Annotated in this window: 58 protein-coding genes and 4 tRNA genes (2 of these 62 cut by a window edge); 16 read left to right on the forward strand and 46 right to left on the reverse strand. The window is 57.1% G+C overall.

Features of this window, described 5'->3' with window-relative positions; all coding sequences use genetic code 11:
* The 18 genes from rplE to rpsL all read right to left on the reverse strand — a co-directional run.
* Window positions 1-513, reverse strand: the 5' portion of a protein-coding gene (gene rplE / locus IEI95_RS19275) for a 50S ribosomal protein L5 (RefSeq protein ID WP_015915750.1). It extends 45 nt beyond the left edge of the window; the window shows 513 of its 558 coding nt (coding positions 1-513); its start codon is at window positions 511-513; the stop codon falls past the left edge of the window.
* Complete coding sequence (gene rplX / locus IEI95_RS19280) at window positions 506-814, reverse strand: 50S ribosomal protein L24 (RefSeq protein ID WP_156533250.1); 309 nt, start codon at window positions 812-814, stop codon at window positions 506-508. The genes rplE and rplX overlap by 8 nt, the downstream gene beginning before the upstream one ends.
* Window positions 815-829: 15 nt before the next feature.
* Window positions 830-1,198: a 50S ribosomal protein L14 gene (gene rplN, locus IEI95_RS19285; protein WP_015915748.1), complete on the reverse strand. Its 369-nt coding sequence runs from the start codon at window positions 1,196-1,198 to the stop codon at window positions 830-832.
* A gap of 233 nt (window positions 1,199-1,431) precedes the next feature.
* Window positions 1,432-1,668, reverse strand: a complete 237-nt coding sequence (rpsQ, locus tag IEI95_RS19290; protein ID WP_015915747.1) for a 30S ribosomal protein S17 — start codon at window positions 1,666-1,668, stop codon at window positions 1,432-1,434.
* A 15-nt stretch (window positions 1,669-1,683) separates the two neighbouring features.
* Window positions 1,684-1,884, reverse strand: a complete 201-nt coding sequence (rpmC, locus tag IEI95_RS19295; RefSeq protein ID WP_015915746.1) for a 50S ribosomal protein L29 — start codon at window positions 1,882-1,884, stop codon at window positions 1,684-1,686.
* A gap of 10 nt (window positions 1,885-1,894) precedes the next feature.
* On the reverse strand, window positions 1,895-2,308 hold the full coding sequence (gene rplP, locus IEI95_RS19300; RefSeq protein ID WP_015915745.1) for a 50S ribosomal protein L16: 414 nt from the start codon (window positions 2,306-2,308) through the stop codon (window positions 1,895-1,897).
* 37 nt (window positions 2,309-2,345) lie between these two features.
* Window positions 2,346-3,059: a 30S ribosomal protein S3 gene (rpsC, locus tag IEI95_RS19305; protein WP_041696471.1), complete on the reverse strand. Its 714-nt coding sequence runs from the start codon at window positions 3,057-3,059 to the stop codon at window positions 2,346-2,348.
* Window positions 3,059-3,448 carry a 50S ribosomal protein L22 gene (rplV, locus tag IEI95_RS19310; RefSeq protein ID WP_015915743.1) on the reverse strand — a complete coding sequence of 130 codons (390 nt, stop codon included), beginning with the start codon at window positions 3,446-3,448 and terminating at the stop codon, window positions 3,059-3,061. Before rplV ends, rpsC begins: the two co-directional genes overlap by 1 nt.
* Before the next feature lie 2 nt (window positions 3,449-3,450).
* Complete coding sequence (gene rpsS, locus IEI95_RS19315) at window positions 3,451-3,729, reverse strand: 30S ribosomal protein S19 (protein ID WP_015915742.1); 279 nt, start codon at window positions 3,727-3,729, stop codon at window positions 3,451-3,453.
* A gap of 15 nt (window positions 3,730-3,744) precedes the next feature.
* Window positions 3,745-4,581 (reverse strand): 50S ribosomal protein L2, encoded by an 837-nt coding sequence (rplB, locus tag IEI95_RS19320; RefSeq protein WP_015915741.1) that lies wholly within the window; start codon window positions 4,579-4,581, stop codon window positions 3,745-3,747.
* 11 nt (window positions 4,582-4,592) lie between these two features.
* Window positions 4,593-4,886 carry a 50S ribosomal protein L23 gene (locus IEI95_RS19325; protein ID WP_015915740.1) on the reverse strand — a complete coding sequence of 98 codons (294 nt, stop codon included), beginning with the start codon at window positions 4,884-4,886 and terminating at the stop codon, window positions 4,593-4,595.
* Window positions 4,883-5,503 carry a 50S ribosomal protein L4 gene (rplD, locus tag IEI95_RS19330; protein WP_015915739.1) on the reverse strand — a complete coding sequence of 207 codons (621 nt, stop codon included), beginning with the start codon at window positions 5,501-5,503 and terminating at the stop codon, window positions 4,883-4,885. The genes IEI95_RS19325 and rplD overlap by 4 nt, the downstream gene beginning before the upstream one ends.
* 12 nt (window positions 5,504-5,515) lie before the next feature.
* Entirely contained in the window at window positions 5,516-6,157 is a 642-nt protein-coding gene (gene rplC, locus IEI95_RS19335; RefSeq protein ID WP_015915738.1) for a 50S ribosomal protein L3, read from the reverse strand.
* 171 nt (window positions 6,158-6,328) lie between these two features.
* A complete protein-coding gene (gene rpsJ / locus IEI95_RS19340; protein ID WP_006728688.1) occupies window positions 6,329-6,637 on the reverse strand; it encodes a 30S ribosomal protein S10 in 309 nt (102 codons plus the stop codon).
* 321 nt (window positions 6,638-6,958) lie between these two features.
* Complete coding sequence (tuf, locus tag IEI95_RS19345; RefSeq protein WP_015915721.1) at window positions 6,959-8,134, reverse strand: elongation factor Tu; 1,176 nt, start codon at window positions 8,132-8,134, stop codon at window positions 6,959-6,961.
* Window positions 8,135-8,205: 71 nt separating this feature from the next.
* Window positions 8,206-10,305, reverse strand: a complete 2,100-nt coding sequence (gene fusA, locus IEI95_RS19350) for an elongation factor G (RefSeq protein ID WP_015915737.1) — start codon at window positions 10,303-10,305, stop codon at window positions 8,206-8,208.
* Window positions 10,306-10,339: 34 nt separating this feature from the next.
* Window positions 10,340-10,810, reverse strand: coding sequence for a 30S ribosomal protein S7 (rpsG, locus tag IEI95_RS19355; RefSeq protein WP_015915736.1), 471 nt, complete (start codon window positions 10,808-10,810; stop codon window positions 10,340-10,342).
* 82 nt (window positions 10,811-10,892) lie between these two features.
* Window positions 10,893-11,264 carry a 30S ribosomal protein S12 gene (rpsL, locus tag IEI95_RS19360; protein ID WP_003507760.1) on the reverse strand — a complete coding sequence of 124 codons (372 nt, stop codon included), beginning with the start codon at window positions 11,262-11,264 and terminating at the stop codon, window positions 10,893-10,895.
* 679 nt (window positions 11,265-11,943) lie between these two features.
* Between rpsL and IEI95_RS19365 the strand changes: the two genes are divergently transcribed.
* Entirely contained in the window at window positions 11,944-12,237 is a 294-nt protein-coding gene (locus tag IEI95_RS19365) for a transcriptional regulator (protein WP_156533252.1), read from the forward strand.
* An 11-nt stretch (window positions 12,238-12,248) separates the two neighbouring features.
* Window positions 12,249-12,683, forward strand: a complete 435-nt coding sequence (locus IEI95_RS19370) for an NUDIX hydrolase (protein ID WP_156533253.1) — start codon at window positions 12,249-12,251, stop codon at window positions 12,681-12,683.
* 149 nt (window positions 12,684-12,832) lie between these two features.
* On the opposite strand, the gene rpoC is transcribed toward IEI95_RS19370, so the two are convergent.
* The 15 genes from rpoC to IEI95_RS19445 all read right to left on the reverse strand — a co-directional run bounded on the left by rpoC (window position 12,833) and on the right by IEI95_RS19445 (window position 29,519).
* Window positions 12,833-17,044: a DNA-directed RNA polymerase subunit beta' gene (gene rpoC / locus IEI95_RS19375; RefSeq protein WP_060715708.1), complete on the reverse strand. Its 4,212-nt coding sequence runs from the start codon at window positions 17,042-17,044 to the stop codon at window positions 12,833-12,835.
* A gap of 184 nt (window positions 17,045-17,228) precedes the next feature.
* Window positions 17,229-21,368 carry a DNA-directed RNA polymerase subunit beta gene (gene rpoB, locus IEI95_RS19380; protein ID WP_156533254.1) on the reverse strand — a complete coding sequence of 1,380 codons (4,140 nt, stop codon included), beginning with the start codon at window positions 21,366-21,368 and terminating at the stop codon, window positions 17,229-17,231.
* 252 nt (window positions 21,369-21,620) lie between these two features.
* On the reverse strand, window positions 21,621-21,995 hold the full coding sequence (gene rplL / locus IEI95_RS19385) for a 50S ribosomal protein L7/L12 (protein ID WP_156533255.1): 375 nt from the start codon (window positions 21,993-21,995) through the stop codon (window positions 21,621-21,623).
* 68 nt (window positions 21,996-22,063) lie between these two features.
* Window positions 22,064-22,582, reverse strand: coding sequence for a 50S ribosomal protein L10 (gene rplJ / locus IEI95_RS19390; RefSeq protein WP_194416919.1), 519 nt, complete (start codon window positions 22,580-22,582; stop codon window positions 22,064-22,066).
* A 343-nt stretch (window positions 22,583-22,925) separates the two neighbouring features.
* Window positions 22,926-23,621, reverse strand: coding sequence for a 50S ribosomal protein L1 (gene rplA, locus IEI95_RS19395; RefSeq protein WP_015915728.1), 696 nt, complete (start codon window positions 23,619-23,621; stop codon window positions 22,926-22,928).
* 2 nt (window positions 23,622-23,623) lie between these two features.
* Window positions 23,624-24,055, reverse strand: a complete 432-nt coding sequence (gene rplK / locus IEI95_RS19400; protein ID WP_015915727.1) for a 50S ribosomal protein L11 — start codon at window positions 24,053-24,055, stop codon at window positions 23,624-23,626.
* Between the two features lie 146 nt (window positions 24,056-24,201).
* On the reverse strand, window positions 24,202-24,732 hold the full coding sequence (gene nusG / locus IEI95_RS19405) for a transcription termination/antitermination protein NusG (RefSeq protein WP_015915726.1): 531 nt from the start codon (window positions 24,730-24,732) through the stop codon (window positions 24,202-24,204).
* A gap of 16 nt (window positions 24,733-24,748) precedes the next feature.
* Window positions 24,749-24,949 carry a preprotein translocase subunit SecE gene (gene secE, locus IEI95_RS19410; protein WP_015915725.1) on the reverse strand — a complete coding sequence of 67 codons (201 nt, stop codon included), beginning with the start codon at window positions 24,947-24,949 and terminating at the stop codon, window positions 24,749-24,751.
* Window positions 24,950-25,131: 182 nt separating this feature from the next.
* A tRNA-Trp gene (locus IEI95_RS19415) sits at window positions 25,132-25,207 on the reverse strand.
* 121 nt (window positions 25,208-25,328) lie between these two features.
* Complete coding sequence (locus tag IEI95_RS19420) at window positions 25,329-25,982, reverse strand: hypothetical protein (RefSeq protein ID WP_015915724.1); 654 nt, start codon at window positions 25,980-25,982, stop codon at window positions 25,329-25,331.
* 137 nt (window positions 25,983-26,119) lie between these two features.
* Window positions 26,120-26,977, reverse strand: coding sequence for a 3-deoxy-manno-octulosonate cytidylyltransferase (locus tag IEI95_RS19425; protein WP_234891011.1), 858 nt, complete (start codon window positions 26,975-26,977; stop codon window positions 26,120-26,122).
* A gap of 2 nt (window positions 26,978-26,979) precedes the next feature.
* Window positions 26,980-27,669 (reverse strand): glycosyltransferase family protein, encoded by a 690-nt coding sequence (locus IEI95_RS19430; protein ID WP_194416920.1) that lies wholly within the window; start codon window positions 27,667-27,669, stop codon window positions 26,980-26,982.
* A 267-nt stretch (window positions 27,670-27,936) separates the two neighbouring features.
* Window positions 27,937-29,112, reverse strand: coding sequence for an elongation factor Tu (gene tuf, locus IEI95_RS19435; protein WP_015915721.1), 1,176 nt, complete (start codon window positions 29,110-29,112; stop codon window positions 27,937-27,939).
* A gap of 222 nt (window positions 29,113-29,334) precedes the next feature.
* A tRNA-Gly gene (locus IEI95_RS19440) sits at window positions 29,335-29,408 on the reverse strand.
* Between the two features lie 26 nt (window positions 29,409-29,434).
* Window positions 29,435-29,519 (reverse strand) — tRNA-Tyr (locus tag IEI95_RS19445).
* A gap of 218 nt (window positions 29,520-29,737) precedes the next feature.
* Here IEI95_RS19445 and IEI95_RS19450 point away from each other — a divergent pair.
* The 3 genes from IEI95_RS19450 (at window position 29,738) to IEI95_RS19460 (ending at window position 31,428) form a co-directional block, all read left to right on the forward strand.
* Window positions 29,738-30,619 carry a TrmH family RNA methyltransferase gene (locus tag IEI95_RS19450; RefSeq protein WP_156533257.1) on the forward strand — a complete coding sequence of 294 codons (882 nt, stop codon included), beginning with the start codon at window positions 29,738-29,740 and terminating at the stop codon, window positions 30,617-30,619.
* A gap of 240 nt (window positions 30,620-30,859) precedes the next feature.
* Entirely contained in the window at window positions 30,860-31,051 is a 192-nt protein-coding gene (locus IEI95_RS19455; protein WP_041696466.1) for a hypothetical protein, read from the forward strand.
* A gap of 227 nt (window positions 31,052-31,278) precedes the next feature.
* Window positions 31,279-31,428 (forward strand): hypothetical protein, encoded by a 150-nt coding sequence (locus IEI95_RS19460; protein WP_015915719.1) that lies wholly within the window; start codon window positions 31,279-31,281, stop codon window positions 31,426-31,428.
* 64 nt (window positions 31,429-31,492) lie between these two features.
* Here the strand turns inward: IEI95_RS19460 and IEI95_RS19465 are convergent.
* Window positions 31,493-31,568: transfer RNA gene (locus IEI95_RS19465), tRNA-Thr, on the reverse strand.
* Window positions 31,569-31,809: 241 nt separating this feature from the next.
* On the opposite strand from IEI95_RS19465, the gene IEI95_RS19470 reads away from it, so the two are divergent.
* Together IEI95_RS19470 and IEI95_RS19475 are read left to right on the forward strand one after the other, a co-directional pair.
* Entirely contained in the window at window positions 31,810-32,583 is a 774-nt protein-coding gene (locus tag IEI95_RS19470) for an NAD kinase (protein WP_156533258.1), read from the forward strand.
* 42 nt (window positions 32,584-32,625) lie between these two features.
* Window positions 32,626-33,171, forward strand: coding sequence for a hypothetical protein (locus IEI95_RS19475; protein WP_234934240.1), 546 nt, complete (start codon window positions 32,626-32,628; stop codon window positions 33,169-33,171).
* Between the two features lie 6 nt (window positions 33,172-33,177).
* Here the strand turns inward: IEI95_RS19475 and pyrF are convergent, their stop codons facing one another.
* From pyrF to IEI95_RS19495, 4 genes are all read right to left on the reverse strand, one after another.
* Window positions 33,178-34,077, reverse strand: coding sequence for an orotidine-5'-phosphate decarboxylase (gene pyrF, locus IEI95_RS19480; RefSeq protein WP_156533259.1), 900 nt, complete (start codon window positions 34,075-34,077; stop codon window positions 33,178-33,180).
* 130 nt (window positions 34,078-34,207) lie between these two features.
* Window positions 34,208-35,336, reverse strand: a protein-coding gene (gene prfB, locus IEI95_RS19485; RefSeq protein WP_139191396.1) for a peptide chain release factor 2 whose coding sequence is annotated in 2 segments (ribosomal slippage) — window positions 34,208-35,266 and window positions 35,268-35,336 — 1,128 coding nt in all. Because the reading frame shifts where the segments join, the coding sequence is not laid out codon by codon here.
* 104 nt (window positions 35,337-35,440) lie between these two features.
* On the reverse strand, window positions 35,441-37,897 hold the full coding sequence (locus tag IEI95_RS19490) for a penicillin-binding protein 1A (RefSeq protein ID WP_194416921.1): 2,457 nt from the start codon (window positions 37,895-37,897) through the stop codon (window positions 35,441-35,443).
* 325 nt (window positions 37,898-38,222) lie between these two features.
* Window positions 38,223-39,443 (reverse strand): N-acetylmuramoyl-L-alanine amidase, encoded by a 1,221-nt coding sequence (locus IEI95_RS19495; RefSeq protein WP_234891013.1) that lies wholly within the window; start codon window positions 39,441-39,443, stop codon window positions 38,223-38,225.
* 740 nt (window positions 39,444-40,183) lie between these two features.
* Here IEI95_RS19495 and IEI95_RS19500 point away from each other — a divergent pair.
* A complete protein-coding gene (locus IEI95_RS19500) occupies window positions 40,184-43,276 on the forward strand; it encodes an Rne/Rng family ribonuclease (protein ID WP_156533262.1) in 3,093 nt (1,030 codons plus the stop codon).
* 104 nt (window positions 43,277-43,380) lie between these two features.
* On the opposite strand, the gene IEI95_RS19505 is transcribed toward IEI95_RS19500, so the two are convergent.
* Together IEI95_RS19505 and IEI95_RS19510 are read right to left on the reverse strand one after the other, a co-directional pair.
* A complete protein-coding gene (locus IEI95_RS19505) occupies window positions 43,381-43,953 on the reverse strand; it encodes a GNAT family N-acetyltransferase (protein WP_194416922.1) in 573 nt (190 codons plus the stop codon).
* Window positions 43,954-44,076: 123 nt separating this feature from the next.
* The gene (locus IEI95_RS19510) at window positions 44,077-45,234 is read right to left on the reverse strand and encodes a pyridoxal phosphate-dependent aminotransferase (protein ID WP_156533264.1); all 1,158 of its coding nucleotides are present in this window, start codon (window positions 45,232-45,234) and stop codon (window positions 44,077-44,079) included.
* 312 nt (window positions 45,235-45,546) lie between these two features.
* Between IEI95_RS19510 and IEI95_RS19515 the strand changes: the two genes are divergently transcribed.
* From IEI95_RS19515 to aat, 5 genes are all read left to right on the forward strand, one after another.
* On the forward strand, window positions 45,547-46,302 hold the full coding sequence (locus IEI95_RS19515; protein WP_420481803.1) for a DsbA family protein: 756 nt from the start codon (window positions 45,547-45,549) through the stop codon (window positions 46,300-46,302).
* A 125-nt stretch (window positions 46,303-46,427) separates the two neighbouring features.
* The gene (gene aroQ, locus IEI95_RS19520) at window positions 46,428-46,865 is read left to right on the forward strand and encodes a type II 3-dehydroquinate dehydratase (RefSeq protein ID WP_156533266.1); all 438 of its coding nucleotides are present in this window, start codon (window positions 46,428-46,430) and stop codon (window positions 46,863-46,865) included.
* 25 nt (window positions 46,866-46,890) lie between these two features.
* Entirely contained in the window at window positions 46,891-47,379 is a 489-nt protein-coding gene (accB, locus tag IEI95_RS19525) for an acetyl-CoA carboxylase biotin carboxyl carrier protein (protein ID WP_015915707.1), read from the forward strand.
* A 4-nt stretch (window positions 47,380-47,383) separates the two neighbouring features.
* Entirely contained in the window at window positions 47,384-48,736 is a 1,353-nt protein-coding gene (gene accC, locus IEI95_RS19530) for an acetyl-CoA carboxylase biotin carboxylase subunit (protein ID WP_060715725.1), read from the forward strand.
* Between the two features lie 9 nt (window positions 48,737-48,745).
* Window positions 48,746-49,384 (forward strand): leucyl/phenylalanyl-tRNA--protein transferase, encoded by a 639-nt coding sequence (gene aat / locus IEI95_RS19535; protein WP_156533267.1) that lies wholly within the window; start codon window positions 48,746-48,748, stop codon window positions 49,382-49,384.
* A gap of 15 nt (window positions 49,385-49,399) precedes the next feature.
* On the opposite strand, the gene IEI95_RS19540 is transcribed toward aat, so the two are convergent.
* From IEI95_RS19540 to gatB, 5 genes are all read right to left on the reverse strand, one after another.
* On the reverse strand, window positions 49,400-49,792 hold the full coding sequence (locus IEI95_RS19540; RefSeq protein WP_234891017.1) for a DUF2155 domain-containing protein: 393 nt from the start codon (window positions 49,790-49,792) through the stop codon (window positions 49,400-49,402).
* 254 nt (window positions 49,793-50,046) lie between these two features.
* Window positions 50,047-50,445 (reverse strand): NADH:ubiquinone oxidoreductase subunit NDUFA12, encoded by a 399-nt coding sequence (locus IEI95_RS19545; RefSeq protein ID WP_156533268.1) that lies wholly within the window; start codon window positions 50,443-50,445, stop codon window positions 50,047-50,049.
* A gap of 100 nt (window positions 50,446-50,545) precedes the next feature.
* A complete protein-coding gene (locus tag IEI95_RS19550; protein ID WP_156533269.1) occupies window positions 50,546-51,007 on the reverse strand; it encodes a GNAT family N-acetyltransferase in 462 nt (153 codons plus the stop codon).
* Between the two features lie 39 nt (window positions 51,008-51,046).
* Entirely contained in the window at window positions 51,047-51,565 is a 519-nt protein-coding gene (locus IEI95_RS19555) for a GNAT family N-acetyltransferase (RefSeq protein ID WP_194416925.1), read from the reverse strand.
* Window positions 51,566-51,571: 6 nt separating this feature from the next.
* Window positions 51,572-53,074 carry an Asp-tRNA(Asn)/Glu-tRNA(Gln) amidotransferase subunit GatB gene (gene gatB / locus IEI95_RS19560; protein WP_194416926.1) on the reverse strand — a complete coding sequence of 501 codons (1,503 nt, stop codon included), beginning with the start codon at window positions 53,072-53,074 and terminating at the stop codon, window positions 51,572-51,574.
* 346 nt (window positions 53,075-53,420) lie between these two features.
* On the opposite strand from gatB, the gene IEI95_RS19565 reads away from it, so the two are divergent.
* Genes IEI95_RS19565 through IEI95_RS19575 form a run of 3 tightly spaced genes read left to right on the forward strand, consistent with a single transcriptional unit; the run spans window position 53,421 to window position 55,962 of the window.
* A complete protein-coding gene (locus IEI95_RS19565) occupies window positions 53,421-54,188 on the forward strand; it encodes a glycosyltransferase family 2 protein (protein ID WP_156533271.1) in 768 nt (255 codons plus the stop codon).
* On the forward strand, window positions 54,181-54,504 hold the full coding sequence (locus IEI95_RS19570) for a lipid-A-disaccharide synthase N-terminal domain-containing protein (RefSeq protein WP_015915698.1): 324 nt from the start codon (window positions 54,181-54,183) through the stop codon (window positions 54,502-54,504). The genes IEI95_RS19565 and IEI95_RS19570 overlap by 8 nt, the downstream gene beginning before the upstream one ends.
* Before the next feature lie 15 nt (window positions 54,505-54,519).
* Entirely contained in the window at window positions 54,520-55,962 is a 1,443-nt protein-coding gene (locus tag IEI95_RS19575; RefSeq protein ID WP_156533272.1) for an ArnT family glycosyltransferase, read from the forward strand.
* 12 nt (window positions 55,963-55,974) lie between these two features.
* Here the strand turns inward: IEI95_RS19575 and IEI95_RS19580 are convergent, their stop codons facing one another.
* Window positions 55,975-56,305, reverse strand: partial view of a GNAT family N-acetyltransferase gene (locus IEI95_RS19580; RefSeq protein ID WP_156533273.1) — the 3' portion only. Its footprint extends 188 nt past the window's final position; the window shows 331 of its 519 coding nt (coding positions 189-519); its start codon lies beyond the right edge, outside the window; its stop codon occupies window positions 55,975-55,977.

The raw sequence follows: 56,305 nt of genomic DNA on the forward strand, positions 1-56,305 counted from the left end.
TTCGTCATCCGTGGGAGCCGTCGTGCAAACGATGATGTCCATGCCCCACATCTGATCAACCTTATCGTAGTTGATCTCTGGGAACACAATGTGTTCCTTGATGCCCATGGCGAAGTTGCCACGGCCGTCAAAGCTCTTCGGGTTCAAGCCCCGGAAGTCGCGAACGCGCGGAAGCGCGATGTTGATCAGACGGTCCATGAACTCATACATACGAGCGCCGCGCAGGGTAACCTTTGCGCCAATCGGCATGTCTTCGCGGACCTTGAAACCAGCGATAGAGTTACGAGCCCGGGTAATGACCGGCTTCTGACCAGCAATCGCGGCCAGATCCGCAGCAGCAACCGTAGGCTTCTTGGAATCGGCAGTTGCCTCGCCCACGCCCATGTTGATGACGATCTTGTCAAGCTTCGGGATCTGCATTTCGTTGGCGTAGGAAAACTGTTCCCGAAGCGCCTGACGAATGCGGCTTACATATTCTGCCTTGAGCCGTGGCTCATACTTGGTCTCAGCCATCGATCACTTCCCCCGAACGCTTGGCAACGCGAACCTTCCTGCCATCGACAACGGAGAAACCAACGCGAGTCGGCTTGCCGTCCTTGTCTGCAATAGCAAGGTTGGAAAGGTGCACAGAGGCTTCCTTGTTGATGATACCGGCTTCCTGGGTCTGCGTCTGGCGCTGGTGGCGCTTTACGACGTTGATCCCCTGAACGACCGCACGGTCTTCCTTCGGCATCACTTGAATGACTTCACCAGAACGACCCTTGTCCTTGCCGGTGAGTACGACGACCTTGTCGCCCTTACGAATCTTTTGCATCGTCAATCGCTCCCCTTAAAGAACTTCAGGAGCCAGCGAGATGATCTTCATGTGGTTCTTAGCGCGAAGTTCGCGCGGAACCGGTCCGAAGATACGGCTGCCGATTGGCTCTTTCTTGTTGTCGATAAGAACGGCTGCGTTGTTATCGAAGCGGATGACGCTGCCGTCGGCGCGACGGATGTCCTTGGCGGTGCGAACCACCACGGCCTTCATCACATCACCCTTTTTCACGCGGCCGCGCGGAATAGCTTCCTTGATCGAAACGACGATAATGTCGCCGACCGAAGCGTATTTGCGCTTAGAACCGCCCAGCACTTTGATGCACATGACACGACGCGCGCCGGAATTATCGGCAACGTCGAGGTTAGTCTGCATCTGAATCATGTCAGGTCGCCTTCTCGTTATACCGGAACGGTTGGGCGATGCCCCCTATTCCGGCTTATGGATCTTTATGTCTTTTCGAGCGGAGGAGGATCTTGCCAAGGTGGTTTCCTTAAAAAGGACCTTCCCTGCGCTCAAAGCAAAAGAACGCTCTCGATGGAGCGTTCTTGCGCCGTTGCGGTGCTTCTACAGATTTTTGGGAAAGGCGCAAGTGGCCTCCCCCATTTCTCTGCAAATTAAGCCTGGGCGGAAACGACCGTCCAGCACTTATCCTTGGAAATCGGTGCGCATTCCTCAATGGAAACCACGTCACCAATCTTATACTGATTGCTCTCGTCGTGAGCCTTGTATTTCTTCGAGCGACGAACGGTCTTCTGAAGCAGTGGGTGAGCGAATCGACGCTCAACCCGAACTACAACTGTCTTCTCGTTCTTGTCGCTGACCACGACGCCCTGCAGAATGCGTTTCGGCATTGTTCTTCTGGTCCTTTAGGCCTTGGCTTCTGCCGCCTTCTGGCGGGCAATGGTTTTCACGCGGGCGATGTCCTTGCGGACCTCGTTGATGCGCGAGGACTTTTCAAGCTGGCCAGTTGCCTTCTGGAAGCGCAGGTTAAACTGCTCTTTCTTCAGGTTGCCCAACTCATCCTTCAACTGATCAGCGCTCATGGCGCGTGCATCTGCGGCTTTCATGGCTTGATCCTTACTCTGCAATGCGCTGTACGAAGCGCGTTTTCACCGAGAGCTTGGCCGAGCCGAGACGCAGCGCCTCGCGGGCGATTTCCTCGGACACACCGTCGATCTCGAACATCATACGGCCGGGCTTGACCTTGCATGCCCAGTATTCAACAGAGCCCTTACCCTTACCCATACGGACTTCGGTAGGCTTTGCCGTTACCGGCACATCGGGGAATACCCGGATCCATACACGACCTGCGCGCTTCATGTAGCGCGTGATCGCGCGGCGAGCCGCTTCGATCTCGCGTGCATTGACGCGGTTGGGCTCAAGAGCCTTCAGGCCGAATTCACCGAACGCCAGGTCGAAACCGCCCTTGGCAACGCCCTTGATGCGTCCCTTGAACTGCTTGCGGTACTTGGTACGCTTTGGCTGCAACATTTATCTATTCTCCGAACTTTTCTCCGGGCGCGCCTAATCAGGCGTTCTCGCGACGACGGTTGTTGTTGTTGCCGCCTTGGGCGTCGCTTTCCAGCGCCCGGCGCTCGGAGGCCATTGGATCATGCTCAAGGATTTCACCCTTGAAGATCCAGACCTTGATGCCGCAAATACCATAAGCGGTTGTAGCTTCCGCTACACCGTAATCGATATCGGCACGCAGCGTATGAAGCGGCACGCGACCTTCGCGGTACCATTCCGTACGAGCGATTTCGGCACCACCGAGACGGCCAGCGCAGGTGATCTTGATGCCTTCGGCACCCAGACGCATGGCGGACTGTACGGCGCGCTTCATCGCACGACGGAACGCGATACGGCGCTCGAGCTGCTGGGCGATCGACTGAGCGACCAGCGTTGCATCGACTTCCGGTTTGCGCACTTCAACAATGTTGAGGTGCGTTTCGGAATTGGTCATTTCGGAAAGCTTCTTGCGAAGCTTTTCGATGTCTGCACCCTTCTTGCCGATGATCAAGCCCGGACGCGCCGAGTGGATCGTGACGCGGCACTTCTTGTGCGGACGCTCGATAACCACCTTGGCGATACCGGCCTGCTTCAGCTCATCCATCAAATAGGCGCGGATCTTCAGGTCTTCATGAAGAAGCTTGCCGTATTCAGCGTTGTCGGCGAACCAACGGCTATCCCAGGTCCTGTTAATGCCCAGGCGGAAACCGATTGGATTGATTTTCTGACCCATTATGCGGCCTCCCCTTTGGCTTCGACTTCGCGCACGACAATCGTCAGATGCGAGAATGGCTTTTCAATGCGCGATGCGCGGCCACGGCCACGAGCGTGGAACCGCTTCATGGTGATCGATTTACCAACATAGGCTTCGGCGACGATCAACTGATCGACGTCGAGGTCGTGATTGTTCTCAGCGTTCGCAATAGCCGATTCCAGTGTCTTCTTCACTGTATCTGCAATGCGCTTGCGCGAGAATGTCAGGTCGGCCAGAGCGCGGTCGACCTTCTTGCCACGGATCAAAGCTGCAACCAGGTTGAGCTTCTGAGGGCTGACGCGGAGCGTGCGCGCAACGGCCTGCGCCTCGTTATCCTTCAGCCGGCGTTCGGCTTTTGCCTTGCCCATCGTTACTTCCTCTTCGCTTTCTTGTCCGCACCGTGACCGTAATAGGTCCGGGTCGGAGCGAATTCACCGAATTTATGGCCAACCATGTCTTCGTTGACGCTGACCGGGATATGCTTGCTGCCGTTATAGACGCCGAACGTCAAACCGACAAACTGGGGCAAGATCGTGGACCGACGGGTCCACATCTTGATCACTTCGCTACGACCGCTCTCACGAACTTTTTCAGCCTTCTTAAGAAGGTAGCCGTCAACGAAGGGGCCTTTCCATACTGAACGAGCCATCTCTGACTACCTCTCTTACTTCTTCTTCTGGTGGCGGGAACGCATGATGAACTTGTCCGTGGACTTGTTCGACCGCGTACGCTTGCCCTTGGTCGGCTTACCCCAAGGGGAAACCGGATGACGGCCACCGGAGGTGCGGCCTTCACCACCGCCGTGCGGGTGGTCGACTGGGTTCATGACGACGCCGCGAACGTGCGGGCGCTTACCGCGCCAACGCGAACGACCAGCCTTGCCGTCATTGATGTTGCCGTGGTCAGAGTTCGACACGGCGCCGACCGTTGCAAGGCAAGTGCCATGCACCAGGCGCTGTTCGCCCGAGCTGAGGCGCAGGATAGCCATGCCGGCATCGCGGCCGACCAGCTGAACGTAAGCACCAGCGGAACGGGCAACCTGACCACCCTTGCCGGGCTTCAGCTCGACATTGTGAACGATAGAGCCGACCGGGACGTATTGCAGCGGCATAGCGTTGCCGGGCTTGACGTCGACAGCCTTGTCCGATGCGATAACCTTGTCACCGGCTGCCAAACGCTGCGGAGCAAGGATATAGGCCTGCTCACCATCGGCATAGGTGATCAGCGCAATAAACGCTGTACGGTTGGGGTCGTATTCCAGACGCTCGACAGTGCCTTCTACGTCAAACTTGCGACGCTTGAAGTCCACCAGACGATAGGTGCGCTTGTGACCACCGCCCTGAAAGCGAACGGTGATGCGACCGAGATTGTTGCGACCGCCCTTCGAAGACAGACCCTCGGTCAGCGACTTGACAGGCTTGCCCTTGTAAAGGCCCGACCGGTCAACGATGACCAGCTGACGCTGGCTCGGGGTTGTCGGATTGAAATTTTTCAATGCCATTTTTCTGTTCCTCAGAGACCGGTGGAGACGTCGATGGACTGACCCTCGGCGAGCGTAACGATCGCCTTCTTCACATCCTTCTGCTTACCGGCGAAGCCGCGGAAACGCTTAGTCTTGCCCTTGCGGAGCAGCGTATTCACAGCTGTGACCTTGACACCGAACAGTGCTTCGACGGCAGCCTTGATTTCAGGCTTGGAAGCAGTCCGGGCGACGTTGAAGACCACCTGGTTAAAATCGGAAACCAGAGTGGACTTTTCAGTGATCGATGGAGATACGATCACGTCGTAGTGGCGAAGATCAGTCATTTGAACCGCTCCTCCAGAGCTTCAACCGCAGCCTTGGAAAGCACGAGCTTACCGCGACGCAGAATGTCATAAACGTTGATGCCCTGAACCGGCAGAACATCGATATTCGGGATGTTCGCGGCAGCGAGCTTGAAATTGACGTCGAGTTCGACGCCACCGATCACCAGCGCATTCTTCAGCCCAAGAGCTTCGAACACGCCAACGGCGGCCTTGGTCTTGGCATCGGCAGCAACAAGCTGATCGACGATGATCAGTTCGTCAGCCTTGAACTTTGCCGAGAGAGCGTGACGCAGAGCGAGCGCGCGAACCTTCTTGGGAAGATCATGCTCGTGGCTGCGAACGACTGGGCCGTGGGCCTTGCCGCCGCCGCGGAACTGCGGAGCGCGAGCCGAATGGTGACGAGCGCGGCCCGTACCCTTCTGCTTGTACATCTTGGCACCGGTGCGCGATACTTCGGCACGGGTCTTGGTCTTGTGTGTGCCCTGCTGCTTCTTGGCAAGCTGCCAACGAACCATGCGAGCAATGATATCTTGACGAGGTTCGAGGCCGAAAATGGCGTCGGACAGGGAAACCGTACCGGCATCCGTCCCCTCGAGGGTTTTGACGTTGAGTTCCATGGTTTGGCTCCCTTACTTCGCTGCCGACTTGACGGCGTCGCGCACGATGATCCAGGAACCCTTGGAACCGGGCACAGCGCCCTTCACCAGGATAAGGCCACGATCTTCATCGGTCGAAACGACTTCCAGATTCTGGGTGGTGACGCGGGTCTGACCCATGTGACCGGCCATACGCTTGCCCTTCCAGACCTTACCCGGATCCTGGTTGGAACCAGTCGAACCGTGCGAGCGGTGCGAGACGGACACGCCGTGGGTTGCACGAAGACCACCGAAATTGTGGCGCTTCATGGCACCGGCAAAACCCTTACCGATCGTGGTACCGGTCACGTCAACCAACTGACCGGCTTCAAAATGACCAGCCTTCAGCTCGGAGCCGACATCCATGAGGTTGTCTTCGGAAACGCGAAATTCGACGAGCTTAGCCTTGGGCTCGACGTTTGCAGCGGCAAAATTGCCGCGCATTGCCTTGGATGTATTCTTGACCTTGGCCTGACCGGCGCCGAGCTGAACGGCAGTGTAGCCGTGCTTATCGACAGTCCGCTGAGCCAGGACCTGGCAATTATCCAAGCGTAGTACTGTTACCGGGACATGCTCGCCGGCGTCATTATAGACCCGGGTCATTCCCACTTTCTGTGCAATCACACCTGAACGCATCGGTTCATTCCTCTTGAGAGTAAAACAAGGGCCCTACGGCCCTTGCCCGCCTCTTTGTTTAAGGATTCCATTCCAGTCCTTCCAGACTTTCAGGTTTCCCGTTTCGAGAAGTCGTTGGCAGGTCTTGCCACGTACCTTCCTTGTTATTTCGGCTCTCGCCGGAATTGGTTTTTAAAGCTTGATTTCGACGTCTACGCCAGCAGCCAGGTCGAGCTTCATCAAAGCATCGACGGTCTGCGGAGTCGGATCAACGATGTCCAGCAGACGCTTATGCGTGCGCATTTCAAACTGTTCGCGGCTCTTCTTGTCGACGTGAGGCGAACGGTTAACGGTGAATTTTTCAATACGGGTCGGAAGCGGAACCGGGCCGCGGACGCTTGCACCGGTGCGCTTGGCGGTAGAAACGATCTCCCGCGTAGAGGCATCGAGAACCCGGTGATCAAACGCCTTCAGGCGGATACGGATATTCTGGCCGTTCATTCGACGTGTCCTTATTCGTTTTTCTTAAACGTCCCCGCTCACGCAAAGACAGTGAATTACCAATTTCTGGCCGGCCCCGTATTGTCAAAAATCACAAGGACGGTTCGACGTCCATGTCACCTTACTGCATCAGGGGCCCTACCAGTGCAACCCAAGACCGGGCCGCGAAACTTAGCAGAGCCAGAGGAAAGAGGGGCGATACGCCGCTCTTCCTTGTTCGTGGCGGGGGCATACAACGTCCCCGTCAATTCGTCAACTGATTCCCGGAAATAAAGAAGCGCGGCATTGAATGCCGCGCTTCTTCGTCTGTATGAAGACGTCTTATTCGATGATCGAAGCGACGATGCCGGCGCCGACGGTACGGCCACCTTCGCGGATCGCGAAGCGCAGCTTTTCTTCCATGGCGATCGGAACGATCAGTTCAACCTGAACCGTGACGTTGTCACCAGGCATAACCATTTCCGTGCCTTCCGGCAGAGAAACAATACCGGTAACGTCCGTCGTGCGGAAGTAGAACTGCGGACGGTAGTTGGTGAAGAACGGTGTATGACGGCCGCCTTCTTCCTTCGTCAGGATGTAGGCTTCTGCCATGAACTTCTTGTGTGGCTTGACAGAGCCGGGCTTGCACAGGATCTGGCCGCGCTCAACGCCATCGCGCTGTACGCCACGAACCAGGGCACCAATGTTGTCGCCAGCCTGACCCTGATCGAGCAGCTTGCGGAACATTTCAACGCCGGTAACGGTCGTCTTCGAGGTGGCGCGGATGCCGACGATTTCGACTTCTTCACCAACCTTGACGATACCACGCTCAACGCGACCCGTCACAACCGTACCACGGCCAGAGATCGAGAACACGTCTTCGATTGGCATCAGGAACGGCTGGTCGATCGGGCGCTCAGGCGTCGGAATGTAGGAGTCAACTGCCGCCATCAGTTCGCGGATCGCGTCTTCGCCAATCTTCTTGTTGCTGTCTTCCAGAGCAGCCAGAGCCGAACCCTTGACAATCGGAATATCGTCGCCTGGGAAGTCGTAGGACGACAGAAGTTCGCGCACTTCCAGTTCGACCAGCTCCAGAAGCTCTTCGTCGTCAACCTGGTCAACCTTGTTCAGGAACACGACGATGGCGGGAACGCCAACCTGGCGCGCCAGAAGAATGTGTTCGCGGGTCTGCGGCATCGGGCCGTCAGCTGCCGAGCAAACCAGGATCGCGCCGTCCATCTGCGCTGCACCGGTGATCATGTTCTTGACGTAGTCGGCGTGGCCGGGGCAGTCAACGTGAGCGTAGTGACGGGCAGGCGTTTCATATTCGACGTGCGCCGTCGAAATGGTGATGCCGCGTGCCTTTTCTTCCGGAGCAGCGTCGATCTGGTCATACGCCTTGTATTCACCGAAATACTTCGTAATTGCTGCCGTCAGCGACGTCTTGCCGTGGTCAACGTGGCCGATCGTGCCAATGTTAACGTGCGGCTTGTTGCGCTCAAACTTACTCTTTGCCATTTTCGGCTCTCCATTATCTCATCCCCATGAAGGGGGAAATTCCTGTTATCAGTTCCGGCGGGTTACCCCGATCATTTCTGACCGGAGTACTTTGCCTGAATTTCGGCAGCGACATTGCTCGGAACGGGCGAATAGTGATCGAACACCATCGAGTACTGAGCGCGACCCTGGCTCATGGAGCGCAGGTTGTCGACATATTTGAACATGTTGGCCAGCGGCACATGCGCGTTGATGACAACGGCGATACCACGGCTTTCCTGGCCCTGGATCTGACCACGGCGGGAGTTCAGGTCGCCGATCACGTCACCGACGTAATCTTCAGGGGTCACAACTTCAACCTTCATCATCGGCTCAAGCAGCTGTGCACCAGCCTTCTTTGCTGCTTCACGGAAGCAAGCGCGAGACGCGATTTCGAACGCCAGAACCGACGAGTCAACATCGTGGTAAGCACCGTCGATGAGCGTCGCCTTGACGCCGAGCATCGGGAAGCCAGCCAGCGGACCAGAAGACAGAACGCTTTCGATACCCTTCTGAACGCCAGGGATGTATTCCTTGGGAACAGAGCCACCGACGATCTTCGAATCGAACTTGAACTCATCACCTTCAGGATTGGGTTCGAAGATGATCTTGACGCGGGCGAACTGACCCGTACCACCAGACTGCTTCTTGTGAGTGTAGTCTTCTTCGTGCTGACGCGTAATGGTTTCGCGATAGGCAACCTGCGGCGCGCCGACAGTTGCTTCTACCTTGAACTCACGACGCATACGGTCGACGATGATGTCGAGGTGAAGTTCACCCATGCCGGCGATGATCGTCTGGCCAGATTCCTGGTCGGTCTTGACGCGGAAGGACGGATCCTCAGCAGCAAGACGGTTGAGCGCGAGACCCATCTTTTCCTGGTCGCCCTTGGTCTTCGGCTCGATGGCGATCTGAATGACCGGCTCGGGGAATTCCATGCGCTCGAGGATAACCTGGTTCAGGGGATCGCAGAGCGTATCGCCCGTGGTGCTTTCCTTCAGGCCTGCCAGGGCAACGATGTCGCCTGCAAAGGCTTCTTCGATGTCTTCACGGCTGTTGGAATGCATCTGGAGCATACGGCCAACGCGTTCGCGCTTTTCCTTGACCGTGTTCATGACCGATGCGCCCTTTTCGAGCTTGCCGGAGTAGATACGGCAGAATGTCAGCGAACCGACGAAGGGGTCGTTCATGATCTTGAACGCCAGCATCGACAAAGGCTCGGCATCATCAGGATGACGTTCGATTTCACCGTCGGTCTTAACATCGATACCCTTGATAGCAGGGATATCGAGCGGAGAAGGAAGATACTCACAAACAGCGTCGAGCAAAGGCTGAACGCCCTTGTTCTTGAAGGCAGTACCGCAGAACATCGGATGGAACTTGACTTCAATCGTGCCCTGACGAACGAGAGCGCGGATCTTGTCATTATCAGGCATGATGCCGTTCAGGTAGTCTTCCATCGCCTGTTCGTCGATCTCGACAACGGTCTCGATCAGCTTTTCGCGATATTCAACGGCCTTTTCCTTCAGGTCATCAGGGATTTCCGTAACGTCCCAAGCCGCGCCCAGAGATTCATCGCGCCAAACGAGAGCGTTCATCTCGATCAGGTCAACAACGCCCTTGAACTCTGTCTCAGCGCCGATTGGCAGCTGCATAACAACAGCGGTGGCACCGAGACGGGTCTTGATCATTTCTACCGAACGGTAAAAGTCAGCGCCGGTCTTGTCCATCTTGTTGCAGAAGATCATCCGCGGAACGTTGTACTTTTCAGCCTGACGCCAAACAGTTTCCGTCTGCGGCTCAACGCCTGCGTTGGCATCGAGGAGCGCGATAGCGCCGTCGAGAACCCGAAGCGAACGTTCTACTTCAATCGTGAAGTCAACGTGGCCGGGGGTGTCGATGATGTTGAAGCGGCGCATCTTGCCATCGCGACCCTTCCAATAGGTCGTGGTCGCAGCAGAGGTGATGGTGATACCACGCTCCTGCTCCTGCTCCATCCAGTCCATCGTGGCTGCGCCATCATGAACTTCGCCGATCTTGTGCGACTTGCCGGTGTAGTAGAGAATCCGCTCAGTCGTCGTGGTCTTGCCGGCGTCGATATGCGCCATGATCCCGAAATTGCGGTAGTCTTCGATTTTATATTCGCGAGCCATAGTGGACTGCCTTTCGATATTCGATCGTCTAAGATTACCAGCGGTAATGCGAGAAGGCGCGGTTGGCGTCGGCCATCTTGTGCGTGTCTTCACGCTTCTTGACAGCGCTGCCGCGATTGTTGGACGCATCAAGCAATTCGCCTGACAAACGATCGACCATGGTGGTCTCGTTGCGCTTGCGGGCGGCGATGATCAGCCAGCGAATGGCGAGCGCCTGACGGCGCTCCGGACGGACGTCGACGGGGACCTGGTATGTTGCACCACCAACGCGGCGCGATCGAACTTCAACATGCGGGGCGACATTTTCAAGCGCCTGATGGAAGATTGCGATCGGCTCTGCCTTGGACTTGGCTTCAACGACATCGAAGGCACCGTAGACGATGCTTTCAGCAACGGACTTCTTGCCGTGCAACATGATGGCGTTCATGAACTTGGTGACGACCAGATCACCGAACTTTGGGTCCGGGTTGATCTCACGCTTTTCTGCTTTATGGCGACGGGACATTTTACTTCGTCTCTCAACGGTTAGAACGCTTTATCACGCGGAGAACCTCGCGCAGCGCTGAATTTCAAAGAAGGCTTCCGACTTACTTCGGACGCTTTGCACCATACTTGGAACGGCGCTGCTTACGGTTCTTGACACCCTGGGTATCGAGAACACCACGGATGATGTGGTAACGAACGCCAGGCAAGTCCTTGACGCGGCCGCCACGGATCATGACGACAGAGTGTTCCTGCAGGTTGTGGCCTTCACCCGGAATGTAGCCGATGACTTCGAAGCCATTGGTCAAACGGATCTTGGCAACCTTACGCAGAGCCGAGTTCGGCTTCTTCGGGGTCGTGGTATAAACGCGGGTGCAAACACCGCGCTTCTGTGGATTTTCCTGCAAGGCAGGAACCTTGTTGCGCTTTACCTGCGCCTGACGCGGCTTGCGGATCAGCTGATTTACGGTAGGCATAGAACCATCCCTTATAATTCTTGTCACTTGAGCCTTTTCAGGCCCGTTTGTGCCGTTTCCGGCGGCGCTCGCACAATTTTCGCCATGCGCGAATGTGGCCCGATCCGGACTTCCGGATGGACCACAAAAAGCAGAGGACGCATGCGAATGCGTCATGCGTGCAGCATTCATGTCTTCAAAGTGCGTTTGGATCCTAAGCCTGGGGCAAACTTCAGAACAATATGTCCTGAAAGTTATAACCGTGCATTGGCTCCGATGCGGGGCGTACTACTGTTTTCACCCCGTTCCGTCAAGCCATGGCGCAAAATTAATAGCTCTCCAAAGCCCTGTGGCCGCTTTGGTCCCGGCCTATTTGCGGTTATGACGGGTTTCGGTCGATTATGCAATTGTCATCGGCCAATTCCGGGCTTGAGGATGCCGATTTTCAGCCTGCGATAGAAGAATCGTTTTCATGCCTGCCAAACGGCGGGTTTTGCACATGAAGCTGGGTGTTTTGGGATTTGCATCCAGCCTTCAGCTTGACGACGGCGGATGGCTCTATAACGATGAAATTATCGATTAGGTTATTGTGCCGAAACGATTCCCGGCTACAAGACTTTCTAACCGTTGCTATCGCGGTCACCTGGCGGCTCGCTTGTCTCGAGCCAGAAGAAAGGCGACCCGTCATAAGGACCGACTGATGATTTCGACCCCTGACAATGACAATAATTCGGACGGACCGATGGTCTTCATCATCATTGCCAAGGCCTATGAAGAAACGGGCACCGAAGGCATTGACCTGCATATTCTGCTGAGAGCGCCCGATGACGATTCCGCCGTGCGCGAGGCTTTGAATGCACTGGCCGAGGAAGGCTTTCTGGAAGCCGACCTGGACCAGATCGGCATGGTGACCGAGCCTCCGTCAGACGAGCCGCATGCCTCGGCCTATCAGGGCGCACTCGAAGGTGAAGTGGCGATCATCCGCTTCAACTGAGTGAGCCATGAATGACAGGACATGTCATTGAAAGGGTCCTTGTCTATGCAGCCGACCGCGACCGGCTCTTGGTCTTCGATGAGCCGGATTTTCCACATATTCTACCGCAGGTGCCAGGTGGCACCGTTGAACACGGTGAAAGCCCCAGCGCTGCGGCTTGTCGTGAATTCGAAGAGGAGACGGGCTTTGCCTGTCCCTCGCCTCCCCGCTTTCTGACTTCTGTCTGTTATCGGGATGTTCGAGATGGCGTTTCCATCCACCACAAGCGCCATTTTTTCCACCTGCCTTTGCTTCGCTCTCTCTATCCGCAGAGCTGGTTTCACAGCGAAACAACACCTCACGGCGGTGGTGCTCCGGTGCTGTTTTCCTTCTTCTGGTTAAACCTGGATGAGGCAAGCCAGCGGCTAGGCTATGAGCATGGCGCCGCCCTGCCCCTGCTTCTTTAGATCTGTATGGTTCTCATTGAGCCAAGCACCGGATTACATTTCCCACTGATAAGCCCGAACAAACTCCGACCTTCGCTAAGCAACATCATAAAACGGAAAAGCCGCCCGGATCGCTCCGGACGGCTTTTTTATTTCGACTGCTGCACCGATTACTCGGCGGCAGGAGCACCCTCGCCTGCCATATCGCGCAGCATCGGGGTTGCGAGATCCGCACCGGTTCCCTTGCGACGTTCCTCGAGAATGAGGTCATCACGCGAGGTGGCGATACGACGGATCTGGGTCATGGTACCACCGGTACCGGCCGGGATCAGACGACCGACGATGACGTTTTCCTTCAGGCCTTGCAACGTATCGGTCTTGCCGGCAATTGCCGCTTCCGTGAGAACCTTGGTGGTTTCCTGGAAGGACGCAGCCGAGATGAAGGACGGCGTCTGCAGCGAGGCCTTGGTGATACCGAGCAATACCGGATCGCCAAAGGCTGGCTTCTTGCCTTCTTCAACCAGACGTTCGTTGGCTTCGTCCAGCTCGATACGGTCGACATTGTCGCCAACGATATACTGGCTGTCGCCGCTGTCGGTGATTTCGACCTTCTGCAGCATCTGGCGAACAATCACCTCGATGTGCTTGTCGTTGATCACAACGCCCTGCAAGCGATAGACTTCCTGGATTTCGTTGACCAGGTAGCTTGCCAGCGCCTCGACACCCTTGATCGCCAGAATATCGTGCGGAGCCGGATTACCGTCGAGGATATAGTCACCCTTTTCGATATAGTCGCCTTCCTGAAGATGGAAGGGCTTGCCCTTCGGGATCAGGTATTCGACAGGCTCGACACCGTCTTCCGCCGGCTCGATGATAACGCGACGCTTGTTCTTGTAGTCGCGGCCCAACCGGATCGTACCATCGATTTCAGCGATGATGGCGTGATCCTTCGGACGACGGGCTTCGAACAATTCGGCAACACGCGGCAGACCACCGGTGATGTCCTTGGTCTTGGCGCTTTCCATTGGCGAACGAGCAAGAACGTCACCCTGGGAGACGCGCTGGCCGGGTTCAACCGACAGGATTGCATCGACCGACAGCTGGAACCGAGCTTCACCACCACGCGGAACCTTGAGCACATTGCCCTGAGTGTCCTTGATGACAATTGCCGGCTTCAGATCGGCGCCACGCGGCGTCGAACGCCAGTCGATAACCTGACGCTTGGTGATACCAGTGGATTCGTCGGTAGCTTCCAGAACGGAGATACCGTCGACCAGATCCTCAAAATGAACGACACCTTCCACTTCGGTCATCATCGGGCGTGTGTATGGGTCCCACTCAGCCAGACGCTGACCGCGCTTGACCTTGTCGCCATCGTCGACAAACAACTTGGAACCATAGGCAACACGCTGCGAGGAGCGCTCAACACCGCGTTCGTCCAGGATCGTCACCGCGATGCTACGGCCCATGGCGACATAAATGCCGTCAGAGTTGCGCAGCATGTTGCGGTTCTTGATCTGGATAGTCCCCTCATAGGAGGCCTCCAGGAACGATTGGTCAACCACGTTGGCCGTACCGCCCAAGTGGAACGTACGCATGGTCAGCTGGGTACCTGGCTCACCGATGGACTGCGCGGCGATAACACCCACAGCTTCACCCATGTTCACAGGTGTACCACGGGCAAGGTCGCGACCGTAGCAGATCGAGCATACGCCGGTCTGAACTTCGCAGGTCAGAGCCGAACGAATACGGATCGACTGAATACCAGCCTTCTCGATTTCGATGACATCGGCTTCAAGGATCATGCGACCAGCGTCAACGATCCGCTCACCCGTGACCGGATGATCGATATCGTCCAGCGCCGTACGACCAAGAACACGCACACCAATCGAAGCCACAACCTGACCGGCGTCAACAATCGCCGTCATGGTCAGGCCCTTGTCGGTACCGCAATCGACCAGATTAACGATGCAATCTTGGGCTACGTCAACCAGACGACGGGTCAGGTAACCCGAGTTCGCGGTCTTCAAGGCCGTGTCTGCAAGACCCTTACGGGCACCGTGGGTCGAGTTGAAGTACTCGTTAACGGTCAGACCTTCCTTAAAGTTCGAAATGATCGGAGTTTCAATGATTTCGCCCGATGGCTTGGCCATAAGACCACGCATACCACCCAGCTGACGCATCTGGTTCGGAGAACCACGCGCACCGGAGTGAGACATCATGTAAATCGCGTTCATCGGCTTTTGGCGGCCAGTTTCCGGATCGAACTCAACAGCCTTAATGCGGGCCATCATGTCTTCCGCAACCTTTTCAGTCGCCTTACCCCAAGCGTCAACGACCTTATTGTACTTCTCACCCTGGGTGATCAGACCGTCGTTATACTGCTGTTCGTATTCCTTCACCAAGGATTCGGTGTCGCCAACGATCTTCACCTTGGAGTCCGGAATGACCATGTCATCCTTACCAAAGGAAATGCCAGCCTTACATGCATGGCGGAAGCCAAGCTGCATGATCCGGTCGCAGAAAATCACCGTGTCCTTCTGGCCGCAATGACGGTAGACCGTGTCGATCATCTTGGAGATGTTCTTCTTGGTCATTTCCTGATTGCAGGTGTCAAACGGCACATTGACGTTCTTCGGCAGAAGTTCGCCAATCAGCATACGGCCCGGTGTGGTTTCGAAAATCTTCGAAACAGGCTTGCCTTCCGCATCCACGGTCTTGAAACGACCACGGATCTTGGAGTGCAGCGTCACCACCTTGTTTTCAAGGGCGTGATGCAGTTCGCCGATGTCGGAGAAGACCATGCCTTCGCCCGGCTCATTCTGGTTCATGATCGACAAATAGTAGAGACCGAGAACCATATCCTGAGAAGGAACGATAATCGGCGCACCGTTTGCCGGATGCAGAATGTTGTTGGTGGACATCATCAACACGCGGGCTTCCAGCTGGGCTTCCAGCGAAAGCGGCACGTGAACAGCCATCTGGTCGCCGTCGAAGTCGGCGTTGAAGGCCGTGCAGACCAGCGGATGCAGCTGAATGGCCTTGCCTTCAACCAGAATTGGTTCGAAGGCCTGGATACCCAGACGGTGCAGCGTCGGTGCGCGGTTCAGCAGCACGGGATGTTCGCGGATAACCTCGTCCAGGATATCCCAGACTTCCGGCTTTTCCTTTTCAACCAGCTTCTTGGCCTGCTTGACGGTCGAGGAATACCCCTTGGCGTCCAGACGGGCGTAGATGAAGGGTTTGAAAAGTTCGAGCGCCATTTTCTTTGGCAGGCCGCACTGGTGCAGCTTCAGTTCCGGACCGGTCACGATAACCGAACGGCCAGAATAGTCGACGCGCTTACCGAGAAGGTTCTGACGGAAGCGGCCCTGCTTGCCCTTGAGCATATCGGACAGCGACTTGAGCGGACGCTTGTTGGCGCCGGTGATGACGCGGCCACGGCGGCCGTTGTCGAACAGCGCGTCAACAGATTCCTGCAACATGCGCTTTTCGTTACGGATGATGATGCCCGGCGCGCGCAGCTCGATCAACCGCTTCAGACGGTTGTTACGGTTGATGACGCGGCGATAGAGATCGTTCAGGTCGGAGGTCGCAAAACGGCCACCATCCAGCGGAACCAACGGACGCAGGTCCGGCGGAATCACGGGAACAACCTTCATGATCATCCATTCAGGACGATTGCCAGATTCCATGAAGTTCTCAACGATCTTCAGGCGCTTCATCAGCTTCTTCTGCTTCAGGTCCGACGTGGTGTCGGCAAGATCCTGACGCAATTCGCCGGCGATGCGCTCGAGATTCATTGAGGCCAGCATTTCAAAGATGGCTTCAGCACCGATCATGGCGGTGAACTGGTCTTCACCATATTCATCGACCGCCATCATGTATTCTTCTTCGGACAGAAGCTGGTTCTGCTTCAGGGCCGTCAGGCCCGGCTCCGTGACAATGTAGTTTTCGAAGTAGAGAACGCGCTCCACATCCTTCAACGTCATGTCGAGCAGGGTCGAAATGCGCGACGGCAGCGACTTCAAGAACCAGATATGGGCAACGGGAGCGGCCAGCTCAATATGGCCCATGCGCTCACGGCGAACACGCGACAGAGTGACTTCCACGCCGCACTTTTCGCAGATGATGCCCTTGTACTTCATGCGCTTGTACTTGCCGCACAAGCACTCGTAATCCTTGATCGGACCAAAGATACGGGCGCAGAACAGACCGTCGCGCTCCGGCTTGAAAGTGCGGTAGTTGATGGTCTCAGGCTTTTTGATTTCGCCATACGACCATGACAGGATCTTCTCCGGCGAGGCAATCGAAATCCGGATGGAATCGAAATGCTGCGCAGGGACCTGCGGGTTGAAAAGGTTCATGACCTCTTGGTTCATGCCTATCTCCTTGTGGGGCCTGGGGCCCTCAGCTTGGCAACGATTGCGGCCCTTCCCGGGAAGCCGCACCGCGCCTTAAAACGACAATAACCGCTGAATGCGGCAAAAGTCCCCGCGCCGGTTGAACTTTACAACTGGCGGAGGACGGCGCGCGCATCGAAACGCGCGCGCCCCACTGTCACTGTTATTCCGCAGCGTCCGGCAACGGGTTGACGGCATCAACCGTTTCGAGCTTGGAATTCTCCAGCTCGACCGACAGACCAAGCGACCGCATTTCCTTGACCAGAACGTTGAAGCTTTCCGGAATACCGGCTTCGAACGTATCGTCGCCCCGGACAATCGCCTCGTAGACCTTGGTACGACCGGCCACGTCATCCGACTTCACCGTCAGCATTTCCTGCAGGGTGTAGGCGGCGCCGTAAGCTTCCAGAGCCCAGACTTCCATTTCCCCGAAGCGCTGACCGCCGAACTGTGCCTTGCCGCCCAAAGGCTGCTGGGTGACGAGCGAGTAAGGGCCGATGGAACGCGCATGGATCTTGTCGTCAACCAAGTGGTTGAGCTTGATCATGTACATATAACCAACAGTGACCTTACGGTCGAAGGTTTCACCCGTACGTCCATCATAGAGCACCGACTGGCCAGACGTGTGCAGACCGGCGCGGGTCAGCATTTCCGAAACGTCGCTTTCATGCGCACCGTCGAAAACCGGCGTTGCGATAGAAAGGCCGCTCTTGGCCTGATCAGCCAGCCGCAGAAGCGATTCGTCATCGAATTTGGCCACTTCGTCATGCGACTCGCTGGCGTAGAGATCGACCAGTTCCGTCCTGAGCTCGGTGATGTCCAGATGCTTGTGGTAGTCTTCAAGCATCTGCCCGATCTTGCGACCCATGCCGGCGCAAGCCCAGGCAAGGTGGGTTTCAAGAATCTGGCCGACATTCATACGCGACGGCACGCCGAGCGGGTTCAAAACGATATCGACATGCGTACCGTCTTCGAGGAACGGCATGTCCTCAACCGGAACGATGCGCGATACCACGCCCTTGTTACCGTGACGGCCAGCCATCTTGTCGCCCGGCTGGATCTTGCGCTTCACAGCAACAAAGACCTTGACCATCTTCATGACGCCCGGAGGCATTTCATCGCCGCGCTGAACCTTCTCGACCTTATCCATGAAGCGCTGTTCAAGGCGCGACTTGGATTCGTCGTACTGGCCGCGAAGCGCTTCCAGCTCACTTTGAACCTTCTCGTCTTCAACGGCGAACATCCACCATTGCGAACGCGGATATTCAGAAATGACGGCGTTGTTGAGTTCGACGCCCTTCTTGAAACCCTTCGGACCGGCAATCGAAACCTGACCACGCAGCGTGTCAAGCAAACGACCATAGACATTGCGGTCCAGGATTGCCTGTTCGTCGTCACGGTCCTTGGCGAGACGTTCGATTTCCTCGCGCTCGATGGCCATGGCGCGCTCGTCTTTTTCAACGCCGTGGCGGTTGAAAACCCGAACTTCGACAATGGTCCCGAACGTGCCCGGAGGCATGCGCATCGAGGTATCACGAACGTCGGAAGCCTTTTCACCGAAGATGGCGCGCAGAAGCTTTTCTTCCGGCGTCATCGGGCTTTCGCCCTTCGGAGTGATCTTGCCGACCAGGATATCGCCCGGCTGCACTTCCGCACCAATGTAGACGATACCGGCTTCATCGAGGTTGCGAAGCGCTTCTTCCGAGACGTTCGGAATATCGCGGGTGATTTCTTCAGGCCCAAGCTTGGTATCGCGGGCCATGACTTCGAACTCCTCGATATGGATCGAGGTGAACACGTCTTCGCTAACGATACGCTCCGACATGAGGATCGAGTCCTCATAGTTGTAGCCGTTCCAGGGCATGAACGCGACGAGCGCGTTGCGGCCAAGCGCCAGGTCGCCGAGGTCGGTCGATGGACCGTCCGCGATGATATCGCCCTTGTTCAGAATATCGCCGACAGCAACCAGCGGACGCTGGTTAACGCAGGTATTCTGGTTGGACCGCTGGAACTTCTGCAAACGATAGATATCAACACCGGACTTGCCGGCATCGAGATCTTCCGTGGCGCGGATAACGATACGCGTCGCATCCACCTGGTCGACCACGCCACCACGACGGGCACCGATAGCTGCACCGGAATCGCGTGCCACGATCGGCTCCATGCCGGTGCCGACGAACGGTGCTTCAGCCCGCAGCAGCGGCACAGCCTGACGCTGCATGTTGGAGCCCATCAGCGCGCGGTTGGCGTCGTCGTTTTCCAGGAACGGAATAAGAGCGGCGGCAACGGACACGAGCTGCTTTGGCGAAACGTCCATCAGGTTGATGGTGTCGCGCGGCGACAGCATCACTTCTCCCGCATGACGGCAGACGACGAACTCTTCGACGAAATGGCCTTCAGCGTTCAGTTCAGCATTGGCCTGGGCGACGTAATACTTGGCCTCTTCCATAGCGGAAAGGTAGATCACGTCCTTGGTCACCACGCCGTCGATGATCTTACGATACGGGCTTTCGATGAAGCCGTATTTGTTGACCCGTGCGAAGGTGGCAAGCGAGTTGATCAGACCGATATTCGGGCCTTCAGGCGTCTCAATCGGGCAGATACGGCCGTAATGGGTCGGATGCACGTCGCGCACTTCAAAGCCAGCGCGCTCGCGGGTCAGACCACCCGGTCCAAGAGCCGAAAGACGGCGCTTGTGGGTGATTTCCGACAGCGGGTTGACCTGGTCCATGAACTGGCTGAGCTGGGACGAACCGAAGAACTCGCGCACAGCGGCAGCGGCAGGCTTGGCGTTGATCAGATCCTGCGGCATGACCGTGTCGATTTCGATCGACGACATGCGTTCCTTGATGGCGCGTTCCATGCGCAGCAGACCCAGGCGATACTGGTTCTCCATCAATTCACCGACGGAACGAACACGACGGTTTCCGAGGTTGTCGATATCGTCGATTTCACCCTTGCCGTCACGCAATTCGACCAACATCTTGACCACGGCCAGGATGTCTTCCTTGCGCAGAACGCGCACGGTGTCGGCCACTTCGAGGTCGAGGCGCATGTTCATCTTGACGCGGCCAACAGCCGACAGGTCATAGCGCTCGCTGTCGAAGAACAACGAGTTGAACATGGCTTCAGCCGAATCCATGGTCGGCGGCTCACCCGGACGCATGACGCGGTAGATATCGAACAGAGCGTCCTGGCGGTTTTCGTTCTTATCGGCAGCCAGTGTGTTGCGGATATAGGCGCCAACATTGATATGGTCGATGCCCAGAACCGGAATCTCTTCGAAGCCCGCATCCAGAATGATCGGCAGGGTCTTCTCGTCGATTTCGTCGCCGGCTTCGAGATAGATCTCACCGGTAGCAAAATTGACGATATCCTCGGCCAGATAATTGCCGTAGAGGTCCTCGTCGGTCGCCTTCAGCGCTTTCAGACCCTTGTCCTGCAACTGACGCAGAAGACGCGGCGTAAGCTTCTTACCGGCTTCGACAACGACTTCGCCGCTATCGGCATCAACCATGTCGACGAGCGTCTTGGAACCCTTCAGCGTTTCCGCCTGGAAAGGTACGCGCCAGCCCTTGCCATCGCGCTTGTAGTCGGACTTGGAGTAGAAGGTCGAAAGGATCTCTTCGCCATCCATGCCCAGCGCCATCAGCAGCGAGGTCACGGGGATCTTGCGGCGGCGGTCGATACGGGCGTGGACAATGTCCTTGGCGTCAAACTCGATATCGAGCCAGGAACCGCGATAAGGAATGACGCGGGCGGCAAACAGCAGCTTGCCGGAGGAATGGCTCTTGCCCTTGTCGTGGTCGAAGAACACGCCCGGCGAACGGTGCATCTGCGACACGATAACGCGCTCGGTGCCGTTGACGATAAACGTGCCGTTATTGGTCATCAAAGGCATGTCGCCCATATAGACCGACTGTTCCTTGATGTCCTTGATCGAGCGGGCGCCCGTATCTTCATCAATATCGAACACGATCAGGCGCAAAGTGACCTTGAGAGGAGCTGCATAGGTCAGGTCGCGCTGGCGGCATTCATCGACGTCGAACTTCGGCGGCTCGAATTCGTAGGATACGAATTCCAGCATCGACGCACCGGAAAAATCGGTGATCGGGAAGACGGACTTGAAAACGGTTTGAAGTCCCTCGTCGGGACGACCACCTTCGGGCTCGTCAACCATGAGGAACTGATCATAAGATGCCTTTTGAACCTCGATGAGGTTCGGCATTTCTGCGACTTCTGGAATTTTTCCGAAAAACTTGCGTACGCGCCTGCGACCGTTAAAGGAAAGGGTCTGAGCCATCGTCGCTCCTTGTCAGTTTGCACCCGGGCCTGCAACAGACGGCAACCGCTGGCCAGGCGGCACCATCAATCATGGATCATCAATCTCGTTCCAGTTCAGGCGGGAAGGCCGGTTTGCCTTGAGCGCCAGATCGGAACCATCCTCTTGAGAACCCATTACCCAAAAGCCGTTTTACCGGCTTTTGGGTAATAATTTCCGCCAGGAAAACGGCTCCGGAGAGAGTTTACACCCTCGCCGGAGCCGAAGTCTGAATTACTTGACGTCAACCTTGGCGCCAGCGTCTTCAAGCTTCTTCTTCAGGTCAGCAGCTTCAGCCTTGGAAACGGCTTCCTTGACAGCCTTCGGAGCGCCTTCAACGAGGTCCTTGGCTTCCTTCAGGCCGAGGCCTGTGATCGCGCGAACTTCCTTGATGACGTTGATCTTGTTTGCACCGGCTTCGGTCAGGATAACGTCGAACTCGGTCTTTTCTTCTTCAACAACGGCAGCAGCAGCGCCACCGGCAGCAGCAGCAGCTACAGGAGCAGCTGCAGATACGCCCCACTTTTCTTCGAGCAGCTTGGAAAGCTCAGCAGCTTCCAGAACGGTCAAAGAGGAGAGGTCTTCTACGATCTTAGCGAGATCAGCCATTTTACTAGTCCTTTATCAGTGTTCGGTTCGAAACGAACTGGTTTGGGTATGAACAGCGAAAAACCGCCTTACGCGGCTTCGTCCTTCTTGGCATAAGCCGCAAACACGCGAGCAAGCTGAGCTGCCGGTGCCTGAACAACGCCTGCGATGCGAGTAGCCGGGGTCTGAATCATGCCGACCAGCTTTGCACGCAGCTCGTCCAGCGAAGGCAGGGTCGCAAGCGACTTGACTGCATCCACGGAGAGCGTGGTTGTTCCCATGGAACCACCGAGAACAACGAGCTTGTCGTTAATCTTGGCGAAATCCATGACGACTTTCGGAGCCGTGATTGGGTCAACGCTGTATGCAATCAGCGTCTGGCCCTTGAAGAGATCTGTCATCCCTTCCGACTCCGTGCCCTGAAGAGCGATCTTGGCCAGACGGTTCTTCGCGACTTTGACGGTGCCGCCAGCAGCGCGCATTTTTGAACGGAAGTCGTTCATCTGCGCAACCGTGACACCAGCATAGTGGGCCACAACAACCGAACCAGAAGCCTTGAAGACTTCGTTCAGTTCTGTGACGAATTCGCGTTTTTCCGCTCTTTCCACTGTCTGTCTCCAGTAGACGGGACCGCAATCCTGCAGGCCCCATCGGGTTTGCCTTTGCCTCAAGGGATCTAAACTCGTCAGATCCCAAGCGACGCTTGAGGATCCTGTCCCCCCGCACTGTCACCCGAAGGCGTCAGGCACAAGGCACACAAGGCTCGAACCGACACTTCCGTAACGCCTTGGCGTTCGTGAAGAATTTCGGGTCTTACCCGTCTCATGCAGGCAAATATTAAGGCCTTGCGGCCGCCCACAATCTCGGACAGGAAATCCGGCTATAAAACCGGACATTCCCGGTCCCGAAGGACCGGGAATTCTTGAATACGGGGTGGAACACCCCGAAAAATTAAGCTGTGACCGACGATGGGTCGATCTTGACGCCAGGACCCATGGTCGAGGAGATCGCTACGCGCTTGACGTAGTTACCCTTGGCGCCAGCCGGCTTTGCCTTGATGACAGCATCAGCAAAGGCCTTGATGTTTTCTTCAAGAGCCTTGGCTTCGAACGAGGCCTTGCCGATACCGGCGTGGATGATACCAGCCTTCTCAACGCGGAACTCAACGGCGCCGCCCTTGGAAGCCTTAACGGCACCAGCAACGTCCATGGTCACAGTGCCGACCTTCGGGTTCGGCATCATGCCACGCGGGCCGAGAACCTTACCGAGACGGCCGACCAGCGGCATCATGTCAGGCGTTGCGATGCAACGGTCGAAGTCGATCTTGCCACCCTGGACGATTTCGACCAGGTCTTCGGCGCCAACAACTTCAGCGCCAGCTGCACGGGCTTCATCAGCCTTTGCGCCACGAGCGAAGACGGCAACGCGAACGTCGCGGCCAGTGCCGTTCGGCAGATTGACAACGCCACGAACCATCTGGTCGGCGTGACGTGGGTCAACGCCCAGGTTCATGGCGATTTCGATGGTTTCATCGAACTTGGCAACGGCACGTTCCTTGACCATCGAAATGGCGTCGGACAGAGCAACCAGCTTGGTGGGATCAACGCCTTCGCGGATCTTCTGAATACGCTTTGCAAGCTTTGCCATGATCAACCTACCACTTCCAGGCCCATGGAGCGGGCAGAGCCCTCAACCATTGCCATAGCGCCGTCAACGTCGGCAGCATTCAGGTCCTTCATCTTGGCTTCAGCGATCGTGCGAACCTGAGCCTTAGTGATAGTACCAGCTTTTCCACCCTTGCCCGGAGTCTTAGAACCGGACTGGATCTTAGCTTCCTTCTTCAACCAGTAAGTCACCGGCGGCTGCTTCATGATGAAGGTGAAGGACTTGTCCTGGTAATAGGTAATGACGACCGGGATCGGCATGCCCTTTTCCATTTCCTGCGTAGCGGCATTGAACGCCTTGCAGAATTCCATGATGTTTACGCCACGCTGACCAAGCGCAGGACCGATTGGCGGGGACGGGTTAGCCGATCCTGCCTTGACCTGAAGCTTGAGCTGGCCTGCAACTTTCTTAGCCATTTCTCTCTGCCTTTCTATCAGACCGGTTGCCCGGCCCACTCATGCCGGACATGCCGGCGGCTGCGGTTGCGTGGTGCGTATGAACGATCCGGCTTAAGAGACCGCCGCACTCCCACGCGAAACGGGAGGTTACCCTCCCGCAGCAATCAGACCTTTTCGACCTGACTGTATTCAAGCTCGACCGGTGTAGCGCGGCCAAAGATCGACACCTCGACCTTAAGGCGCGACCGCTCTTCATCGACATCCTGAACAACACCGTTGAAGGATGCAAAAGGACCGTCGGAAACGCGAACCTGCTCGCCGATCTCGAAGGACAGCGAGGACTTGGGACGCTCGACACCCTCCTGAACCTGACCGAGAATCCGATCAGCCTCATAGTCAGGAATCGGAACCGGCTTATTGTCGGAACCCAGGAAGCCCGTGACCTTCGGGGTATTCTTGATCAGGTGGTAGACCTCATCGGTCAAATTCGCCCGCACCAGCACATAGCCGGGGAAGAATTTGCGCTCACTGTCCACCTTGCGGCCCCGACGAACCTCGACGACCTTCTCGGTCGGAACGAGAATCTTTTCAAAGAGATGTCCAAGACCCTTCTGACGAGCCTTCTCTTCGATCGATTCCGCAACCTTCTTTTCAAAATTCGAATATGCGTGGACGATATACCAACGTGCAGCCATGTTCGTTCCCGTCCTGTTAATTGCCGAGATTCAGGACAAGGCTCAAAACCCAGCCGATAACCTGATCCGCCGCAAAGAAAAACAGCGAGGCAAAAATCACCATGGCCAACACCATCAGCGTCGAGATCACAGTCTCGCGGCGCGACGGCCAGGTGACTTTGGACGTTTCGGAGCGAACCTGCTGCAAAAACGCAAATGGATTAGTCTTCGATGCCATCTAATGCCCACGCATTTACGGCACGTAAAGCTGAAAAGATCAGCCCCACGCACCGCGTGTCTGTTTGAGTGTTACATAAACGCCGATTCTCACTTTAACAAGGGCAAAACCGACATTTAAACAAATTCTACAACGCCAAAACCCACCAGCCGAAAAAATCAATTCCAACACTGTGTGAAAAATGGCAGGGGCAGTAAGGCTCGAACTTACGACCTGCGGTTTTGGAGACCGCCGCTCTACCAACTGAGCTATACCCCTATCTGCACGTCCGAGTGATGCGCCGATGGCGATCCCGTCCGTTGCTTGGCGCTCCGTTTAAGACGGTCGGTGACGATTGGCAAGAGGGTTTTTTGCACATTCAGGACAAAATACCATTTTCCTACCAGTGACGACTATAGCTCGCCCGAAAGGTCGTCGAAGGTGCATCGAGCAGATTGGTCATCGCGGCGGAAAGACCAACATCGCCGAAAACCTTTTTCTCAATACCGACAGATCCCGTCGTCGTCGCATCAAGCTGATCGATACCCGCTTCGCTGTAAAGCGACGCCGACCAATCCGGCATGGACAAATCCAGCCGCTGGCTCGCCGATAGCCCCGCCCCGTCACCACTGACCCGGCGCACCTCGATAATGCGCGTCGAGCCAAGCGTGAAATCAGGCGTCAGTGTCCAGTTCCAGGCGCGTTCCATCGACAGGCTGGAAGCACCCGTTGCGGGCGTGAAACTGGTATTGAGGTAGGTCGCAGGCCCATTCGTTTTGTCGTTCCCTTCCAGCCGCACCCGCCCCCAAAGCCGTAACGGCAGTGTGGATTGATCCACCTGCCCGCTCTTGGTGGCGATAACAGAGGTATCGACACCTATTTTCGGTTCAAAGGCATTACGCAACTGAACGCCGGTTTGAATAGCAACGCCGCTCGTGCCGTTGCGTGAGACGTTCCAGATCAGCGGTCGGCCAAAGTCGGCAGCCTGGCCAACCCAGGCAAATGGTAGAATCAAAAAAGGCGCAATCGCAACCGCGCACATCAGACGAATCATAGACGCATCTTTATGTGTTCAGGGTGGGCTCGGCCCCAAGCAAAGCGGGACGGTGTAGATAGTTATATCACTATGTTACAGGGCAGCTCTCGCAGCCGCAAGTCACGTTTTTGCGTTGCAGCATGACAAGGCTTTGATCAACTCTTCGCCTTTTTGGCGTTCAATCGCTGTTTTCTGGTTTTCGGCTTCAGCTTTTTGGAGAGCTGATAAAACCATCGCAGGATCTTGGTGACGGAAATCAGCTTATCGATTTCCTTGTTTGACCCTTCAAGGCGGCTGGCCAGCACGTCAGCAGCAGACAGCGCAACCGCCCCCTCGCTCAAGTCCGGAAATCGTTGCAGTAGCGCAGCATAAGCATTTTTTTCGGCTGCCCCTGGCGCGACCAGTTTGCCGGAATGGATGAACAATCGCAGCACGACTTGTTCGAATGTCCAATCATGCAGATGAAAGACTTTCCACTTCTCACTGCGCCGCGCTGAAAATCCATCCAACAGGATGGTCTTTTCGGGCAGGTGCTCGCTCAGCCACAAGGCCAAGGCAAAACCGCTGGTCGGAATATGATCTTCAGGGTAAAAACTGGAAAAATGGTTGGAGAGATCCAGATGACCGACCGCAGCCCCCTCGAATTTTGTCGCATCACTGAACAATTCGCCAGGATGGGCCCTGACATTCATCACGCCCAGAAATTCATCGCCCGGAAAATAGCCAAGCACATTCTTGACTTCCTTGCGGTAAACGATGTTGGCGCCGACCGAACCACTGCGCGCCACCAGCAGAGACGGGCGATCGAACGGCTTGTCGAGAATCTTGTAGACCTTATTGAAAAAAACGAACAAGGCAGTTTGTGGCAGTTCGCGCCGCAGCCTGTCCACATTGGCCTCCTCGCTGTTGGCGACGAGGACAATGTGAGTGAAACGGCCGAGCAACGCCTGCCAGTCCGTGAAGGCCTGGATGCTGGCGGTCGTGGGGCGCGCGCTGCCGTTCTGGACTGTCATGGTCACAGGCTCTGTGTGACGTGCAGCATGCGTTCGCGGGCAGCAAACCACTCTTCTGCATAATCGTCATTCTTGTATTGTTCGAAATAAGGGCCGCCATCGGTGAAATGGACAATCTTGGCGGCCGGGTCATGGTCATATTCGTTGACCAGATAATTCCAATGCAGCGGCAGCCCACCGATCAGGTCATCACTTTCAAGCCATTTGAACTGATGCAGTTGCAGACCGGTTGCGGTGTTGACGTAATCCTTGGTCAGCGCCGTGCATTTGGCGTTGTTGAACAGCATGACGCTCGACCAGTTCTTCTTTTCGTATTTGGTCTGAGTCTGACCGAGAAACTTGGTTTCCACCTTTGGCTGGTAGTCATGCTTGACGCACATCACGGCGTAGCGGTCGTCGCGCAGCGCCCAGAGTTCGGCCAGATCGGCGCGCGCCAGCATGTCGCAATCCATGAACATGCTCCAGCCCTGGTAATCGCTGAGAAAAGGCACGAGAAACCGGGAGAAGGAAAACTCCGTCGATTGCAGTGGATTGCGTTCGCGCGTGAAAATACCGGCCAGATTGTCGAGGACGATGGGTGTGAAGGCGACGGGAATGGACGAATGTTCAAGAATGCTCTGCGCGAGCACATGATAGGCCACGACTTCCTTTGTATCGAAGCCAATGAAAATCTGAAGCTTGTTGTCCAACACCGCAACTCCTGAAATTGTACGTCTGTTTCTTTTAAAGGATAGGGACCGCTGCGGACAAGAGAACCAAGCGCTTAACTGCATTAGCCACCAAGAATTTGCAGTACGGCTTGCCGTTTTGCAGATTTTCTCATGGTCTCCATCGCAATAGCGTCCAATTTGAGGAAGGCGGCTCCTTAGAAACGTAATCAGTTCAACCGTAACGTCCTAAACGCAAAAACCCCGCTGTTGCCAGCGGGGTTCCATTTCATCCCCTAAGGGAAGAAATCATTATTCGATGATCGAAGCGACGATGCCGGCGCCGACGGTACGGCCACCTTCGCGGATCGCGAAGCGCAGCTTTTCTTCCATGGCGATCGGAACGATCAGTTCAACCTGAACCGTGACGTTGTCACCAGGCATAACCATTTCCGTGCCTTCCGGCAGAGAAACAATACCGGTAACGTCCGTCGTGCGGAAGTAGAACTGCGGACGGTAGTTGGTGAAGAACGGTGTATGACGGCCGCCTTCTTCCTTCGTCAGGATGTAGGCTTCTGCCATGAACTTCTTGTGTGGCTTGACAGAGCCGGGCTTGCACAGGATCTGACCGCGCTCAACGCCATCGCGCTGTACGCCACGAACCAGGGCACCAATGTTGTCGCCAGCCTGACCCTGATCGAGCAGCTTGCGGAACATTTCAACGCCGGTAACGGTCGTCTTCGAGGTGGCGCGGATGCCGACGATTTCGACTTCTTCACCAACCTTGACGATACCACGCTCAACGCGACCCGTCACAACCGTACCACGGCCAGAGATCGAGAACACGTCTTCGATTGGCATCAGGAACGGCTGGTCGATCGGGCGCTCAGGCGTCGGAATGTAGGAGTCAACTGCCGCCATCAGTTCGCGGATCGCGTCTTCGCCAATCTTCTTGTTGCTGTCTTCCAGAGCAGCCAGAGCCGAACCCTTGACAATCGGAATATCGTCGCCCGGGAAGTCGTAGGACGACAGAAGTTCGCGCACTTCCAGTTCGACCAGCTCCAGAAGCTCTTCGTCGTCAACCTGGTCAACCTTGTTCAGGAACACGACGATGGCGGGAACGCCAACCTGGCGCGCCAGAAGAATGTGTTCGCGGGTCTGCGGCATCGGGCCGTCAGCTGCCGAGCAAACCAGGATCGCGCCGTCCATCTGCGCTGCACCGGTGATCATGTTCTTGACGTAGTCGGCGTGGCCGGGGCAGTCAACGTGAGCGTAGTGACGGGCAGGCGTTTCATATTCGACGTGCGCCGTCGAAATGGTGATCCCGCGGGCCTTTTCTTCCGGAGCGGCGTCGATCTGGTCATACGCCTTGTATTCACCGAAATACTTCGTAATTGCTGCCGTCAGCGACGTCTTGCCGTGGTCAACGTGGCCGATCGTGCCAATGTTAACGTGCGGCTTGTTGCGCTCAAACTTACTCTTTGCCATTTGAATGCTTCCTGTGAACGTAAAAGGTTGACGCGGCGAACCGGTTTAGTGCCGCCGTTTAAGGCTTTCGGTCCGATTGCGCAAGCCATAAATGCGCATGGCCCAAAGCAGGTGCTTTGCGGGGGTGTCCAGCAGCGCAATTCCTGCAAATGCGCGTGATAACGGCACAGATCGCATATAGGGAAACAGCTGAAAGATAAACTAAAAGAGAGTATGGAAAGCTGGAGCGGGTAGCGGGAATCGAACCCGCGTATTCAGCTTGGAAGGCTGCTGCTCTACCATTGAGCTATACCCGCGGCGGTTTTAGATCCAGGTGTCGAAATGGTGGAGGGAGTTGGATTTGAACCAACGTAGGCTGAGCCAACGGATTTACAGTCCGTCCCCTTTAACCACTCGGGCATCCCTCCAGTATTTCGACCGGATCAAGCAACCAAGCTTACTATCCCGGAGCGTCGAACTTCGCTTTCGAGCTTGGCTCACCGCGTTCCGTGGCGGCTATATGACGGCCCGAAACGGAGATGTCAACACGCCTTAGACGGAAAATTTTCATGTTTTTTCCTCGTTCAGGCATCCCGGCAAACCCGGGGTCTCTATCCCCTGGCACGCAAGCCCGCTATAAGGCGCCATGAGCAAAGATAACCCAAACGACACGTCCGACCGCGACAGCCACTATGCAACTTTGCGCCGTCAGGTGCGGGATGCAAAGCGTGAGCGCGGCGAGATTCCCACCCCGCAACCGCAAAAACGGCGCAAGTCCAACGCCGATTGGACACCGCCGCCGATCGCCCCCGACCAGGTATTTTTATATGGCCTGCACACGGTGCGCGCCGCCCTCAACAATCCCGAACGCAAGCCGATCAAGCTGTCGCTGACCCAGAATGCGCTGGTACGGCTGGAAATCGGCCCGGTCGACGCCCTGCCCTTTCCTGTGGAAATCGTCACGCCGCAGGATCTCGACAAGCATCTGGGGCCGGAAGCCATTCATCAGGGCGTCATGCTGGAGACCCGGCCACTGCCGCCTCGCCGTCTTGAAGCGCTGAAGGAAAGCCCGCTGTTGCTGGTGCTCGACCAGGTGACCGATCCGCATAATGTCGGGGCAATCATGCGCACCGCCGTCGCCTTCGGTGCTGGCGCGGTGATCACCACTATGCGCCACAGCCCGACCGAATCGGGTGTACTCGCGAAATCAGCCTCCGGTGCGCTGGAATTGATCCCTTATATCCAGATCACCAATCTCGCCGAGGCACTGGGCGAATTGCATAAGCTCGATTTCGTGTCCATCGGGCTCGATTCGGAAGGGCCGCGCCCGCTGGAAGAGACATTCAGTGGTGACAAGCTGGCGTTGGTGCTTGGTTCCGAAGGCAAGGGCCTGCGCCAAAAGACCCGTGACACGGTCAACGCACTGGCGCGGCTCGATATGCCCGGTGAGATCAAATCGCTGAACGTGTCAAATGCGGCGGCTATCGCCCTCTATGCTTCACGCCAATTCCTGCTGCGCCAAAACTGACATCAGAGCGTCGGTTCCCCTGTCCTCGACCTCGGAACCGACCATCTCCCAAGTCTTTCCAGGAATGCAACGCAGGCAATAGTGCCTCTGAGGCAGAGCCTATCATTCCCGCCCGGTCATACGCCAATACTGCTTGCTGATAGCATCGTGGTACGTTTGACATTTGGCGAAACGTCAAAATCTTCGGAACCAATGCCCAGCCCTACGGTTGTCCTTATGAACATAAGAAGGAGGATAACCATGCCAACCACAATTCCCGAAAGACCAGATGGCGCACCACGCGGCCCGCAGGGCACGCCCGGTATTCCAGACCGTAAGCAGGATGGTGCGGTAAAACCGCCAATCCAGGATCAGGGCGACACCAAAAATCCGAATGATCCGGTGCCGAGCCCGCCATTGCTGCCAATCGGTGATCCTGCCGGAATGGCCTGAGAAATCTCTTTGAATAGTGTCCCCGGCGCATCGTGAAGCGGCGGGGATGTTTTTGTATCCGTGGCGAGGCAATGTCATTGCGTTCATGGCAGTCACAGGCTGTCACGTCCCCATCGATTCCCGGTCCGCTGATTTTCTGGTCCATCGTAACCATGCCGCAAGCTTTGCGTGAAATAAATGCCGCCGATCATGCATGGCTGAATCATAGCCCATGAGAGGAGGCACCCATGAGCGACAATGTCATAAAATTCAGAAAACCCGTACCGCCGAAGCAACCGCGCCCGGGACTGCGCAAACTGGTCGTCGCTCTTTGTGTTGTCGCAGCTTTTGCGCTCGCCTGGGCTTATTTCGCGTTTATCGCACCCGGCGGGCTTTGAATAAAGCCGCAGCCGCGCCGATCCTAGGATCGGCAGCTCAAACGATGGAATTGATGTGAAAGAATGGTGCCCCCGGCAGGATTCGAACCCGCGACCCCCTGATTACAAATCAGGTGCTCTACCAACTGAGCTACAAGGGCAGTGGGGTCTGACTACCAGATTTTTCCGCGCTGTAAAGAGGCTATGATGAAAAAGCGTGATGCAGGATGGCTCAAGCCAGATCTGGCTGGGTCTGGTTTTGAACTGCTGCGCCTCCTCAAGGAGATCCATCGCGTTCCCCGTCCGCAACCCGGATTTCCAGGGTTTTAACAACGCGAAAAAACTTGGCGCAGGGTGAGTTTATCATGTACGAAGAAGGCCCTTTCCAACAGGTTTTTTCGCATGGCGCGTTCCTTCCGGTCGCTTTCTTTCGTCGCAACGAACACCCCGGAGGCGCTTGCATCCCGCGAAGAGCTGATTCGCACCTACGGATACACGCCACCCGAAGAGGCTGATGTGCTGGTCGTGCTGGGCGGCGATGGCTTCATGCTGCAAAACCTGCATGACACGATGAATTCTGGGCGGCTGATCTATGGCATGAACAGGGGCAGCGTCGGCTTCCTGATGAATGATTACCGGGTGGAAGACCTGCCTGAGCGAATCGCCATCGCCACGGAGAATGATTTTCATCCCTTGAAAATGACCGCCGTTAGCGAAGACGGCACGCAAACCGTGGCGCTTGCCATCAACGAAGTCTCGTTGCTGCGACAATCCTATCAGGCCGCAAAACTGAGAGTGCTGATCGACGGGCAGGAGCGCCTTGATGAGCTGATCTGCGATGGGCTGATGGTGGCGACACCGGTCGGCTCCACCGCCTATAATCTTTCCGCCCATGGCCCGATTCTTCCGCTCGATGCACCTCTCCTGGCGCTCACCCCCGTCTGCCCGTTTCGGCCCCGGCGCTGGCGTGGCGCCTTGCTTCCCGACCGGGTCACGGTGATGATCGAAGTTCTGGAGGAGCGAAAGCGTCCGGTCAACGCCGTCGCCGACAATATCGAAGTTAAGTCGGTGCTCACCGTGCAGATCGAACAAGCCAAGGATATTACCGCCCGCATTCTATCCGATCCCGATCATTCCTGGTCGGAACGAATTCTCGCCGAGCAATTTGCCAATTGAACCATTTTGTGCAGCACAAGGGGCGTAAGCCGGAGTGAACCAATGCAGATGAAGGGACGCCTGGATTTTTCAGCATCCGCCACCGCTTTTGCCGCGGCACTGATGGTCTGCACCCTCACCTTTTCGTTCCCGAGCACCGCCGCCTTGGCACAGGAAGCCGAAACGGTGCCGCCCGCCGTGACATTCCTGATCAGCGGTGGCTATTGGGAGGATCCCGGCACGGCAAACAGCACCGGCATCGTCAAAAGCCCTGGCGTCATCGACGCAAGTAAGGATGGGACACGGCGCGGCTATTACCGGCTCTACGCCCTGCGCCAGCCGGATCGAACCGCAAAGGTTTTCCTCAGCCAGATTTCAGTTACCGATCAAGGGTCACAGATTATCGACACCGTTGAATTGCAGGAAATCACCGATCTGCATGCCTATGTCACCGATATTCGCAGCGAAGATCCCTCCGGGGTTAATCGCGGCTTCGGCCTTTCGGCAACCGTCTATCTGAAGCAAGACGCCCGCTCGAACGATCCGGAGAGCTGGACAGTTGTTGTCGATGAATTCGGCGAGATCCAGGTCGAGCGTGAAAGCCACTGAGCGCAATCAGACCGCTCTGCTCCTGAGCCGGCTGTAATCATAGGCAATGGACTGCTTGAAGCCTTGCAGCCTGTCCAGGATCAATTCGGCATAATCGTCCAGAGAAATGCTTCTGTCTTCAACCTTCGTCAGGCCACGGGATACGGGCACCAGCAAGTCACCGGGTACGGTTCCACGCAAGGAGTGGATGGCCAGCGGATCGGCGCCTTGCGCACCCAATCCTGGTGCAAGAATGATCGAACGGGGCATAAATTGTCTAAGGCGACGTCCTTCCGCAGGAACCGTCGCACCGATAACCGCCCCAATGGCACTGAGATCACCGTCCTCAATCGTGTCAGGTATAAAACCGCCGATCAGCCCAGCCAGCCGGTCCGAGATAAGCTGATTGCCCGTCATCTTGTCCTGAAGCCAGCCTGCGCCCGGATTGGAGGTGCGGCAGAGGACGAACAGGCCTTTGCCATGCGCCTGCGCTGCCTCGACAAAGGGGGCAAGCGTGTCGGGTCCCATGAGTGGATTGACGGTCAGGCAATCCGCCTCGAAGTCACCGCTTCCCCCTTCCGCGCCGGGAACAAGATAGGCTTTGGCATAGGCTGACGCGGTTGCACCGATATCGCCGCGCTTTGCATCGAGGATAACCCCAATGCCCGCCGCCCGCGCGCGTGCCATGCCCGTCGACAGAGCCTTCAAGCCTTTAAGGCCGCAAGCCTCGAAATAAGCCGACTGAAACTTGACGAAGCCAACATGGCCCTCGATCGTATCGAGAAGAAACTCCACATAGTCTTCGATCCAGCATCCATCGCCACTCTCGAATAGGGCGGGAATATCGCCAAGCGCTGGGTCGATTCCAGCGACCAGATCGCCATAATGCTCGACATTGGCTTTGACGATTTCAGTCCATGTCGGCATGAGGTGCTTTCCTTTTGCTCACGATCCGACAATCATTATACAAAAAAACCGCCTGAACAGAAGCTCAGACGGTTTGCATTTCACTGCGTGCAAGAGGCGCGGCACAAGAACCGCCGAACATGGCCCGACATCAGTCGATATCGGAAACAGCATCGGCGCTGCCGCTGATGCGATGGGCGAGAGCGGCCTCCATGAAGGGGCTGATGTCGCCGTTCAGGACGTCGTCGGGCGCTGTGCTTTCGACACCGGTGCGCAGATCCTTGACCAACTGATAGGGCTGCAATACGTAGGAGCGAATCTGGTGGCCCCAACCGATATCAGTCTTGGACGCTGCCTCGGCATTGGCGGCTTCCTCGCGTTTCTTCAGCTCGACTTCGTAGAGACGGGCGCGCAACATGTCCCAGGCCTTGGCCTTGTTCTTGTGCTGCGACCGTTCCTGCTGGCAGGAGACTGCAATACCGCTTGGAATATGGGTGATTCGCACCGCCGAGTCCGTGGTGTTGACGTGCTGACCGCCCGCACCAGAGGAGCGGTAGGTATCGATACGGCAATCGCTTTCGTTGATGTCGATTTGAATCGAATCATCCACCACCGGGTAGACCCAGATGGAAGAAAACGAGGTGTGGCGCCGTGCGTTGCTGTCATAGGGCGAAATGCGCACCAGGCGATGCACGCCCGATTCGGTCTTCATCCAGCCATAGGCATTGTGGCCCTTGACCAGGATGGTGGCCGACTTGATGCCCGCTTCTTCGCCGTCATGCACTTCCAGCAATTCCACCTTGAAACCACTGCGCTCGGCCCAGCGGGTATACATGCGCAACAGCATGTTGGCCCAGTCCTGGCTTTCCGTGCCGCCGGCACCCGAATGCACTTCAACATAGGTGTCATTGCCATCAGCTTCACCCGACAGCATGGCTTCGACCTGCAATTTACCGGATTCGGCCTTGAGGGCTTTCAGGCCTTCCTCGGCCTCCTTGACGATGCTCTCGTCGCCCTCTTCCTCACCCATCTCGATCAGCTCGATATTATCTTTCATCTGCTGTTCGAGACGGCGCACGCCGGCAATGCTGTCTTCCAGCTGCTGGCGCTCGCGCATCAGCTTCTGGGCCTCAGCCGCGTCGTTCCAGAGGTTGGGGTCCTCTGCCTTGTTGTTCAACCAGTCCAGTCGTCTTACCGCCTGATCCCAGTCAAAGATGCCTCCTCAGCAGGCTTATGGCCTGCTTGATTTCGTCGACGACATTTTCGATTTCGTTACGCATGGGTCCTTTTCTCGGAATCTTGTTTTTCGATATCGTGCCCGGTCCATAATTGCCGATGCCCCGGAAGTAAAGTCCGGGGCATGGCGACAAGCTTGATCGTTCTGTTAAAACAGGCCGGGCGTCCCGGACTGAACGGCCTGGTTGACCTGCGGCGAGCTTTTCATGATCTCATCGGGCTGCATATTGCTGTCCATGCCGATCACCGAGAGGCTGTCGGCCGGGCCGGTGCCGGGCTTGAAGGCCTCAACAATCGTATCAGGATCGCCCACGACCGCCGCCATGCCAGTCTTGCGGTTGACGGCAATCATCTGCATACCGTCAGGCACCTTGAACTTGCTGGGCGGTGTGCCCTTCACTGCGGTCTGCATGAATTCATTAAATACAGGTGCTGACATCGAGCCCCCCGTCGCACCCCGGCCCATCGGGGTCGGATTGTCGTAACCGATATAAACACCGGCGACGATATTCGGGGTGAAGCCGACGAACCAGGTATCCTTCGCGTCGTTGGTGGTGCCGGTCTTACCCGCCACGTCGCGGTCCAGCTTGATCTTGCCATAGGCCGTGCCGCGCTGGATGACGCCCTGCATCATTGAGGTGATCTGATAGGAGGTCATCGGATCAAGCACCTGCAACCGGTTATCGGCCAGAACCGGCTCATCCTGATTGTGCCATTCGTCGGCATTGCAGCCTTCGCAAATCCGCTCTTCATGTTTGAAGATCGTCTTGCCGTAGCGATCCTGGATCCGGTCGATCAGTGTCGGCTTGATCTGCTTGCCGCCATTGGCGATCACCGCATAGGCGGACACCATGCGCATGACAGTGGTTTCCCCTGCCCCCAGCGACATGGACAACACGGGCTGCATATGATCGTAAATGCCGAAGCGCTCGGCATATTCGGCCACCAAATTCATGCCCATGTCATTGGCCAAACGCACGGTCATCAAATTGCGCGAATGCTCGATGGCAAACCGCAGCGTTGCCGGACCAATGGAACCGCCGCCGTCGTTTTGCGGTCGCCAGACTTCGCCGCCGGACACAAATTCCACCGGTGCATCCAGCACCACGGAAGCTGGCGTATAGCCGCTATCCAGCGCCGCCGCATAGACGAAGGGTTTGAAGGACGAACCCGGCTGACGCATGGCCTGCGTCGCGCGGTTGAATTCCGATTGGGCGTAGGAGAAACCGCCAACCAGAGCCAGAACGCGGCCCGTATGCGGGTCCATGGCAACAAAACCGCCCTGGACTTTCGGCGGCTGCCGCAGGCGATAATTAGTGGAGGTATCGGCGCCGCTCTTCTCGGCATAGACCACGTCACCGGGCTGCAAGACACCGTCAGGCGATTTGGCCGTCTTGCGGTCGCCGCGTCCCGACCTATAGGCCCAATCCATCGCATCGGCCTTGATGGTGCCGGTCAAACGCTCCGGCACGACTTTGCCCGCGCCGTCACGATCCGGTTTCAGACCGATCTGCACCTCTGTCTTGGAAGTAGAGAGTACGACCGCGACTTCCCATTCCGGCACGTCGGCAAGGCTGGCCACATCGGCCAGCGGCACGCCCCAATCGGACCCCATGTCTATATGGGTGATCGGACCGCGATAGCCACGCCGTTCGTCATAGCTCAGCAAACCATCCTGAAGCGCCTTGCGGGCGGCGACTTGTAGTTCTGGATCGAGCGAGGTGCGCACAGAAAGCCCGCCTTCATAAAGGGACTTGGTGCCGTATTTATCGATAATCTGACGGCGCACTTCTTCGGAGAAATAATCCGAGGCAAACACATTGCCACCACCGCGCCGCAGGTTGACGCCCAGGTCTTCCTTCTTGGCGGTGTCGCCATCGGCCTGGCTGACGAAGCCGTTCTCCACCAGCCGGTCGATAACCCAATTGCGGCGCTCGATAGCGGCCTGGGTATGGCGATAGGGATGGTAGTTGGCCGGGCCTTTAGGCAGAGAAGCAAGATAAGCGGTTTCGGCAATCGTCAGTTCGGTGACCGGCTTGTCGAAATAGGTGAGTGCCGCCGCAGCGATACCATAGGAATTCAGTCCGAAGAAAATCTCGTTCAGATAAAGCTCAAGGATCTTGTCCTTGGAATAGGCCTGCTCGATGCGGAAGGAGAGAATGGCCTCCTTGATCTTGCGGTCCATGGTCTGGTCGGACGACAGAAGAAAATTCTTGGCGACCTGCTGGGTGATGGTCGAAGCGCCGACGGGACGGCGACCGGAGCCGAAATTCTGCAAGTTCACCAGGATGGCGCGGCCAAGACCCCAGATATCGACACCGGGATGGGTGTAGAAATTCTTGTCTTCCGCCGACAGGAAAGCCGCCTTCACACGATCGGGAATGGCCTGGATCGGCATGAACAGCCGCCGTTCATGGGCATATTCGGCAATCAGCGCGCCGTTACCGGCATGGACGCGGGTCATCACGGGCGGCGCATACCGGCTCAATACCTCGTAATCAGGTAGATCCTTGGTAATGGTCTTCAGATAGATGGCAGCAGCGGCTGCCGCGGCAAGCGCGGCAACGGAAGCCAATCCGAAGAGATATCCAATCAGTCTTATCATCGTGAAGCTACCGGCAATCGCTTTCGGTTCGCATACGCCTGTATGTCAAGCATCGCTTATATCGTGGCGTTTTGCATACGACGCCACCAATTACAAGTCGGGAGGCGTATTGAACACCACCGCCCGGGTGTTTCCTGGTGTTGTTGTGACAATGTGCGTAAAATAGGGCCTCGCCCCTGTTACACACAGCCATCGCGATCAACTTTCATGTTTCCGCATTATTCTTCGATAGATCGGCACACGCAGAGGCATTCACAGTAAACACCGAGGCTTTGCCTTTAGAGCATTTCCAGCCAAAATGTATCGCGGTTTTGCATCCCGAGCGTCAACCACCTTTGGCAACAAGCGGCTGGCGATATTTCTTCACCGCCTCGGCGATCAGTTTCACCACTTTGCCGCGCCAGGCCGGATCGAGCAAGAGCTTCTCGTCCTCCTTGTTGGACAGAAACCCAAGTTCGAGCAGCACGGACGGCACATCCTGGGCCTGCAACACTCGGAATCCGGCAAAGCGATGCGGATTGTTGATCAGGTTGATCTGCCCGTCGAACGACGTCACCACCGATTTGGCCATGGCGATGGAAAAGGCCTGAGTCTCCCGCCGGGTAAGGTCCGCCAGGATATCGGAGACTTCCTGAGGTTCGGCGCTCGCATCGACACCGCCAACCTCGTCCGATTGGTTTTCACGCGCTGCCGCCGCTTCGGCGAGATGGTCGGATGCCTTGTCGGAAATGGTATAAACGGTCGCGCCGCGAATATTGGCCTGGCCCAGCATATCGGCATGCAGCGAAATAAACAGGTTTGCGCCTTTCTGCCGGGCCAGCGTCACGCGCTGCGACAGGGACAGGAACGTATCGCCATCGCGGGTCAGGAAGGCCTTGACGCCCTTTTGCCTGTTAAGCTCGACAGCCAGCGCCCGGGCAAAACCCAGCGTCACGGTTTTTTCCGGCGTATTGGTGGTCTTGCCTGTGGCCCCGGTGTCGATACCGCCATGGCCGGCATCGACGGCAATCAGAAACTCGCCATCCGTCGCGGGCGCCGCCTGTTCTATGCGCGGGCTCTTACCATTGCTGTAGGCATCCGCCTCCCAGGCCTGGGAGGCGACCAGTTTGGAAAATGTGTCATTATCGGTCATCTCCGCATCGAGAATCAGTCGAAATCCCTGCCCCTCGTCATTTTTACGAATGTCGGTGAGGACGAGTTTGGCAGGCCGCGACGTCGTCAGCACGATACGCGAATGGGTAGCGTCGATGGAGCCGAAACGGATCTCCCGAAACAGGCCACGGGCCACCAGTGCCTCGGCTGGAAAGGCAAAGACGGTGGCTGGCAGATCGACGACGATGCGATCCGGATTGCCGATATAGCGCACGGTCGTTTCCGGCTTCTGGTCGAAATCCATGACGATACGGGTGCGGGCATCGTCACCGGCGATACGGGCTGCAAACGCGGCGAGACGATCCGCCGAAAAGGCTTTTGCAGGCGCCAAGCCCGCGATAATACAGGCCAATAGCCACAGGATCGCCAAGCCGGGCCGCTTGCCTTGCCTCATGCTGACCATCGTTGAACGCACTATCCGTCCATGCCGCGACACCATTTCGCTCACGCTTTAAAAGTCCCGATCATTCACACCCATCCTTCAACCCTGCCCAAACGACCGAACCGATTGGCAACTGGAAATTACAACCACCGGCGGCACAGGATGCGATCCTAACCATAAACCGGAGCGCGCATACCGCCTATCCATCATTGCTCATCGCTGCGCGCAAGTGCAACAATTCTAATCTATTGGTCTTATCAATATTATGGCAGGGCAGGCTTTGCCGCTTGCCAATGTGACACAGACGACATACAACAGAAATAAGGGTTAAAATTGTCGACGGGATAGAGTCATCCGACGGCTGCCAACCAAAACGGACCTGGCGCCATTTGTCTGATTTTTCATCCGCCGCCAAGGCATTTTTGTCCCGAAACTGAATCGTCCAGCTGGAATCTCCGGCAAAATAACAGGGCGGGAGACCGCCAAACGCTCTTTTGAGCATTCATTGGGCCTTATTAAGAGGCCTTTGTCATTGTCGCTTTTGTTTTGGTATTTGATGTCGTTGCAGCAGCCTTTGTCCGATGTTGTCCGCCTTGGGGCCTTTGATGCCCTGAACGCTGACGGACTGCTGCCAGGAAAGATACCGCAGACGAGAGCACCGATATCCGGCGCATCGCTCACGAGATCAGCCCCGCTTGGCACCAGGCCTGCGGCATTGCTCGCCACCGGTCGCGCCGAGGAGCAGAGCTTACATGGCAGACAAAATGCTAATCGATGCGTCTCACGAAGAAGAGACGCGCGTCGTTGTCGTTCGCGGTAACAGGATCGAAGAATTCGATTTTGAATCCCAGCATAAGAAACAGATCCGCGGCAACATCTATCTGGCCAAAGTCACACGGGTCGAGCCTTCCTTGCAGGCCGCCTTCGTCGATTACGGCGGCAATCGCCACGGCTTCCTGGCTTTTGCAGAAATCCATCCCGATTATTATCAGATCCCGCTTGCCGACCGTCAGGCCTTGCTGAAGGCTGAAGCCGAAGAGCATGGCCGTCACGACGACGGCGATTTCGAGCCGGTGCGCAGCAGAGATCCCGGCGAACGCGACCAGCCGGTGATTGCCGATCCGGCCGAATTCGCCAATGAAGCTGAAGAAGTCGCTGGTCTCGCCGTCAACCAGGCCGATGACGATCACGCGCAAACCACAGCCGAGCAGCCGGCAGATGCGCCGCAAGCCGAGACGTCCCAGACTGACGCAGTACAGGCCGACGCAGTACCGGCTGAGCCGCAAGCAGACGAGGCAGCCCCCGAGGCCGCAGCAAAGCCCAAGGCACGCCGTCCGCGCAAACCCCGCAAGAAGGCAGGCGATGTTGAAGCCAGCGCCGATGAAGCCTCCGCAGAACCGGTCGCCGTCGAAAGCGACGAGACACCGGACGACGGATCGAGCAATGGCAGCATGGCCGCCATGGTCGACACGGACTCCATCTCGGAAGAAACCGATAGCCGCCATCGTCATGACGATGATGACGACGACGATGATGATGACGGCGAGAAGGAAGAAATCGAATCCGTTGGTGCCGAAGACGCCATGGAAGAGGTTCCCGACCGGGTGCGCCGCACGCCGCGCAAGCAATATCGCATCCAGGAAGTTATCAAGCGCCGCCAGATCCTGCTGGTGCAGGTCGCCAAGGAAGAACGCGGCAACAAGGGTGCTGCGCTGACCACCTACCTGTCTCTGGCAGGCCGCTATTCTGTTCTGATGCCGAATACGGCACGCGGCGGCGGCATTTCGCGCAAAATCACCAACCCTGCCGACCGCAAGCGTTTGAAGGAAGTGGCCCGCGATCTGGAAGTGCCGCTGGGCATGGGCGTTATCCTGCGCACCGCAGGTGCCAATCGCACCAAGGTCGAGGTCAAGCGCGATTTCGAATATCTGATGCGTCTCTGGGAAAACGTTCGCACCCTGACACTGAATTCCACCGCACCTTGCCTCGTCTATGAGGAAGGCTCACTGATCAAGCGCTCGATCCGCGACCTGTATAACAAGGATATCAGCGAGATCGTGGTGTCAGGCGAAGAAGGCTATCGTGAAGCGAAAGACTTCATGAAAATGCTGATGCCAAGCCATGCCAAGGTGGTTCAGCCCTACCGCGATATTCACCCGATCTTCTCGCGCTCCGGCATCGAGGCCCAGCTGGACCGGATGTTGCAGCCGCAGGTGACGCTGAAGTCCGGTGGTTATATCATCATCAACCAGACCGAAGCGCTGGTGTCCATCGACGTGAACTCGGGTCGTTCGACCCGCGAATATTCCATCGAAGACACCGCCCTGCAAACCAATCTGGAAGCCGCGGAAGAAGTGGCCCGCCAGTTGCGCCTGCGTGACCTTGCCGGTCTGATCGTCATCGACTTCATCGACATGGAAGAGAAGCGCAACAACCGCTCTGTCGAGAAGAAGCTGAAGGATTGCCTGAAAAACGACCGCGCCCGTATCCAGGTCGGACGTATTTCGCATTTCGGTCTGCTGGAAATGTCGCGTCAGCGCATTCGCGCCAGCGTGTTGGAATCGACCACCCAGGTCTGCCAGCATTGCTCCGGCACAGGCCTGATCCGTTCGCAGTCCTCCGTTGCCCTGCATGTGCTGCGCGGCGTCGAAGAATATCTGCTGAAAAGCACCACGCACGACATTACCGTGCGTACCCTGCCGGAAACGGCGCTTTACCTGCTCAACCACAAGCGCGGCTCGATTGTCGATTATGAAAACCGCTTCGGCGTGTCGATCATCATCGACTCGGATGCCAGCGTCGGTCACCAGCATTTCGCCATCGACAAGGGCGAGCCGGTTGCCAATCCGGTCCGCATCGAAACCTTGCTGCCGCTGATCAGCGAGCCGGAAGAGGACGACCCGATCATTGAGATCGAGGAAGAGGATGACGAGGATGTCGTCGAGGTGCCTGTTCAGGCACAGCCCGCATCAAGTGGCAATGCCGCAGCAAGTGCCGCCGAAGACGGCAACCGCAAGCGCAAGCGCCGCCGCCGTCGCCGTGGCAAGAATGGCAATGGCCATGCCGATGGACAGCAGAATGCTGCCGGCGGTGACGAAGGCGACGATGACAGCGAAGGCGATGACGACGCCGAAGACACGTCAGAAGACCGCGATGATAGTGTCGAGGCCTCTGACGCGTCTGAAGACGGCAACAGCGAAAGCCAGCGCCGCAAGCGCCGCCGTCGCGGAAAACGCGGTGGACGTCGCGGTCGCGATGAAAATGGCGTCAGCGCCGATGCCGAAGGCAATGATAGCGCCGAAGATGACGACAGTGCGGAGGAGTCGGCGCAAGCTGACACTGATCAGGCTGCAGCCGTCGCTGCTGCACCGTCCGAAGCCGTCTCCGTAAGCGTTGAGGTAGATGCTCCGGCCATAGAAGCTGTAAAAGCCGATGAGCCCGTGGCTGCCAAGCCACGCCGGGCTCGCAAGCCGAAAGCGTCAGCCAAAACCGAAGCCGCTGACAGCGTCGAAACGGTAACGGAACCTGCTGCTGTCCCTGAGGCTGTGGTTGTCGAAGCACCGGCTGCTGTCGAGCCTGTCGCCGCCGCCCCCGTCTCGGAAGAGACGTCAGTACCGGCACCTGCTCAGGACGTCTCTACGCCAGAACCTGCGGTCGAAGCACCTGCTCCTGAAGTTGCGAGCGAGCCAGAGGCCGTAAGTGATGCCAGTGCCGAAAAGCCGGTGCGCGCCAATCGGTCGTCCAATGTCAGCACATCCGAACCGGTCGTCACCTCGGTGACCAATGGCGACGAAGCTCCAAAGCCCAAGAAGGGCGGATGGTGGCAGAAGCGCGGCTTCCTCTAGGAGGGACTTGCGTCTTAAACATTCAAAAACGGCCACGCTCCAGCGTGGCCGTTTTCGTTTAATGGCAAGCGTTCATGCGTCTTACGGTCTGTGAAACGGTGTGATCAACCGAAATCTGGCGCCGCCACCGATGATGGCCTCATGCGGTTCATGACCAGCGTCGGTCTGCCCATATAGGTCACCTCACCCTTACGACTATAGCCGCTTTTCTCCGCAACCCGGATCGACGCCTGGTGCTGCGGGTCGAAAAGGCAGACAGTTTCTCCATGGGCAAAATTCCGGTCACCCCAGCCAAGCGCCGCGGCGACGGCTTCGGTGGCAATACCCCGACCATGGCCATCGGCAATCAGCACCCAGCCGATTTCCGGCACCTCGTCCAAGGGCGGGGTGATATCGCGCTTGTAACTGGCAAAGCCGACTTCGCCGAGAAAGGCGCCGCTGATCCGGTCTTCGACAACCCAATAACCGAAGGACAGCGCCTGCCAATGGCCGATATAGCGTAGCAGTCGCGACCAGCTGTCGGATCGGCTCGATGGCTTCCCGCTGATATAGCGCACCACTCTCTCGTCCGCCCACATCCGGGCCGATGCCTCGAAATCTTCCAGGCGATGACCGCGCAATCGCAGCCTTTCGGTTTCAAGAACAGGCACGCGCGACACCATTGGCTCATCCTGCATGTGGCATCCCCTGCTGTTTCTTGAGTGATCCTGACAAACAGAATCAATCCTTTCACAGATTGATTCAAGAGCTTGCGACATTGAGTCTGAAATCGATCTCAAGCCATTGAAATCTCGAAAAAGTCACGCAAGCCAGTTGGCGATTCTGTCGGTGGCGTCGGTCAGGTCGGCCAGTGTTCCCGCATAGGAAATCCGCAAGGCCCGGTGGCCTTCCAGCGGATCAAAATCCAGGCCAGGCGTTGCCGCCACATGGGTTTGCGCCAGCAATCTGCGGGCAAATTCCATGCTGTCATTGGTGAAACGGCTGACATCGACATAGGCATAGAAGGCGCCATCCATGGGAGACAGCAGCGGCATGCCCAGCGCAGGCAGTCGAGCCTGGAGAAAATCGCGATTGGCGCGGCAACCGGCCCGGTACTCTTCCAATTCATCGCCTGCCTCAAGCGCAGCCATGGCGGCAATCTGCGATAATTCAGGCGCCGAAATATAGAGGCTCTGGGCGACGCATTCCACGCCACGTACCAGTGTCGGGGGCAGGACCATCCAGCCGATCCGCCAGCCGGTCATCCGATAATATTTGGAGAAGGAATTGATGACGACGGCGTCAGGCGCAAATTCCACCGCGCTTGCTTCCTCCACGCCATAGGTCAGGCCGTGATAGATCTCGTCGGAAATGAAGCTAACACCATTGTCGTCGCACCACAGCGCCAGACGCTGCAACGCCGCCCGGCCGGTGACCGTGCCGGTGGGATTGGCGGGGCTGGCCAGAAGCACGCCTTTCAGCCGCACACCCGCCGCCCTCGCCGCACGCTCCAAACTGTCGGGCGTCAGGGTATAATCGGTATCAGGACCAACAGGCACTTCAATGACCACCAGTCCCAGCGCCTTCAGGATGTTGCGATAGGCGGGATAGCCGGGCCGGGCGATGGCAACGGCGTCCCCGGCCTCAAACAGTGTCAGAAATGCCAGGTTGAAACCCGCCGACGAGCCAGTCGTCACCATGATTCGCTCCGCCGCGACCTCCGTGCCGTGGCGACGACGGTAATAATCGGCAAGCCCCTGACGCAGGTCGGCACGGCCGAGAGCGTCGGTATAGCCGATCTGGCCCGCCCGCAAGGCCACTTCCGCCGCCCGGATCGCCCGCTCGGGCGCTGGCGCGCCAGGCTGACCGACTGCCAGAGAAATCACCTTATGGCCAGCGGCCTTCAACCGGTTGGCCTCGGCCAGAATATCCATGGCGTGGAACGGTTCGACGGCACTGCGGGTGGAAAGCATAACCAAGATGGATCTCTTTCTATTCTATAGGAGGCTGAAACAGAAATGCGCCTGACATTTGCCGCATTGCGCACCCTATCACAATGGGAAGAGCCATGCCGGAATGCGTTTTCCCGCTTTTCCCGGTCAGGGAATGAGCTACGTTCACACTTCCATTTCGAGGTGGATTGACCACGAAAATAACCGGACAGACTAGACCGCCAGCGCTGCGGCTGGCACAAAGCCCCAAGACCGGCGAGGCGGACATGCATGCCGCCGAAAACGCAGGCCAAAAATGATGGCCGAAGACAATGGCCAGAGACGAGGATTGACATGAAGATACGATTTTTTCGCACTGCCGTTTTGGCAACGCTCATTGCCTCGACCGGCCTCGGCGCGCCAGCCTACGCGCTGGATGACAAGCAGAAGCAAGAAATCGGCGCCTTCATCAAGGAATATCTGATCGCCCATCCGGAAATCATGCTCGACGTGCAGGACGCCTTGCAAAAGAAGCAGGAAGAGGCCCGCGCCAGCCAGGCCTCCAGCGGCATTGAACGCAACAAGGCTGAGATCTTCAATTCGAAGGATGATATCGTCCTTGGCAATCCGAAGGGCGACGTGACCATCGTTGAGTTCTTCGACTATAATTGCGGCTATTGCCGCCATGCGCTGGCCGACATGGATACCATCCTGAAGGCCGATAAGAATGTGCGGTTCGTCCTGAAGGAATTCCCGATTCTTGGGCCAGATTCGGTGGCCGCACACCGCGTTGCAGACGCATTCCGCAAGCTGGCACCGGAAAAATACAGCGACTTCCACCATGCCCTGCTTGGTAGTGAAGGTCGCGCCACGCAGGAAAGCGCCATCGATGCGGGTGTGATACTGGGGGTTTCGGAAGCAGCCCTTCGTAAGGAAATGACTGACAGCCCCAATGACACATCCGTCAAAAAGGTCTATCAACTGGCCCAGGACCTGGGCATCAACGGCACACCCGCCTATGTGATCGGCAATGAACTGGTTTCTGGTGCCATCGGTGCAGATGCTCTCCAGGAGAAGCTGACGAATGTTCGCACCTGCGGCAAATCAACCTGCTGAATCCACCAGATAGTCGCGATATCCAGCTGATTTTACAGTGAAGCCATAGGGAGAAAAGCGCAAAGGGCTTTTCCTTCAACGGATGCCGGTTTATAGGAGGCGGTCGAAAACGCGACGGAACAGCAATGAGCAGAACAATTTTCGTGCTGAACGGCCCCAATCTGAATGCGCTTGGCAAGCGGGAGCCCGGGATTTACGGCGGCAAGACACTGTCCGACATCGAAACGGAGTGCTTTCGGTTCGGTGAACAGCTCGGGATTGCCGTCGACTGCCGCCAGAGCAATCATGAGGGCGATCTGGTCGATTGGCTGCATGAAGCGGGCGATAAAGCTGTCGGTGTCGCACTCAATGCCGGTGCCTATACGCATACATCAATCGCGCTGCATGACGCCATGCGAGCGATTGCTGTTCCGGTCGTCGAAGTGCATATTTCGAATGTCCACGCGCGGGAAGAATTCCGCCATACCTCAATGATAGCGCCCGCCGCCAAGGGAGTTATTTGCGGCTTCGGACCGCATTCCTACCTCCTGGCGCTGCAAGCGCTTGATAACCTCACACGATAGAACAAGAAATTCAGGGACAACCTCCATGGCAGAGAAGAAAACCGGCATCGATCAGGCGCTTATCCGCGAGCTGGCGAATATCTTGAACGAGACCGATCTGAGCGAGATCGAAGTGGAACAGGATGCGCTGAGAATTCGCGTTTCCCGCGCCGCGCCGCAAATGGTGGCTCCGCAGATGATGGCAATGCCGCAGATGCAGTATGGCGCGCCTTATGGTGCCCCGGCACCTGCCGCAGCACCTGCTCCAGTGGCGGTAGCGGCTCCTGCTGCCCGCGATCTGTCCAAAGCCGTAACGGCTCCCATGGTCGGCACGGTCTATATGTCCCCCGCCCCCGGTTCAAAGCCCTTCATCGAAGTCGGCTCGACGGTCAAGGAAGGCCAGACGCTGCTGATCATCGAAGCCATGAAGACAATGAACCAGATCCCTTCGCCTCGTTCCGGCAAGGTCGTCGAAATCCTCATCGACGATGCAAGCCCGGTCGAATATGGCGAAGCCATGGTCATCATCGAGTAAGCCGATGCCAGTCATCTCAAAAATACTCATCGCCAATCGCGGCGAAATCGCCCTTCGCGTGCTGCGCGCCTGCAAGGAGCTTGGCATTGCCTCCGTTGCCGTGCATTCCACAGCGGATGCCGACGCCATGCACGTACGCCTTGCCGACGAAAGCGTCTGCATCGGCCCACCGCCCTCGCGTGACAGCTATCTGAACATTCACCAGATTGTTGCCGCCTGTGAAATCACCGGGGCGGACGCCGTCCATCCCGGCTACGGCTTCCTCTCGGAAAATTCCAAATTCGCCGATATCCTCGATGCCCATGGCATTACCTTCATCGGACCAACCGCCGATCATATTCGGCTGATGGGCGATAAGATTACCGCCAAGGAAACCGCAAAATCGCTCGGCATTCCCGTAGTTCCGGGTTCAGCTGGCGAAGTGAAGCCGGAAACAGCGCTGGAGATCGCCCGTGAAATCGGCTTTCCGGTGCTGATCAAGGCAACGGCAGGCGGCGGCGGACGCGGGATGAAAGTCGCGAACACCGAAGCAGAGCTGGAAGAAGCCGTTTCCACAGCCCGTTCGGAAGCCGCTGCTGCTTTCGGTAACGACGCCGTTTATATGGAAAAATATCTCGGTACGCCCCGGCATATCGAAATCCAGGTATTCGGCGATGGTGAAGGCAATGCCATTCATCTGGGCGAACGCGATTGCTCGCTTCAGCGCCGTCACCAGAAGGTCTGGGAAGAAGCCAATTCCCCTGCCCTCACCCAGGAACAGCGGATGAAGATCGGCCAGATCTGCGCCGACGCCATGAAAAAGCTGAAATATCGCGGCGCTGGCACGATCGAGTTCCTCTATGAAAATGGCGAGTTCTATTTCATTGAAATGAACACCCGTTTGCAGGTGGAGCATCCGGTGACGGAAGCCATTACCGGCATCGACCTGGTCTATGAACAGATCCGCGTTGCGTCGGGCGCAGGCCTGTCGGTGACGCAGGAAGAAGTGGAATTCCGTGGCCATGCCATCGAATGCCGCATCAATGCCGAAGACCCGCGCACCTTCACGCCGTCTCCGGGCACCATAACCCATTTCCACGCTCCAGGCGGGCTTGGGGTGCGGGTGGATTCCGGCGCCTATGCTGGCTACAAGATCCCGCCTTACTATGACAGCCTGATCGGCAAGCTGATCGTGCATGGTCGCACCCGCGAAGAATGCATGATGCGCCTGCGCCGGGTTCTGGATGAATTTGTCATTGACGGGATCAAGACGACCCTGCCATTGTTCCAGGATCTGATCAACAATCCGGATATTGCCAAGGGCGATTACGACATCCATTGGCTGGAGCATTATCTGGCCAAGACGTCCGCGAAATAAGGACAGAGAATGGGTCGGCGCAGCAGCAAGGATAGAAGCATCACACCCGACATCCTGCTGCGCGCCTATTCCATCGGCCTGTTTCCCATGGCCGAATCCAGCGACGACCCGGAACTGTTCTGGGTCGAGCCGGACCTGCGGGGCATCATTCCCCTCGACAGCTTTCACTATTCCAAAAGCCTCGCCAAGATTATCCGGCAAAAGCCGTTTGATATCCGCTTCGATACGGCTTTTTCCGCGGTTCTCGACAAATGCGCCGAGCCCGCACCGGACCGGCCCAGCACCTGGATCAACCAGACAATCCGCGATCTATACACAGCCCTGTTTCAGATGGGCCACGCCCATAGCGTCGAAGCCTTTGAAGGTGATGAGCTGGTCGGCGGCCTTTACGGCGTGTCCCTGGGGGCGGCCTTCTTCGGCGAAAGCATGTTTTCCCGCCGTTCCAACGCATCGAAAATCTGTCTTGTGCATCTGGTCGAAAGGCTGCGGGCACAGGGTTTCGTGCTTCTCGACACCCAGTTCACGACCGAGCACCTGAAAACCTTCGGAGCGATAGATGTGGCGAAAGACAAGTACAGCAAGATGCTGGAAGAGGCCGTTGTCATGGCGAATGTGCCGTTTTTATTGCCGGAAGAAATAAGTCCGTAACAAACAGCTCTGGGCTTATTTTGCTGGCTTCGGCACGTCGGAGGTCTGCTTGCAATCCTTCAGCCAGACATCGTAGATCGGGTGCTCGATGGCGTTAAGCGCCGGGCTATCGGCAAACATCCAGCCTGAAAAGATCTGGCGAATGCGACGGTCCAGGGTGATTTCGTCGACCTGCACGAAGGCGTCGACATGCTGCGCCTCGGTTTCATCGCGGGAGTAACAGGCCTTGGGCGTCACCTGCAAGGCGCCGAACTGGACTGTCTCATTGAGATAGACGTCGAATTCGGTAATCCGCCCGGTTATCTTGTCCAAACCCGAAAAGACTGCGACGGCGTTGGAAATGCGGGCGGCATCGGCTGGAACAGTGGCCGTTATCGAGAACGCTGCCGTGAGGCTGGTTGCTGCCAGAACCGCTCTCAACACCCTTTTCGTCTGTTTCACAGATCGTATTCCTGTCGTTTCCGGCCGTCGTCGCTCAGATGGGCCAATTTTCAAATGCGCCAGCAGTCGGACCGGCGGTCCGAATTGCAGACACGTCCACCCTATGCGCAAAAACAAATATCAGCAGGAAAACGCTGACAAACCCATGTACCGGAAATTTGTGGCCAAAACCGGAAGAGCGCATAACGCGTTAACACCGTCATGCGCTCACAAAATCTCTGTTAGTTGCCGGGCGTCCAGGCGTCGTAGTCACCGGTGACGCGCGGACGAGCACCGGTTGCAGCAATCGAGCCCTGCGGACGATAGGCTTCGGCGGTGCCGGTCAGGTTCGCCTCATGCGGCTTTTCCCATTCCCTCGGCACGTAATTGTCCTTGGTGGGCGGCACGTCGGTGCGGTGATGCATCCAGCCATGCCAGCCGGGCGGAATGGCGGAGGCGTCAGCATAGCCGTTATAAATCACCCAGCGGCGTTGCAGGCCGAAGCTGCTCATGCCGCCTTCATAGTAGATATTGCCTGCCTCGTCTTCGCCAACGCGCTTACCTTCACGCCAGGTGAAGAAACGGGTTCCGACGGTCTGGCCACTCCACCAGGTGAAAATCTGCAACAAAAGCTGCTTCATGTCTTTTCCTCGGCTCCGCCACGGTCTGGCGGCTTTCAATGATGATCTGCTTATGACGCCTTGACGGGCGCTTGTCCAGAGAGTCGGGTCAAAGCCCTGTTCATTTCAACTTGAACTTGAAGCCAAAATGGCTCTTGCTAAAGCCCAACCGCTCGTAAAATCGATGCGCGTCGAGCCGCATCGCATTCGACGTCAACTGCACCAGGCGTAGACCTTCAGCCCTTGCCCGTTCCAGGCAGAATTCGATCATTTGCGCACCAATCCCCTGCCCCCGGCAATCGGCCCGTGTCTGCACGGCCTCGACGATCATCGAAGACGAACCGCGCCCGGTCAATGTCGTGGTGATCATGGTCTGGAAAGTGCCAACCACCGCGCCATCACGCTCCGCAACATACAGAACTTCGTTGCTCGACGCGGCGATGCGCCGAAAGGCAGCAAGATAGTCCGGCAGGGCATCGGGGTCTGTGGTATCGCCGTGGCCACCAAGATCGTCAGCGGCAAATAGCGCAACAATGGCGACAATATCATTTTCTTGCGCCGGACGAATAATCAAGGGGAGCATGATGATCCTGAAGGTTTCGGGCTGAGGGTTATAAATGCCCTAGAATGGCTCGGATAAAACATTGACCAGCGGCTTTTCCATGACCAGGCCTTCAATGCCGCTACCCGCCACCCCGCAGTTCTGGGTGCGATCGACCTCCACAAAGCCGTGAGTGGTGTAAAAAGCCACTGCACCTGTATTCTTCGGCTCCACGTCCAGACGCAGGATCTCGGCGTCCGGGAAGCAGGTTTCCAGTTCGGCCAGAATGTCAGTGCCAATGCCCTGGCGGTGAAAGCTGGGATGGACGTAAAGCTGATGCAGAATGGCGGTCTTGGCCATATTATCAGCCATGGCGGCAAAACCCATGCCGCCGAGGCGCTTACCATCGTCAGCCACCAGAAATTCGCCGCCCTTTCTCGCCAGCCGCGCCTTCAAGGCGGCAGTCGAATGCCAAGTATCGATGATCTTCTGCACCTTGGCCACGCCATAGATGCCGTCATAGGTGGCATGCCAGGTTTCCGACAGCAGCACCCGCACCTTTTCCAGATCCCGGTCATTGGCGGTGCGGATGAAGAACATCGGACTTTACTCCTCCAGGCCGAGCTTGGCCTTGACCAGCGCCTGCACCGCCTGCGGATTGGCCTTGCCGCCTGTCGCCTTCATCACCTGACCGACAAACCAGCCAGCCAGCGTCGGCTTGGCCAGCACCTTGGCGACCTGATCCGGATTGGCGGCGATGATTTCATCCACAGCCTTTTCGATCGCGCCGGTGTCTGTCACCTGTTTCATGCCACGGCTCTCAACGATATCGGCGGGATCACCGCCTTCGTTGAAGACGATTTCAAACAGGTCCTTGGCGATCTTGCCGGAAATGGTCTCGGCCTTGATCAGATCGATAATGCCGCCGAGCTGGGCAGGTGAAACCGGAGTCTCTTCAATGCCTTTGCCGGCTTTGTTCAAGGCACCCAGCAGGTCGTTGATAACCCAGTTGGCGGCAATCTTGCCGTCCCGGCCCGCAGCCACGGCTTCGTAATAATCGGCAATCGCCTTTTCAGACACCAGCACCGAAGCATCATAGACGGAAAGGCCCAGGGAGGCGACGAACCGCGCCTTCTTGTCGTCGGGCAATTCCGGCAGATCCTTCTTCAAGGCCTGCACGAAGGCATCGTCGAATTCCAGCGGCAGCAGGTCGGGATCGGGAAAATAGCGATAATCATGCGCATCCTCCTTGGAACGCATCGAGCGAGTCTCGCCCTTGCCCGGGTCAAACAGCCGGGTTTCCTGATCAATCGAGCCGCCGTCTTCCAAAATGGCGATCTGGCGACGAGCTTCATATTCAATGGCCTGACCGATGAACCGGATGGAGTTGACGTTCTTGATTTCGCAGCGCGTGCCGAATTCGCCGCCCGGCTTGCGCACGGAGACGTTGACGTCGGCGCGCATCGAGCCTTCGTCCATATTGCCGTCGCAGGTGCCGAGATAGCGCACGATGGAGCGCAGCTTGGTCATATAGGCCTTGGCTTCGTCGGACGAGCGCATGTCGGGCTTGGAGACGATTTCCATCAGCGCCACGCCGGAGCGGTTCAGATCGACATAGGACATGGTCGGATGCTGGTCATGCATCGACTTGCCAGCATCCTGTTCCAGATGCAGCCGCTCGATGCCGATTTCGATATCCTCGAAATTCCCCTGACGATCGGGTCCGAGCGAAATGATGATCTTGCCTTCGCCGACAATCGGGTCCTTGAACTGCGAGATCTGGTAGCCCTGCGGCAGGTCGGGATAGAAATAGTTCTTGCGGTCAAAAATTGAACGCTTGTTGATTTTCGCCTTCAGGCCGAGACCGGTGCGCACCGCCTGGCGAACGCATTCCTCGTTGATAACAGGCAACATGCCGGGCATCGCCGCATCGACCAGCGACACATTGTCGTTCGGCGCATTGCCAAAGGTGGTCGAGGCCCCGGAGAACAGCTTGGACTGGCTCAACACCTGGGCATGAACTTCCATGCCGATAACGATTTCCCAATCGCCGGTGGCGCCGGGAATCAGGCGTTTCGGGTCGGAGGTGCGCGTATCGACAAGGGTCATGACATGCTCTTTTCAGACCAATTCCGGCAAAACAAGAGAGGTTTCGCCAAAGGAATTGCACAAACAGAAAGAAGCCGGAGCGGTCGGCAATCGGGAAAAAACAGCAATGCTCCGACAGGTGATTTTCATCTTCCCGGTTAGAACAAATGCGCGGAACGCGCAAGACGAAGCAGCATTGCCACCGCGCTTTGCGCAGCTTGGCACCGTTGAAAACCGGGCATGACCGGGCAAAATTGGGTCGGTCCTTTAAAATGCAGGGAAAAGCATCGGCAACAGGCGCTCAAGGCGGATGACGCGACCTTGAAAACAGGCTATGGGGGCGGCATAGAAAGCCGTTGGAACAGAGATGACCGACCAGTCCCACCCCCATTTTGCCTCACCTCGTTTTGCCGTTGTCGTGCCCATGAAGAACGAGGCCGATAATATCGACCTGTTAATCGGGGAAATCGAGACGGCCTGTCAGGGCGAGGATTTCGAAGCGATCTTCGTGGATGACGGCTCAACTGATGCCACGCTTGCACGGCTGAAGCAGGCGGCGAGCGTCAAGCCATGGTTGCGCGTGCTGCATCATCCCGTGTCCGGCGGTCAATCGGCAGCGATCCACTCGGGCGTCAACGCGGCGCGGGCACCGATCATCTGCACCATGGATGGCGACGGCCAGAACCCACCCTCGGAAATTCCCCGTCTTGTCGCGCCGCTTCTCGATACAAGTGCCGATAGCAACCTTGGGCTTGTTGCCGGCCAGCGGGCCAAGCGGCAGGACACTTTGTCGAAGAAAATCGCCTCGCGTCTGGCCAATGGCATCCGCCAGAGCATCTTGCAGGACAACACCCGCGACACTGGCTGCGGGCTAAAAGCCTTTCGCCGGGACGCCTTTCTCGACCTGCCATTCTTCAATCACATGCACCGCTATCTGCCGGCCCTGTTTTCCGCCTATGGCTGGCGGGTAGCGCATGTGGATGTCGGCCATCGGCATCGCCATGCCGGAACTTCAAATTACAACAATCTTCAGCGCGCCCTGGTCGGCATTCATGACCTGATCGGCGTCAGCTGGCTGATCAAACGCCGCAAGACCGTGCGCCCGCAGGATATCGGACCATCACCCCATGAATGATCTTCTCGCCTATTTCAAAATCCACGATACCGCCGACCTGATCTGGCTGGGGCTGGGCGTGCTGGCCCAGCTGATGTTTTCGCTGCGCTTCATCATCCAGTGGCTGGTGTCTGAAAAGCAGAAGCGCTCGGTCATTCCCGCCGCCTTCTGGTGGTTTTCGGTGATCGGTGGCATCATGCTGCTGGCCTATGGCATCCACCGCGGCGAACCGATCATCATGCTCGGCCAGGGGCTTGGCATTATCGTCTATATCCGCAACCTGATGCTGCTGCATCAGGGCCGCAAGACCGATCTGCCCTCCGAATCCAAATCCTGAACCCGGCGGTCCCAGATGCGCATCACCCTTCGCACCAGCGTCTTCCTCATCCTCGCGATTACGCTTTACCGCATCGTGATGCTGCATTTCGACGGTACAGACCTGTTTGTGGACGAGGCGCAATACTGGCTGTGGTCCACCCATCTCGACTTCGGCTATTATTCCAAGCCACCGATGATCGCCTGGGTGATCCATCTGTTCACATTGATCGGTGGCAGCCAGGATATTTTCTGGATCCGGGTGGCAAGCCCGCTGTTCCATATGGCAACGGCGCTGCTGCTGATCCCGGCAACGGCCCGGCTGACGGGCTCTGAAAAGGCCGGGCTGTGGACAGGACTAAGCTATGTGACCCTGCCGGGCGTGGCGCTGTCATCGGTTTTCATGTCCACCGACACGATCCTGTTTCCCTTCCTGGCCCTGACGCTATTGTGTTATTCGCATCTGATCGAGCGCCGCTCGGCTGGCTATGCGGTTCTGATGGGCATCGCCATTGGCTTCGGCACATTGTCGAAATACGCGATGCTGTATTTCGCGGCCACCGCAATCATTGCCGCCATAGCCCTGCCCAAAGCACGCATTGGGCTGCGAGACACCGTGCTTGCCATCTTCGCGGCAATCGTGGTTATCGCTCCGAATATCTGGTGGAACAGCACCCATGGCGGCGCGACGCTGAAACACACGTCGGAAAATGCCGATTGGCACGGGCTGAATTTCAAGATCGGCAAGGCAGCGGAGTTTCTCGGCAGTCAGTTCGGCGTGGTCGGACCGGTGTTGTTTGCCGCCCTGCTGATCGTGTTTTACCGGCTGCTGCGGGGCCGTACCTCCACGACCGAAAAACATCTGTTCATCCTGTCCTGGCCAATCATTCTCGCCATCGTTTTCCAGGCGCTGATGTCACGTGCCTATGCCAATTGGGCAGCCACCGCTTACGCAGCAGGCACCATGTTGGCGGTCTGGTATCTTCTCCAGTCCTCGCCTCGGGCGCTGAAGATCTCGCTGGCGATCAATGGCATCATCGCCATAGCCTTTCCGCTGCTGACGGCTTTTCCTCAGGATGTCACGACACCAAAAGGCCAATCGGTGCTGGCCCGTTATCTGGGACGAACCGATTTGAGCTGGGCGATTGCCACGACGGCCGCGAGGACCGGCACCGCCACCATCGTCGCTGATAACCGCGATATTCTTGCCGATCTGTTTCACACGCTGCGCGACGAACCCTTCGCCATCAAGGCCCGGACCGGCGGTGGTTTTCCGCGCAATTACTATGAGCAGGAATTTCCGCTGACCTCGGCGCTCGGCACGGAAACCGTGCTGTATGTCACAGGAGCCAATGTCACCTGCCACGGCGCAGTGGTCGATCCGGTGGCGGACCTGACGCCCAAGGATGGCTATCTCATGGGACGCAAGCTGAAAGCCTACGCGATTTCCGCCAGCTGCCTGACCAACCAGCTGACATAAACGCATTGCGCCCTATTCGAACCCACCGCCGGGGCCATAGGTAAAGCTGCGTTTTTCAACGAGACGCTTCGACATGCCCACCGTTTCCACATCCCGGTCCAGCTTCGGATTATAGACCACCGACAGCCAGTGGACGCTATAACCGTGATGCTCGAAAAAACCGACGGCCTGACGGTTGCGCGCATGAGTTTCGAGATGCGCTTCCTCAAAGCCCAAGTGAACGATATCCTCCTCGATGGAGGCAAGAAGCGCCTTGCTATAGCCGCGCCGCTGGTAATCCGGATCGATCCAGAAATCAGAAATCTTGTCATCCAGATTTTCGCGCGCCGCCCAGCCGACGGGG

Source organism: Agrobacterium vitis (genome assembly GCF_014926405.1).
Lineage (GTDB): Bacteria > Pseudomonadota > Alphaproteobacteria > Rhizobiales > Rhizobiaceae > Allorhizobium > Allorhizobium vitis_H.

Coding starts and splice junctions, on each gene's coding strand:
- rplC (WP_015915738.1), bottom strand. CDS start 6,157: ATGCGTTCAGGTGTGATTGCACAGAAAGTGGGAATGACCCGGGTCTAT.
- gatB (WP_194416926.1), bottom strand. CDS start 53,074: ATGACCCTTGTCGATACGCGCACCTCCGACCCGAAACGCCTGATTCCC.
- rpsC (WP_041696471.1), bottom strand. CDS start 3,059: ATGGGTCAGAAAATCAATCCAATCGGTTTCCGCCTGGGCATTAACAGG.
- IEI95_RS19495 (WP_234891013.1), bottom strand. CDS start 39,443: ATGAGGCAAGGCAAGCGGCCCGGCTTGGCGATCCTGTGGCTATTGGCC.
- rplD (WP_015915739.1), bottom strand. CDS start 5,503: ATGGAACTCAACGTCAAAACCCTCGAGGGGACGGATGCCGGTACGGTT.
- rplL (WP_156533255.1), bottom strand. CDS start 21,995: ATGGCTGATCTCGCTAAGATCGTAGAAGACCTCTCCTCTTTGACCGTT.
- rplX (WP_156533250.1), bottom strand. CDS start 814: ATGCAAAAGATTCGTAAGGGCGACAAGGTCGTCGTACTCACCGGCAAG.
- nusG (WP_015915726.1), bottom strand. CDS start 24,732: ATGGCTGCACGTTGGTATATCGTCCACGCATATTCGAATTTTGAAAAG.
- tuf (WP_015915721.1), bottom strand. CDS start 8,134: ATGGCAAAGAGTAAGTTTGAGCGCAACAAGCCGCACGTTAACATTGGC.
- rplV (WP_015915743.1), bottom strand. CDS start 3,448: ATGGGCAAGGCAAAAGCCGAACGCCGGCTGAAGGATAACGAGGCGCAG.
- rplB (WP_015915741.1), bottom strand. CDS start 4,581: ATGGCATTGAAAAATTTCAATCCGACAACCCCGAGCCAGCGTCAGCTG.
- secE (WP_015915725.1), bottom strand. CDS start 24,949: ATGGCATCGAAGACTAATCCATTTGCGTTTTTGCAGCAGGTTCGCTCC.
- IEI95_RS19455 (WP_041696466.1), top strand. CDS start 30,860: ATGCCAACCACAATTCCCGAAAGACCAGATGGCGCACCACGCGGCCCG.
- rpmC (WP_015915746.1), bottom strand. CDS start 1,884: ATGAAAGCCGCAGATGCACGCGCCATGAGCGCTGATCAGTTGAAGGAT.
- aat (WP_156533267.1), top strand. CDS start 48,746: ATGGGTCGGCGCAGCAGCAAGGATAGAAGCATCACACCCGACATCCTG.
- IEI95_RS19575 (WP_156533272.1), top strand. CDS start 54,520: ATGCGCATCACCCTTCGCACCAGCGTCTTCCTCATCCTCGCGATTACG.
- IEI95_RS19425 (WP_234891011.1), bottom strand. CDS start 26,977: ATGACAGTCCAGAACGGCAGCGCGCGCCCCACGACCGCCAGCATCCAG.
- rpsJ (WP_006728688.1), bottom strand. CDS start 6,637: ATGAACGGCCAGAATATCCGTATCCGCCTGAAGGCGTTTGATCACCGG.
- rplK (WP_015915727.1), bottom strand. CDS start 24,055: ATGGCTAAGAAAGTTGCAGGCCAGCTCAAGCTTCAGGTCAAGGCAGGA.
- rpsG (WP_015915736.1), bottom strand. CDS start 10,810: ATGTCCCGTCGCCATAAAGCAGAAAAGCGTGAGATCAACCCGGACCCA.
- rpoB (WP_156533254.1), bottom strand. CDS start 21,368: ATGGCTCAGACCCTTTCCTTTAACGGTCGCAGGCGCGTACGCAAGTTT.
- IEI95_RS19470 (WP_156533258.1), top strand. CDS start 31,810: ATGGCGCGTTCCTTCCGGTCGCTTTCTTTCGTCGCAACGAACACCCCG.
- fusA (WP_015915737.1), bottom strand. CDS start 10,305: ATGGCTCGCGAATATAAAATCGAAGACTACCGCAATTTCGGGATCATG.
- tuf (WP_015915721.1), bottom strand. CDS start 29,112: ATGGCAAAGAGTAAGTTTGAGCGCAACAAGCCGCACGTTAACATTGGC.
- accC (WP_060715725.1), top strand. CDS start 47,384: ATGCCAGTCATCTCAAAAATACTCATCGCCAATCGCGGCGAAATCGCC.
- IEI95_RS19565 (WP_156533271.1), top strand. CDS start 53,421: ATGACCGACCAGTCCCACCCCCATTTTGCCTCACCTCGTTTTGCCGTT.
- IEI95_RS19475 (WP_234934240.1), top strand. CDS start 32,626: ATGCAGATGAAGGGACGCCTGGATTTTTCAGCATCCGCCACCGCTTTT.
- IEI95_RS19325 (WP_015915740.1), bottom strand. CDS start 4,886: ATGACTGATCTTCGCCACTACGACGTGATCGTATCTCCATCGATCACT.
- IEI95_RS19545 (WP_156533268.1), bottom strand. CDS start 50,445: ATGAAGCAGCTTTTGTTGCAGATTTTCACCTGGTGGAGTGGCCAGACC.
- rpsS (WP_015915742.1), bottom strand. CDS start 3,729: ATGGCTCGTTCAGTATGGAAAGGCCCCTTCGTTGACGGCTACCTTCTT.
- IEI95_RS19500 (WP_156533262.1), top strand. CDS start 40,184: ATGGCAGACAAAATGCTAATCGATGCGTCTCACGAAGAAGAGACGCGC.
- IEI95_RS19505 (WP_194416922.1), bottom strand. CDS start 43,953: ATGCAGGATGAGCCAATGGTGTCGCGCGTGCCTGTTCTTGAAACCGAA.
- rpsL (WP_003507760.1), bottom strand. CDS start 11,264: ATGCCTACCGTAAATCAGCTGATCCGCAAGCCGCGTCAGGCGCAGGTA.
- rplN (WP_015915748.1), bottom strand. CDS start 1,198: ATGATTCAGATGCAGACTAACCTCGACGTTGCCGATAATTCCGGCGCG.
- IEI95_RS19450 (WP_156533257.1), top strand. CDS start 29,738: ATGAGCAAAGATAACCCAAACGACACGTCCGACCGCGACAGCCACTAT.
- rplA (WP_015915728.1), bottom strand. CDS start 23,621: ATGGCAAAGCTTGCAAAGCGTATTCAGAAGATCCGCGAAGGCGTTGAT.
- IEI95_RS19420 (WP_015915724.1), bottom strand. CDS start 25,982: ATGATTCGTCTGATGTGCGCGGTTGCGATTGCGCCTTTTTTGATTCTA.
- IEI95_RS19550 (WP_156533269.1), bottom strand. CDS start 51,007: ATGCTCCCCTTGATTATTCGTCCGGCGCAAGAAAATGATATTGTCGCC.
- rplP (WP_015915745.1), bottom strand. CDS start 2,308: ATGTTGCAGCCAAAGCGTACCAAGTACCGCAAGCAGTTCAAGGGACGC.
- accB (WP_015915707.1), top strand. CDS start 46,891: ATGGCAGAGAAGAAAACCGGCATCGATCAGGCGCTTATCCGCGAGCTG.
- IEI95_RS19570 (WP_015915698.1), top strand. CDS start 54,181: ATGAATGATCTTCTCGCCTATTTCAAAATCCACGATACCGCCGACCTG.
- IEI95_RS19490 (WP_194416921.1), bottom strand. CDS start 37,897: ATGATAAGACTGATTGGATATCTCTTCGGATTGGCTTCCGTTGCCGCG.
- aroQ (WP_156533266.1), top strand. CDS start 46,428: ATGAGCAGAACAATTTTCGTGCTGAACGGCCCCAATCTGAATGCGCTT.
- IEI95_RS19460 (WP_015915719.1), top strand. CDS start 31,279: ATGAGCGACAATGTCATAAAATTCAGAAAACCCGTACCGCCGAAGCAA.
- IEI95_RS19365 (WP_156533252.1), top strand. CDS start 11,944: ATGATTTCGACCCCTGACAATGACAATAATTCGGACGGACCGATGGTC.
- pyrF (WP_156533259.1), bottom strand. CDS start 34,077: ATGCCGACATGGACTGAAATCGTCAAAGCCAATGTCGAGCATTATGGC.
- rpoC (WP_060715708.1), bottom strand. CDS start 17,044: ATGAACCAAGAGGTCATGAACCTTTTCAACCCGCAGGTCCCTGCGCAG.
- rpsQ (WP_015915747.1), bottom strand. CDS start 1,668: ATGCCGAAACGCATTCTGCAGGGCGTCGTGGTCAGCGACAAGAACGAG.
- IEI95_RS19370 (WP_156533253.1), top strand. CDS start 12,249: ATGACAGGACATGTCATTGAAAGGGTCCTTGTCTATGCAGCCGACCGC.
- IEI95_RS19555 (WP_194416925.1), bottom strand. CDS start 51,565: ATGTTCTTCATCCGCACCGCCAATGACCGGGATCTGGAAAAGGTGCGG.